This window comes from Methylobacterium sp. WL69 (genome assembly GCF_008039485.1).
Taxonomy (GTDB): domain Bacteria; phylum Pseudomonadota; class Alphaproteobacteria; order Rhizobiales; family Beijerinckiaceae; genus Methylobacterium.
Map to the genome: position 1 here is coordinate 1 of NZ_VRUZ01000016.1, position 56,718 is coordinate 56,718.

The following is a 56,718-nucleotide window of genomic DNA, read 5'->3' on the forward strand; positions in this document are numbered from 1 at the left end:
AGCGCCAGACCCTGATGGATCGCCGCTTGCGCCACCACGCGCAGGCCGCCTAACCTCTCACCCCAGATGGACCAGAGCCTCCGCTCCTGAACACCGCTGAATGTCCCAAATCATCTGACGACGGACAGGGGCGGATTCGATTAGATGTTTGATCCCAGGGTTTGATGGTGCATTCTTCACGTCGGAGTGGAGGAACGCGCTATGGGCCAGATTTTTCACGGCAGCGCCACGACGACTGAGGCGGCGTCGAGCGATCCAGCATAGTCAAGCGAGTCTGAGGGCGCTCTCGAAGCGCTATGGGATCAAGCAAAAGACGGTCGCCAAGTGGCAGCAGCGGACCTCGGTCGCCGACCAGCGCACGGGACCGAAGGATCCGCGTTCGACCGTGCTCACGACCGAAGAGGAGGCGATCATCGTTGCTTTCCGCCGGCACACCCTCCTGCCGCTCTACGACTGCCTCTACGCGCTCCAGGCCACCATCCCGCACCTGACCCGCTCGTCCCTGCACCGCTGCCTGCAGCGCCACGGGATCAGCCGGTTACTTGAGGTCGGCGGCGACAAGCCCAAGCGGTCGCGCTTCAAGGCTTATCCGATTGGCTTCTTCCACATCCACATCGCGGAGGTCCGCACCGGCGAAGGCAAGCTGTACCTCCGGGTGGCCATCGACAGGACATCTAAATACGCCTTCGCCCAGTTGCACGAACGCGCCGATCGGCCCGTGGCCTGCGGCTTCCTGGAAGCGCTCATCGAGGCTTGTCCCTACCGCCTGCACACCATCCTGACCGACAACGGCATCCCGTTCGCCGAGCCGCCCGAGAACCGTCGTGGCCCGACCGCCTTGTACCGCATCAACCGCTTCGATCAGATCTGCCGGGCGCACGACATCGAGCATCAGCTGACCAAGCCAAACCACCCGTGGACCAATGGCCAGGTCGAGCGCGTGAACCGGACCCTCAAGGAGGCAACCGTCAAGTGCGACCACGACGACCGCCACGACCAAATACGGGACCACCTCGCCGCCTTCCTCGATGCCTACAACTTTGCCCGGCGGCTCAAGACCCGACGCGGCCTCACGCCATACGTGGCGACCCGCCGGGCCTGGGCAGACGATCCAGACCGCTTCAGATACGATCCGACCCGTCTCACCTCGGGACTGAACAGCTAGGCCAACCGCTCCAGCACCCGCGCGCGGCCGATGAGGGGCAGGAGCCCGGCGAGATCCGGGCCGTGCTCCAAACCCGTCAGCGCGAGGCGCAGGGGCATGAACAGGGCCTTGCCCTTGGCGCCCGTGCGCGCCTTCACGGCGCCGGTCCAGGCCTTCCACGTCTCCCCGTCCCAGGGCTCGGCCGGCAGCAGTTCGACGGCCGTCGCGATGAAGCCTGCATCGGCGATCGCCGGCGCGACGGGGCCGGTGACGACGCGCCACCAATCCCCGGCCTCGGCGACCTTGGCGAGGTTGGCCCGGACGGTGAGCCAGAACGGCTCCATCACGGCCTCCGGCACGCCCAGCGCGCCCAGGCGCCCGCGGACCTCCTCCACCGGCATGGCGTGGATGAGCCGGGCGTTGAGGCCGTCGAGCTCGTGCGGATCGAACTTGGCCGGCGCCCGCGAGATGTGGGCGAGGTCGACGAGACCAGCGAGTTCGTCCAGGGACGGCACCGCCCGCACGGCCTCGGCCGAGCCCGTGAGGACGGCGAGCGAGCGCACGGCCGCCGGCTCGTAGCCGGCTTCGCGCAGGCCCCGGAGCGACAGGTGGCCGAGGCGCTTCGACAGCCCCTCCCCGTCCGCCGTGGTCAGGAGGTTGTGGTGGCCGAAGACCGGGACCGGATATCCCAGCGCCTCGAAGAGTTGCACCTGCACGCCGGTGTTGGTGACGTGGTCCTCGCCCCGGATCACGTGGGTGACGCCGAGATCGGCGTCGTCAACCACGGAGGGCAGGGTGTAGAGGTAGGAGCCGTCGGCCCGGATCAGCACGGGATCGGACAGGGAGGCGCACTCGACATGGGCCTCGCCGCGCACGAGGTCGGTCCACGAGACCGTGCGCGGCTCGAGCTTGAACCGCCAATGGGGGGTGCGCCCCTCGGCCTCCAGGGCGGCGCGGTCGGCCTCCGTCAGGCTGAGCGCCGCCCGGTCGTAGATGGGCGGCTGGCCGCGCCCGAGCTGGCGCCGGCGTCGGCGCTCGAGCTCGTCCTGGGTCTCGTAGCAGGGATAGAGCCGCCCGACGTCCTTGAGGCGTTGGGCCGCCGCGTCGTGGATCGCCGCCCGGTCGGACTGGCGGGCACGCAGGTCCGGCACGATGCCGAGCCAGGCGAGATCGGTCTCGACGGCCTCGGCGAATTCATCCGTCGAGCGCTCCCGGTCGGTGTCGTCGAGGCGCAGGAGGAAGCGCCCGCCGCGGGCCCGGGCGAACAGGAAGTTCAGGAGCGCCGGCCGGGCATTGCCGAGGTGGAGGTAGCCCGTGGGCGACGGCGCGAAGCGGACGAGGGGCGTGGCGTGATCGGTGGTCATGCGCCACCGTCTAGCAGGCGGCCGGAGCCGAGGAAAACTCCGCGCGCGCCAGCAGGGCGGTGAGCAGGGCCCGCAATTCCGCCGGCCGGGTCGGCTTGTGGACGAGGTCGGCCCCCATTGCCGCGACTTCGGCCGCGATCGCGGCCCCGTGGTCGGCGGTGGTGACGATGACGGGCACGGGCCGCCCGGTCGCTTGGCGAAAATGCTCGGCGACGGCGAGGCCGCAGGCGCCGCTGTCGAGGTGGTAGTCGAGGATGAGCAGGTCCGGCACCGGACCGGCCGCCCGCGCCCCGGCGAGATCGCGCACCACGACAACCTCGGCGTCCCAGGTGCGCAGGAGGCGGGCGAGGGCGTCGGCCGTGGCCGGATCGTTCTCGACGACGAGGATCTTGGCGCCGGTCAGGCGCGTGACGACCGGGCTGACACGGATTTCGGCGTCCGGCAGGGCCGGGCTGAGCGGGACCGTCAGGCTCACGCGGGTGCCGTGCCCGGGGCGAGAGGCGAGGGCCAGGGGATGGAAGAGGGCCGTCGCCATGCGCTGGACGATGGCGAGGCCGAGGCCGAGGCCCGGCTCGGAATCCATGGTCTCGGCCGCGCCGCGATAGAATTCCTCGAACACCAGGGCGCGCTCGGCCGGAATGATCCCGCAGCCGGTGTCGATCACCTCGATGCGGGCTGCGCCGCCCCGCATCCGCACGGCGATGAGCACCCCGCCGGAGGACGTGTAGCGCAGGGCGTTGGAGACGAGGTTCTGCACGATGCGCCCGAGCATCACCGGATCGCTCGCCACGACGCGGTCCGGGCCGCGCACGTGCAGGCGCAGGCCCTTGCCCGCGGCGCTGCGCTGGAAGCTCGCGGCGATGCCGGCGAGCAGATCGGACAGGCGCACGGGCCGGATCACGGGGCGCACCACGCCGGCATCGAGCTTGGAGATGTCGAGGAGGGTCTTGATCAGGTCCTCGATGGTCTGCAGCCCGCGCTCGATCTGGCCCGAGATCGCCCGCGCATCCGGGGTCAGGGGTATGTCGGCCAGCACCGAGGCCGAGAGGCGGGCGGCGTTGAGGGGCTGGAGCAGGTCGTGGCTGGCGGCGGCGAGGAAGCGGGTCTTCGAGCGGTTGGCGGTCTCCGCCTCTTCCTTGGCCGCGACGAGGGCCGCGTTGGAGCGCTCCAGGCTGTGCATCAGCCCGGTCAGTTCCTCCGTGCGCGAGCGGACGCGCCCCTCCAGCATGATCGCCGTCTGGAACAGCGAATAGGCGCTGCCCTGCTGGTCCAAGCTGCGCTCGACATGGGCCATGAGCGCGGCGTTGATGCGCTCGAGCTTGGCGATGCGGCGGGCGCCGTCGGAATCCGGGGCCGCGCTCATGGGGCGAAACTCATCGGGATGAACGCCGCCCGATGGCGATCCCCGTAAACGTCTGGTTGAGGTGCATGGCGCGGTACTGTTCGCCGTAGGTCTCGAAGCCGACGACGTCGTAGCGCCGGTAGAGGTCGCAGATGCCGTGGCGATTTTGCGCGTGCTCGGCGTCGAGGCGGCGCAGGATGCAGTCGAAGCCGATGACGAGGTCGATGCCGCCGAGCTGCGCGTCGAGGCGTTCGAGCTCGGCCCGGGTGGTGGCGACGATGTCGCGCGGCCGGGCGAGGGTGAGCACCACGCCCTCGTCGATGGCGCAGAAGAAGCTGAGCGAGCCGTCCTCCGGGTCGAGGCGGCGGATCGAGCGGCAGAAATACTCGCCGCCGATCCGCACCGCGAGCGGATAGGCGGCAAAGCTCATGGGCGTGAGCCCTTCGGGGTCGAGCCCCACCGCCATGGCGTATTCCCGCGCCGCCGGCTCGGCGTTGAGCTCGTAGACGATGCGGTGCTCGTCGTCGGAAGCCGTCACTACGAACTTCGTCGTCGTCGGCTCGAAATTGTCGCTCTTGAAGATCTGCGTCGGGTAGGCGGTCTCGACGAGGAGCAGCACCGCCGCCCGCCGGTGGATCGCGCCGCCGTGCAGGAGGGTCGCCTCGCGAAAGTCGAGGCCGTCGCCGGCCGAGCCGCCGACGAGGGGAATGCCGTCGAGGGCCCAGGCGATGGCCGAGACCACGGTCTCCTCGGCATTGGCCAGCCCGTCGATGAGCGAGAGGGCGAAGCGCCCGCCCGGGGGCGGCTCGCCGGCCTCCCCGCCGAGGGTGCGGCGCAGGGCGCGGACGGCGGCGGCGGTGCGGGCGACGTCGAGGTGGTCGATGGCGTCGAGCACCGCCGAGACGATGCGAAAGCCGGCCACCGGAAATGCGATGAGGACGAGGCCGCGGGCCAGGCCCCCGGCCGGGCTGATCCCGCCCGACATGGTGCAGCCGGCGACCGGCACCGCGGGAAAGTGCTCCGCCAGGGCGTGATTGAGGGTGTCGACGCAGTAGTCGGACGAGAAGAACACCACGATCTGCGACAGGTCGGCCGACCCGATGGCGGCGGCGAGGTCGGACACGGCCGCGCGGGCTTCGGACGCGTCCGTCCAGGCCGTCCGGATTCCGCACAGATGCGTGCGCACCTGCGTGCCGTGGCTCACGCTTCGCTCCCGTGGTGGGGAGGGACGTTTCGCCCCTCCGAGGCCGACTGTGTCAGTCCGCCATGACCGCGGCAAGCGCGCCTCAGGGGACGGTCTCGCGAACGGAGAGGCCGCCGCCCCGGCCGATGGCCCGCAGGTGCGGACGCTCGGGCACGAGGTCCCAGAGCCGGGCTTCGGCGTAGCGCAACAGCACCGTGCCGTCCGCGCCGGGCCCATGGAAGCAGTGCTCCAGGGCGAGGATCGCGGTCGGGCGCGGCGGATGGGGTCGCGCGGCGGTGTCGACGTCGAGGGTGACGGCGTCCTGGGCCCCTTGCGAGAACCCCTCGATGGATTCGACGAGGGCGGCGGTCTCGGCCCCGTCGAGGGTCAGGACGAGGCAGATCCGGGGGGCGTGGTCGGGGCAGGCCGTCACGGGGACGTCGCGCCGCAGGGTGAGGGCGAAGCGCGGCCCCCGTTGGGAGGGATAGTCCCAGCGGTGCGCGGCGCGCACGCCGGCGAGCGCCACCCACTGGTCGGGATCGGACGCGGACGGGGCGGCGATGCGGCCCTCGGGGCGCCCGTCCTGGCGGTAATGCAGCAGGGGGTTGATGCCGGCCCGGCCGACATCGGGGTAGCGGGCGAGGTACATCAGGGTGCTGAAGGCCGGGCTCGGATCGAGGCCGGCGGCGGCGCCCGCACGCAGGTAGTGCCGGATGGGGTCGAGGCGGGCCGGTCCGCTCTGGCGGCGGTAGAACGCCGTGTCGAAATCGGCGTTCGGATCGTAGGTGAGGCCGACGCCGCGGCGGACGTAGTGGAGGTACGGGTCGACGCCGGAGCGGGCGACATCCGGATAGGTCGCCCGGTAAAAATCCGCGTCGAACAGGCGGGGGACCCGGCCGATGGTGAGCCGGCGAATGGCCTTCGTGACGCTCGCGACGATGCGCTGGCGGGGGGTGGGCTTGGTGCTCATGCGAAGGTCGGGGCCTCGCACAGGCGCCGCAGGGTCTGCGCGTAGGCGGCGGGATCGCATTCCGCTCCGATCCGGGCGAGGCCCGCCCGCTGAACCGCCCTCCAGAGGGCCTCGTCCGTGTGGAGGTCCGCCAGGGCCCCGGCGAAGCCGGCGGGATCGCGCCAGTCGCGCACGAGGGAGCCGGTGCCGTCCGGCCAGCCGATCTGTTCGGCGAGGATCGGCGTGACCACCCCCGGCAGGCCCCGCGCCACGGTCTCGTGGACCTTGTGCGGGATGCCGGCGGCGAACCGCGTCGGGGCCAGCGAGACGCGGGCGGCGTCGAGGACGGGGCCGACATCCGCGACCCGGCCGAGGATGCGCACGCCCGCGCCGGCGAGGCGCTCGCGGATGGAGGGCGCCACGGCACCGACGACGGTGAGATGCGCCTCGGGCAGGCGCGTTCGAAGGAGGGTCCAGACCTCCGAAAAGAACCAGTCGAGGGAATCGATGTTGGGCTCGCCCTCGCGGGCGAGGGACCCGAGGAAGACGAAGCCGTCGCGGGCGGCGAAGCCCGGCGGGGTGTTGGGCGGGGACAGGGCATGGCCCAGCACCGTGGCGTTGGGGACGCCGTGGGCCCGCAGCACCCGCGCCTCGGCCTGCGAGACGCAGACCACGTGGTCGGCCACGGCGAAGTGGCGGACTTCGCGGGCGCACGACCGGGCTAGGGCGGGACCGTCGGCCGGGGCGCCGGACAGCGCGTCGGTGACGAAGGTGCGAAGCGCAAAGACCGCTTCCGAATCGAACACCACGCGGGAGCGCCCGACATCCCGGGGGGTGAGGCCGAGGTCGTGCAGCACCCGGCAGGTCCGATCGATGTTCGGCGGCCGGCTGACCCACAGCACGTCGTAATAGTCCGGCCGTTCCTGAACGAGGCGGCGCAGGCCGTCTTCGCCGCAGGGCTCGACGATCTCGATGCGGGTGGAGAGGTCGCGGTAGAGCCGGCCCGGTTCCTCGCGCTCGCCGTGGATGGAGCAGAGGGTCACGGCGTAGCCGAGGGCCGCCATGGCGTTGAGGATGTGATTAGCGCGCGGCAGGCCGGCGCCGAGGTCGAGGTGGGGCGCGCGATCCTCGACGTAGAGGATGCGCAGGGTCCAGGGATCGTGGTCGCGGGCGGCGAATCCGGTGCGCTGCGGTCCCTGCCCGAACAGCCAGGCGGCGTGGCGGTCGCGAAAGCGCGCGCGGTTGCGATCGAGGAGCTGCTCGACGTCGCCACGCCGGGCGCTGGTGACGTTCTCCACGTGGATCGCGATGGCGCGCGGCTGATAGACCACCCGGCGGCCCGCCTGATGGCAGCGCACGCACAGGTCCGTGTCCTCGAAATAGGCCGGCGCGAACAGGTCGTCGAACCCGCCGAGGGTCGTGAACAACCCGGCCTCGATCATCAGCACGGCGCCCGAGACGTAGCCGACCTCGCGGGCGAAGGAGGCTTCCGCCGCGAACGGATCGGCTCCGCCGCGGCCATACGGATGGGTGGTCTGGGCGTCGTCGTGGAAATTCGCGCCGGCTTCCTGGAGCAGGCCGCCGGGAAACACGAGGCGGGCACCGGCGATGCCGACGGCGTCGAACTCCCCGAAGGTATCGAGGAGGGCGCGCAGGGCGCCGGGCATCAGGTCGACATCGGGGTTGAGGAACAGGAGATGCCGTCCGCGGGCCAGGGCCGCCCCGGCGTTGCAGGCGGGGCCGAAGCCGATGTTGTCCTCGTTGAGCACGATGGTGGCGCCGTCGATGCGCCCGAACAGGGCGCGGGTCTCCGGATCGGAGGCGTTGTCGACGACGATGACCTCGAACGAGACGCCGGCCAGCTCCTGCCCGGCGGCGAGGCGGTAGAGGGTCCAGGCCAGCATGTGGCGCGCACCGCGCGCGACGAGGATGATGGAGACCTGCGGGTCCGCCTCGGCGCGGTACCGGATGCGGACATCGTTGAGGAACAGGGCGTTCCAGACGAGGGCCGCCTCGGCGAGCGCGGCCTTGCGGCCGGCGGGGGCGTCCACGGGTTCGAAGGGCGGCGTCATGCTCGGCGACCCGCGCCGGGCAGCGTGACGCGGCCGATGAGGTCGTCGTGCAGGACGAGGATCACGCTGTCATTTGCCGGCAAATCTGCACCTTCCACCGTGAGGGTCGCGGGGACGGGGGCGAGGTCCGTGCGGGTCCGGCCCACGAACGGCAGGGTCTGCGTGAGCCCCAGGGGCGCGACGGCGCCGAGGGTCAGTTCGCGGGCGTCGTCGGGCCCGATCAGGAAGGCCGCGCCCGGATGGCGGCCGACACCGAGGTGGCTCGGCAGGGCGAGGGCGACGGTGATGCGCTTGGGGCCGGCGCCGACGGGGCGCGCCTCGGCTTCCCAGTCGGGCCGCGCCGTGGCGATTGCCATTGCCAGGGTGGCGCGGAAGGCCGGCGGCAGCCGGTGACCGCGGACCCATTCGGGCGCGAGGGCCAGTTCGGCCCCGGCCAGGCCCTGCGCGATGCCGGTGGCGATGCCGGCAGATGGGCCGGCGCCGGCCCGCGCGAACCAGCGTCTGCGCTCAGGTGCGTAGGGGCCGGCGCCCGGCGGGGCGGCGCGCTCGGTGGCGACGAGGACGCCCCATTCGGACTCGACGCGCTCGGCCGTGCCGAGGCCGGTGACGCAGGTCAGGGTGCCGCCGGGCAACGCCTGCGTCAGGGTGTCGACGCGCGCAGCCTCCGGGGGGGCACTGTTCGGGTTCGGCTCCGCCCCGTCCCCCGGCCGGTGCAACAGCGCCAGGAAAGCGTCCTCCGCCGACCGGGTCACGGCATTGTAATCGGCAAAAAGTCCCGCACAGGCCTCGGTGAGATTCGCGAGGCCGGCCGGATCGTCGCGGAGGGCGAGGACCTGTGCCTTGACCTCGGCGACGGTCCCGCAGCGATGGGCCGGCACGCGCGGCGAGAACCCCTCGAAGCCGATGCCGGTGCCGATGACCGGCATGCCGAAGGACAGGGCCTCGGCGACCTTCATCTTGAGGCCGCTGCCCATGAGCATCGGGGCGACGACGAGATCGACGCGATCGTAGAAGTCCTCCAGCCGCTCGACATAGCCGGCAAACTCAATGCCCGGTCGCGGCGCTTTGCCGAGGCCGGTGCAGATCTCGCCCGCGATGACGAGGGTCGGGTGCCCCGGAGCCCAATCGGCGCTCCAGGCCTCGGCGAAGCGGCCGATGGAGAACAGATTCGGATCGTTGCCGTGGCCGATGAAGCCGATCCGGGCGAGGCGCCGGGGCGCGCGGAACGGCCGGCGCGCCGGGAAATGCGGCGGCAGGAGATGGACGCGGGCGCGGGTGGCTTTGGCGAAATGGGCCGCCTCCTCGGCCTGGATCGCCAGCACCAGGTCGGCCCGGTCGAGGCCCGCCGCCTCACCGGCCGCGTCGGTGTAGAAGAAATTCGGCTCGGCGCGGAACGGGCGGTACTGGGCCTGCCGGTCGGCGAAGCGGTCGTGGGTGTCGATGAGGGTGAGGATGCCGGGCGGCACCGCCTGGAGGCAGCGCGACAGGAACACGTAGTTGACGAGGACGGCTCGGGTCTCGGGGTGGGCCGCGCAGTACCACGCGACGAAATCCCCGACTTCGTCGGGGCACCAGTCGTCGAGGCCGAAATGGTGCGTGCGGGTCTTGAGGGGGATCGCCGCCTTCGGCTCGATGCGGAACGTGCGCTGGAAACCCTCGGCCATGGCCGCCGCATCGGTGGGCGGGTGCTGGCCGAAGCGGCGGTAGATCTGATCCTCATGGGCGAAATAGGCGAGATCGACGGCAAAGCCGCCCCGCGTCAGGGATTCGCACGTGGTCACGAGGCGGCGCCGGTTGCCGGCACTCGTCGGGAAGGCCGGCATCGGCGCGACGACGAGGATGGTCGGCCGGGTCATGATCGCACCTCGGCGGCGACGATCTCGCCGGGCCAGACCAGGAGGGCGGCCTCGGCCGGGCCTTCGGGGGGGCCGCCGGCCTCGGCCAGATCGAGGACGGCGCGGGGCTCGGCGCCGAAGCTCAGGCGGGCGCCCGCGACCCGGAGGCAGCGCCACCGGGCGCCCGCGCGCAGCACGAGATAGCCCGGAACGCGGCTGCCCGTCAGGATCGCACCGGTCCCGCCCGTCGGGGTGAGACCGGGCCTGGGACCGGGCGGGTTTTCACGGGATTCCGCGAGGGCGGACAAGGCGGCCCCGAGGAGCGGCAGCATTCCGGCGAGCGGCGCGACGGTCGCGGGCGTGAGGGCACCGAGCACGGCCGGGCACAGGGCCGCGCGCGCGGCCGGATCGAGGTCGGTGCCCGCCTGCACCGGCGGCACCGTCACGGCGACATCGTGAAAGTGCGTCTCGACGGTGAGGCTCTCGGGGGGCGCGTCCGCCGTGAACACGATCAGCGCCGCCGGATCCGCCCCGCTCGGGCCGAGGCCGCAGAACGCCCAGGTCAGGAGGTGTCCCCCGCGGAGGCGCAACGGAATCGGCAGGGCGGTGGACAGGGGATAGCGCACGATGAACAGCCCCTCGCCCACCGCGAAAAGCTGCCCGGCGACCCGCCGCTCGGGAGGCTCACTCATGCGGAACGGAGACGGCTACGCAACGCTGCGATCCCGTACCGCCCTCAGGCCGTCCGTCCGGCGGCGCCGAAGGCCGCCAGGATGCGGGCCCAGGAGCGGGTGCCCTTGTGGAAGCTCGTGAGGTCGTACTTCTCGTTGGGCGAATGGATGCGGTCGTCGTCGAGGCCGAAGCCGATGAGCAGGGTGTTGCGGTCGAGCAGGCGCTTGAAGTCGCCGACGATGGGAATCGAGCCGCCGGCCCCGATGGTCACGGCGGGCACGCCCCATTCCTCGGCCAGCGCCGCCCGGGCGAGGTCGAGCTCCGGCATGTCGTAGGGCAGGCTGATGGCGCGGCTGCCCTTGTAGCAGATCACCTCGACGGAGCAGTCGGCCGGGATTCTTTCGCGCACGAAGGCCTCGAAGGTCCGGGCCAAGACCTCCGGGTCCTGATCGTCGACGAGGCGGAACGAGACCTTGGCGCTGGCTTGCCCCGCGATCACCGTCTTGGTGCCCTCACCGGTATAGCCGCCGATGATGCCGTTGACGTCGCAGGCCGGACGCGACTGGACGAGTTCGATGAGCATGCGTCCGCGCTCGCCGGCGGGCTCGTTGAGGCCGATGGGACCGAGGAACGTCTCGGCGGTGAAGTCGAGGCCGCGCCACTGGTCGAGGATCTCCGGCGGCGTCTCGCGCACGCCGTCGTAGAAGCCCGGCAGGGCCACCCTGCCGTCGGCATCGTGCAGGTCGGCGATGATCTTGGCGAGGACGTGGATCGGGTTGCGCGCCGCCCCCCCGAAGAACCCCGAATGCAGGTCGCGGTCGGCACACCGCACCTTCACTTCGAAATACGCGAGGCCGCGCAGGGACGTGGTGATGGCCGGTGTCGTCGGATTCCACATGCTGGTGTCGCACACGAGCACGATGTCGGCGGCCAGTTTCTCGCGGTTGGCCGCGACCCATTCGGGCAGGCCCTGCGAGCCGTTCTCCTCCGCGCCCTCGATGAGGATGGTGACGCCGCAGGGCAGTTCGCCCTCCATGGCCTTGAAGGCGCGGCAGGCCTCGATGAAGGTCATCACCTGACCCTTGTCGTCGGAGGCGCCGCGCCCGACGATCTGCTGCTCGCCCTTGGCGTTCAGGGCCATGCGCGGCTCGAAGGGCGGGGTCTCCCACAGGGCCAGGGGGTCCACGGGCTGCACGTCGTAATGACCGTAGAACAGCACGTGCGGCGTGCCGGGCTTCGGCGCGTGGGCGAGCACCACCGGGTGCAGGGAGGTCTCGTGGATACCGGTCTCGAAGCCGAGCGCCGTCAGGGTGCCTTCGAGCCACTGCGCCGCCGCACGGCAATGGCCGGCATAGGCCGGATCGGTGGAGACGGACGGAATGCGCAGGAACGCGAACAGGCGCTCCAGGGCGTTGTCGAGATCGCGGTCGATGTCGTTGAGAACGGGAGCGAGCGCAGTCATCGAGCGTCCTTCGTCTGGAATCGACACCGGGTTAGCCGAGGCGCCCGGAGGGTGCAAACCCGCGCGCGGGGGCGGCCAGGGAACAGGGGCAATCTGGAACGGTTATCGATTGGACCGGCCACGGATGGATGATTTTTCCCAGCCTGCCGTCCCGACGAGATTCCCGAAGCCCGGCGCCCCCAGCGGCGGCCGCTCCTGTCACGGATACGCACCATGCTCATCGAAAGCGGCTCGCCCGGCCCGGCGAACACCATCGCCATCAGCCTGACGATCAACGGGCAGGCCCGCACCCTCGACGTCGCCCCCTGGACCACCCTCCTCGATCTCCTGCGCGAGGACCTCGATCTCACCGGCACCAAGAAGGGCTGCGACCACGGCCAGTGCGGCGCCTGCACGGTGCTGGTGGACGGGGTCCGCATCAATTCCTGCCTCGCCCTCGCCGTGATGAAGGACGGGGCCAGCATCACCACCGTCGAGGGCCTGGCCGAGGGCGCCGGCCTCCACCCGCTCCAGGCGGCCTTCGTCGAGCACGACGCATTCCAGTGCGGCTACTGCACGCCCGGCCAGCTCTGCTCGGCCGTGGGCATGATGACGGAGGGCCACGCCCAGTCCCGCGAAGAGATCCGCGAGGCCATGAGCGGCAACATCTGCCGCTGCGGCGCCTACACCAACATCGTCGATGCGATTCAAGACGTGATGCAGTCGGGAGCCGCGAAATGAACCGCTTCGATTACGTCCGGCCTCAGACCGTCGCCGACGCCGTGAAGGCCGTGGCCGGCGGCAACGCCCGCTTCATCGCCGGCGGCACCAACCTCGTCGACCTGATGAAGTACAACGTCGAGCAGCCCGACCGGCTCGTCGACATCACCCGCCTGCCGCTGAACGCCATCGAGGCCCGCGACGGCGGCCTCAGCATCGGCGCCCTCGTGACCAATTCCACCGTGGCGTACGATGCGCAGGTGGTGGAGCGCTATCCGCTGCTCGCCAGCGCGATCCTCGCCGGCGCCTCCGGCCAGCTGCGCAACGCGGCCACCACCGGCGGCAACCTCAACCAGCGCACCCGGTGCTACTATTTCTACGACGAGGCCACCCCTTGTAACAAACGCCTGCCCGGCTCCGGCTGCCCGGCCATCGGCGGCGTCAACCGCATCCACGCCATCTTCGGCACGAGCCCGAGCTGCATCGCCACCCACCCCTCCGACATGTGCGTCGGGCTGGCGGCCCTCGACGCCGTGGTCCGCGTCGCGGGCCCCGAGGGTGAGCGCACGATCCCCTTCGCCGAGTACCATCGCCTGCCGGGCGACACGCCTGAGCGCGACACCAATCTGAAGCCCGACGAGATCGTCCTCTCCGTCGATCTGCCCGACGAGGAGTTCGGGCCGCACCACACCTACCTCAAGCTGCGCGACCGGCTGTCCTACGCCTTCGCCCTGGTCTCCGTCGCCGCCGTCATGAGGCTCGAGGGCGACACCATCGCGTCCGCTCGCTTTGCCCTTGGCGGCGTCGCCCACAAGCCGTGGCGCGACGGGGACGCGGAAGCCTTCCTCGCCGGCAAGCCGGCGACGCAGGAGACCTTCGCGGCCGCCGCCAACATCGTCGTGGCCGCGGCCCGGCCCCAATCCGAGAACGCGTTCAAGGTCGAGCTCACGCGACGCGCCATCGTGCGCGGCCTGTCCCAGGCCGCCGCCGGCACGCCCCAGTCGCAGTCCGACAAGCGCATCGCCTAGAGGAACACCCATGGCCAACTCCATCAATTCCTCCGGCACGGACACCTATGTCGGCACCGCCCGCAGCCGCGTCGACGGCCCGGCCAAGGTCACCGGTCAGGCGAAGTATGCCGGCGAGTTCTCCGCCCCCGACCTCGCCCACGGCTACGTCGTGTCGAGCGGCATCGCCCGCGGTCGCATCACCGCCATCGACACGTCGGCCGCAGAGGCGGTGCCCGGGGTGATCAAGGTCCTCACTCACGAGAACCGCCCGCGCACGGCGTGGCTCGACTACAATTACCAGGACGCCGTGGCGCCCCCCGGTTCGCCGTTCCGGGCCCTGTACGACGACAAGATCCACTACAGCGGCCAGCCCGTCGCCCTCGTGGTGGCGGAGGATTTCGGCACGGCGCGCCACGCCGCGTCCCTGGTCAAGGTCGCCTACGCGGCCGAGGCGCCGACCACGGACCTGTCCGCCCAGCGGGAGCTGGCCTACGAGCCGCCAAAGAAGCGCTCGGGCATCAAGCCGCCGCCGGCCCCGTGGGGCGATGCGGCCACCGCCTATGACGATGCGCCCATCAAGGTCTCGCAGGATTATCGCCTGGCCGTGGAGCACCACAACCCGATGGAGCCCCACGCCTCCACGGTGGTGTGGGAGGGAGACGGCAAGATCACCGTCTATGACAAGATCCAGGGGGTCGCGAACACCCACGGTTACATCGCCGGCGTGTTCGGGATGAAGAAGGACGATGTCCGGGTCCTCAACCCGTATCTCGGCGGCGGCTTCGGGTCGGGTCTGCGCCCGCAATACCAGCTGTTCCTGGCGGTGCTGGCCGCCCGGGCCCTGGAGCGCTCCGTGCGCGTGGTCCTGACCCGCGACCAGATGTTCTCCTTCGGCTACCGCCCGGACGTGCTCCAGACCGTATCCCTCGGCGCGGACGCGTCGGGCGGACTCCAGTCGATCCGCCACGACGCCATCTCGGGCACCTCGAACTTCGAGGACTACCAGGAGGTCGTCGTCAACTGGTCGGGCGTCCTCTACGATTGCGACAACGTCGCCCTCACCTACAAGCTCGCCCAGCTCGACACCTACACGCCGTCCGACATGCGCGCCCCCGGCGCCGTGACGGGGGTGATGGCGCTGGAAATCGCCATGGACGAGCTCGCCCATGAGACGGGGCAGGACCCCATCGCCCTGCGCCTCAGGAACTACAGCGAGTCGGACCGCACGGAGGGCAAGCCGTTCAGCTCGAAGTCCCTGCGCGCCTGTTTCGAGGAGGGCGCGACACGCTTCGGCTGGTCGACCCGCAATCCGGAGCCCCGCTCCATGCGCGACGGGCGCGAACTCGTCGGCTGGGGCATGGCGACGGGCATCTGGGAATCGATGATGCAGCAGTCGGGTGCCCAGGCGACTCTCACCGCCGACGGCAAGCTCGTGGTCGGCAATTCCACCGGGGACATCGGCACCGGCACCTACACCATCCTGACCCAGATCGCCGCCGACACCCTCGGCCTGCGCATGGAGGACGTGACGACGAAGCTCGGCGACACCAATCTCGCCGAGGCGCCCCTGGCCGGCGGCTCGTGGACGGCGGCGTCGTCCGGCACGGCGGTGATGCGGGCCTGCCAGGATCTGGCCGGACAGCTCTTCGCTCTCGCGCGCGGTCTCGACGATTCGCCCCTCGCCAACGTCGATTTCGAGCGTGCGGTGTTCAAGGAGGGTCGCATCGCGGTGGCCGGCGACGAGGCGCGCGGCATCGCCATCACCGACGTGCTGCGCGCCACCGGCACCGACAAGCTGGAAGCTACCGGCTCGGCCGGTCCGGATGCCGCCCACCAGAAGGCGTTCGCGCCCTACACCCACTCGGCGGTGTTCGTGGAAGTGAAGATCGACGAGGATCTCGGCGTGGTGCGGGTGACCCGGGTGGTCTCGGCCATCGCGGCCGGCAAGATCATCAACCTCAAGACCGCGCGCAGCCAGATCCTCGGCGGCGTGGTCATGGGGATCGGCTCGGCCCTCGAGGAAGAGTCGATGCTCGACCACACGCTCGGCCGGTTCATGAACCACAATCTCGGCGAGTATCACGTGCCGGTGAACGCCGACATCCACGACATCGACGCGATCTTCGTCGACGAGGAGGACAAGGCCAACCCCATGGGGGTGAAGGGCCTGGGCGAGATCGGCATCGTTGGCACGGCGGCGGCGGTGGCCAACGCGGTGTTCCACGCCACCGGCAAGCGCATCCGCGAACTGCCCATCACCATCGACAAGATCCTGGGCTGATCGGCGCGACGCAGCAAGACGCCACGGCACCGATGCATCGGCCGACATGATGCGGAGCGCATGCATTCGAGTGCGGGATCAGAGTCTAAAGTGCGGCGCAATATTTCATATTGCGCCGCACCATAAGACATCCATATACCATCTCCCTAGATGGTAGTGGAGTTGGCCGTGCTCGGTTTATCGGACAGAACGCGCCCCGTGGTGCGGAGCGCGGACAGCGAGAAGATCACGATCAATCTCGGTTACGTCGATCTCGGACACATCGATCTTCTCGTGTCGGAGAGCGTCTACGCCAACCGGTCCGACTTCATCCGCACCGCCGTGCGCAACCAGATCGAGCGGCACGCCGAGGTGACGCGCCAGTCCGTGGCGCGCAAGCGCGTCGAACTGGGCTTGCGCCGCTACGACCGCGCCGATCTCGAAGCCCACCGCGAGGCTGGCACCACCCTCGACATCCGCGTCCTGGGAATGGCCAGCATCGCCGCCGACGTCTCGCCCGAACTGGCGCGCGCGGCCATCGCGTCCGTCGAGGTCATGGGCAGCCTGCAGGCGAGCCCGGCCGTGAAGGCAGCCTTGGCCGATCGCCTGCGCTGACCTCCCCCTGTTCCCGATCTGCGCCCCGGACCGCTCGTCCGTCCCCCGCGTCGCATCGAGCCTGAAAGCGATTGTTTCGATGAGCGATCAACACAACCGGATGCAGGACCGCATGGCGGACATGATGGAGGCGACCCGTCTGACCGCCAGCGGACGCCTGGGCGACGCTTCGGCGCTGGTCCAGCGCAGCTTGAGCGAGGGCACGACCGAGCCGCATGGCGGCGTCGCCCACACCGCGGACGCCGGGTTGACCGACCGCCTGCGCAAGGTGGTGGAAACGGTGACGCAGGGCCTCGGACGCAGCGTCGCCCCGGTCCTGCACGGGCTGGGCGTGCAGGGGCTGGGCGGGGGCGTGCAGGAGCCGGGTCAGCGCGGGCTGGACGTGCTCGGCCGCCAGGTGGCGGAGCCCGAGCCCGTCCGGGACGCGGACCGGTTCGTCGAGCGCTCCTTCACCGGCGAGCACGGGACCCGCGACTACAAGCTGTTCGTGCCGGGCTCACGGGCGCGCAACCGTCCCCTCGTGGTGATGCTCCACGGCTGCAGCCAGTCGCCCGACGATTTCGCCGCCGGCACCGGGATGAACGCCCTGGCCGAGGCGCACGGCTTCACCGTCGCCTATCCGGGCCAGTCCAGCCGGGCCAACGGCCAGCGCTGCTGGAACTGGTTCCAGCCGGGCGAGCAGGACCGCGAGGCCGGCGAGACCGGCATCATCGCCGGCCTGACCCGGGCGGTGATCGCCGAGTACGGGATCGACCCGCGCCAGGTCTTCATCGCCGGCCTGTCGGCGGGCGGAGCGGCGGCGGCCAACGTGGCCCATGCCTATCCCGAACTGTTCGCGGCGGTCGGCATCCATTCGGGGCTGGCGGCGGGTTGCGCCCGAGACGTCTCGGCGGCCCTGACGGTGATGCGCCTCGGTCCCGTGGCCGAGGCGGATTGCATCGTCCCCGTGACTCCGATGCCGACCATCGTCTTCCACGGCGAGAGCGACGGCACGGTCAATCCGCGCAACGGCGCCCAGGCCCTGGCCCAGGCGGGCATCGGCGGCCTGACACCCGAGACCACGGAGGCCGTCAGCGCCGGTGGCCTGCCCTACCTCCGCACCCGCTACGCCGACACGAAGGGCCACGTCTCCGTCGAGAGCTGGATGGTCCGGGGCCTCGGCCACGCTTGGTCCGGCGGCACGCCGGCCGGCAGCTACACCGACCCGCGCGGGCCGGACGCGTCGCGCGCCATGCTGAACTTCTTCCTGGCGAACCCGCTCAAGACCTGAGCGCCGCGACATTGTCGATGAGACGGGTGCGGCCGAGATAGGCCGCCGCCAGGACCCGCACGGGCCGGTCGGCGCGCGTGACCGGCGCCAGGGTCTCGGCATCGCGAATTTCGAGGTACTGCACCGGCGCGAAGCCGGCGGCATCCAGGGCGGCATGCCCCTTCGCCACGAGCGGCCCCGCCTCGGCCCCCGCCGACAGGCCCTCGGCAATGCCGGTCAGGACCCTGTGCAGCCGGGGGGCCACGGCCCGCTCCTGCGCGCTGAGATAACGGTTGCGCGAGGACAGGGCGAGGCCGTCGGTCTCCCGCAGGGTCGGCACGCCCCGGATCGCCACGGGCAGGTCGAGGTCGCGCACGGCGCGGCGGATCACCAGGAGCTGCTGGTAGTCCTTCTCGCCGAACAGGGCGATGTCGGGCTGGGCCTGGTTCAGCAGCTTCGTCACCACGGTGGCGACACCGGAGAAATGCCCCGGCCGGAACTGGCCGCACAGGCCCTCCGTGAGCCCGTCGACCACGATGCGGGTGGAGAAATCCGGCGGGTACATGGTGGCGATGTCGGGCAGGTAGGCGGCGTCCGCCCCGGCCTCCGCCAGCAGGGCGAGGTCCGTCTCGGTGTCCCTGGGATAGCGTGAAAAATCCTCGGTGGGGCCGAACTGCGTCGGGTTGACGAAGATGCTCGCCACCACGCGGCGCCCGAGTTCGCGCGCCCGCGCCACGAGGGCGAGGTGCCCGGCATGCAGGGCACCCATGGTCGGCACCAGCACCACGGACTCGCCGGCCCCGCGCCACGCCGCCACCCGCGCCCGCAAGGGGGCCACGGCATCGAACCGAAGGATGGCTTGATCGGACACGGGAGGCTCCGTCTGGGTCGCGCGCAGTCTTCAGGTCGCGCGCAGTTTCAGGTCGCGCGCATGGGCGCAGACCTAATCGCCCCGCCGCGCCGGCGCCAGTCGTCAGGGACAGTAGGGCAGCAGGGGCCGGCCGTAGGGATCGTCGACGCCGAGGGGCGGCGTGAACCCGTAATAGCTGGGCTTGCCGAGACCGTAGCCGGAGCCGACGTAGCTCGGATCGCCCGGCGCATCGGTGGGGATCGGAACCCGGCGCGGGATGCAGCCGGCCACGCGACGGCGCGGCACCGGTGAGCGGCGCACCACGGAATCGTCGCCCTCGGCCCGGGGGAAGTAGCGCGGCAGGGGTTCGGCATAGGTCGCGGGACCGTCGGAGCGCCGCCCCGTCTCGGTGAAATCCGCCGCCCGGACCGGCCAGCCGAGCGGAAGCGCCAGGGCGACCAGCCCCGCCGACAGCCGCTGCCCCCTCGTCGTCGACCGCATCGCTCCGCTCCCCGCGGGCCAGACTTGGCAGAGGGACGTAAACCGGCGGTTAACCACGACGGACGTCAGGACCGCCCGTCGAGGTCGGCGAGGCGGCCATGGTTCGCGCGCCGCCGGGCCGGAGCCGGGACCGGACGGGCGAGGCGCCGGGCGAGATCCGGCAGGTCGAGGGCGGTGGCGGGGCCGCGCCCGTAGACGGCGCCGTCGAGGGCCCCGAGGCCGGCGGCGATCGCCGGGTCCGCACGCCAGGCCCGCGCGAGGTCCGGCGTCCCCTGGAGGGCGGGCGTGAGGCGGGTCCGAAAGGCGGCCGCGTCGCCGGCGGCCGCGGCCTGCGCCAGGGCGCGGCGGGTGGCACGGTCGAGGCGCGGCCGCGGCCGCGTCGGCGCTCCGAACCCGATGAGCGCCAGGCCGAAACCGAACGCGGCCAAAGCCGCCGCCATCACCACGAGGGGCGAGGCCGGCGTGACCGGCTTGGCGTCCTCCTCCCGGTCGGGCAGGCCGCCGCCGATCTGGCGGGCCGGAATTTCGGCCTCGCGCAGGGTCCGCGACACGGTGTCGAACCACGGGATGACGATGGCGTCCAAGGGGATCACCTCCGCGATGGCCGGCCGGACGTCCCATTGGTAGGTCGCCCGGGCGATGGGGCCCGTGGGGGTGATGATGGTCTCGCGGGTCACCGGCCCGGCGAAGGTGAGGATGCCGCGCGTGCGCATGACCGGCCGGGGCGGCAGGCCTTCGGCGACCATGCCGTGCGCCTCCAGGGTGACGATGCGCCGGGTGCTCTCGCCGATCTTCACCGTCTCCGGGTCCGGGCTCCACGAATCCGTGATGGTGACCTCGCGGGCCGGCAGCCACCACGGCTCCTTGGCGTCGGGGCCGCCGACGGGCTTCGTCCAGTTCGCCACGGAGAGCTGCACCGGGGGCGAGGGTACGTCGACCACTTTCCGGATGCCGCCGTCGTTGACGGTGAGGCGGTGGAGGAACGGATCGAGGGTGAAGTCGCCCGGATGGTGCGGGAAGATCGCCACCACCCGGTCGAACGCGATGGCGACCTGCCCGTCCGGCAGACGCGTCTTCGACCAGGTGTCGCGGCCGAGCTGGGTCCAGCTGAAATTCGCGAGCGACGGCTGGATCACTTCCTCCAGCAGGATCGGCTGGCGGTAGACCCCGCGGATGCGCAGCAGCACCATTTCGCGCGAGAACGGGTCGGCGTTGCCGTTGCGCTCCGGGGTCACCGTGAGGGTGAGGTCGCCGGGGCCGATCTCGGCGCGGGCAAGCCCAGGAAGGATCAGGAACACGGCGGCCAACAGCGAAGCGGCCAGTGAGCGAACCCTCCCCCCCCTGCGGGGGAGGGTGCCTGCGGAGCAGGCGGGAGAGGGGGCAACCTCTCCAGACAGCGGGCTCCCCTCTCCCGACCCGCTGACGCGGGCCACCCTCTCCCGCAGAGGGGAGAGGGGATGCGCGCTGAAGACCAGCCAGAACCAGTGACCGCTCACCATGGGTTGCTCCCCCCCGGCACGGCCGTGCCGGCCTCCACGCGCACGGCCTGCTCGGCCTTGAGGCGCAGCTTGAGATAACGGCCGGGATCGTCCGGCAGGGTCTGGAGCCAGAGGCGGTCGGGCCGGATCTCGTGGGCCTCGAAGCTCTTCGTCACCCGCCGCACCTCCCGCTCGGGGGCGGCGGCGACCATGGCCGAGCCGGCGCCCGTGCGCCCGCGCCCGGCGGCGTCGCTGGCCGAACCGCGCGCCTCGCCCTTGCCGGACTCCACCGAGACCTGCTCGGCCTTGCCCCGCCGTGCCACCTTGCTGTTGCCCGGCGTCGAGGAGGTGGTGCCGCCCTCCTTGTTGCCGGCTAGTCCCTCGCCGCTCGACGTCGCCTGGGTGTCGTCGTTGGGGTCCTGGTTCGAGGTCTTGTTGTAGCGCGCGCCCGTGGTCGCGGTCGCATTGGCGACGCCGCCGCCCTTGCCGGGATCGCCGGCCCCCTCGTCGACGAGGCGGGCGATGAGGGAGCGGTTGGCCTGGGCGTCGGCGTCGCGCGGATTGTAGGTGAGGGCCGCGTCGTAGGCGTCCAGCGCCCCCTGCAGGTCGCCGGCCCTGGCGAGGGCGTTGCCGAGGTTGTAGGCCCCGCGCCGCCCGGCAGCGCGGAACAGGGCGGCGGCCTCGTCGTAGCGCCCGGCCTGGTAGAGGGCCGGGCCGCGCCAGGCCGGATCGTCGAGGATGGCGGCGGCGGCCCCGGGCAGGCCGAGGCCCAGGAGCGTCCGTCCGAGACCCGTGCGCGGCTGCGACACCAGGGCGAGGCCGAGGATGCCGGCGGCCGCGAGGCCGAGGCCGGCAAGGCGGGCCCAGGTGGTCCAGCGGCGCGGGAAGGCGAGCGGCAGCGCGAGGGGCATCAGGCGCTCCGGCGGAACAGGGCCAGCGCCGGCAGGAGCGCCAGCAGGATCAGCCAGCGCCCGAGATCGGCGAAGGCCAGGACGGTGTAGCCGCCGGCGGCGAGGTGCTGGGCCGTGCTCGCCCCGACGATGTCGAGGACGGGTCCCGGCGCGTCGAGGTCGGCGAGACGCCCGCCGCCCGTGGCGACGAGGCGCTCCAGCGCCGCGCGGTCGGGCTTCGGCGAGCCGGCCGGCAGGCTCGGGCCGGCGGGCACGAAGACCCCGCTCAGGGCCCAGCCCTTGGCCCGGATCGCCGCGGCCTCGCGGGTGGCGGCGTCCCCGATGCCGTCGCCGTCCGTCACCAGCACCACGTCGCCGGCGATGACCCCGGCCTCCGACAGGGTCCGGCGCGCCAGGGCGAGGCCACGTTCGGGGTGGGTGCCCCGGTCGGGCACCGTGTCGCCATCCAGGGCGAACAGGGTGGAGGCCAGCGCGTCGCGGTCGGTGGTGGGCGGGATCGCCAGGTAGGCGTCCCCGGCATAGACCACCACGGCGACGCTGCGGGTGCCGGCCGCCTGGGCGATGCCCTCGGCGATCTGGCGCACGTCCTTGAGGCGCCCGCCCTCGGCGACGGAGCGCGAGAGATCGACCACCACCACGGTGGCGTCGAGGTTGCGGAAGGTGGTGGCGTCGGGCCGCTCCACGGCGGGTCCCGTGAGGGCCACGGCGATGAGGCCGGCGGCGAGCGCCGCGGCGAGGTTGGCCTGCCGGCGTCCGCCGAGCACGGCGCCGCGCTTGGTCAGAAGCGCCATGAGGCCGGGATCGACGGCTTTGGCCCAATCGCCGAGGGGCGCCGAGCGCCAGGCGGCCCGGAGCGCCAGGGCCACGACGAGGGGGATCGCCGCGAGCCACCAGGGCCGCAGCACCGCGAGGGTGTCGAGGAGGCTCACGCGACCCGCCTCGCCGCCAGGAGGCCGGCCGCGCACAGGAACGCGACGGTGGCGGGCCACGGCCAAAGGTCCTTTCGCAGGGGCAGGGGCGGCGCCTTGGCGCGCCCGCCCTCGATGGCATCGATGGCGTCCGCCATGGCGACAAGGTCCTCGGTGGTCTTCACCCGGAACATCCGGCCGCCGGTGAGCTCGGCGATCTCCCGCAGGGTCTCGGTGTCGACCACATCCTGCTCGCCCTCGGCGTTGGAGAGGTCGCGGGGGCCGAGCGCGATGGTGTGGACCCGGACCCCGAGTTCCTTGGCGAGGCCCGCGACATCGCGCGGCGTGGTCTGGCCGGCATTGTTGGCCCCGTCCGTCATCAGGATCACCACCTTGGCGGTCACGGGCGGGGCGGCCTCGCCGGTCTCGGCCGAGGGGGCCGGCGTGAGGCGCTTCAGGGCGAGGCCGAGGCCGTCGCCGATGCCGGTGGAGCGGCCGACGAGCCCGATGGTCGCCTCGTCCAGCGCCCGGGCGACGGTGGCGGTGTCGAAGCTCGGGCTCGCGGCGACGTAGGATTCGTTGGCGAAGATCACGAGGCCGATGCGGTCGCCGGCCCGGCGGCGGATGAAGTCGGTGCCGACGCGTTTGACCGCCGCCAGCCGGTTCACGGTCTGGCCGTCGAGGGCGAAGTCGCGCCGCTCCATGCTGCCCGACAGGTCCATCACCAGCATGATCTCGCGGCCCGAGGCCGGCAGCGCCGTGGCGGGGAGGACGAGGCGGGGACCGGCCAGGGCCGCCACCAGGGCCGCCCACAGGGTCCAGACCAGCACGGCGCGGCCCCGGCCTCGGGCGGCGACGCTGTCGCCCCGGGCCGCAGCGGCGACGAGGGAGGCGGGCACGCGCAGGGCACCGCTCGATCCGACCCGCTCAGCCGGCATCAGGCGGGCGGCCAGCAGCGGCAGGGGCAGGAGCAGCAGGGCGTAGGGGCTCGCGAGGTCGAAGGCCGAGGCGAGCGCGGTGAGCCAGTTCGGCATGTCAGGCCCCGATCCGCTGCATCAGTCGGCCGAGTTCCGCATCGATGAGGCCGGGTTCGGGCGGGTCGCGGCGGTAGAGCCCGTCGGCGAAGGTCCGGCCGGCGCCCTTGGTAAAGAAGTCCGTGGCGAACAGGCCGTCGAGGGTGGCGGCCCACGCGTCCCCCTGCGTCGAGGCCGCGGCGTCGCCCCGCAGGGTGCGGGCGAGGCGGCGCAGAAGGCGCGCCTGCGCGACCCGGCGCGGCCCCGGCGGCAGGGCGTTTGCGGCGGCGAGTTCGCGCGCGGCGACCCGGCGCACGGTGCCCCGCTGCCGCGCCCTGAGATACCGGACGAGGCCGACGAGCAAGGCCGCCGTGAAGCCGAGGGCGAGGGCGAGCACCACCGGCCCCTGCGCCGCGCCGGCGGCCTCGGCGGGCAGGTGCAGGCCGCGCAGCTGGTCGAGGCCGGCGGGGATGTCGGCGGGGGCGTTTGCGGGATTCATGGGCACCGTCCGTCGGCGCGGATTTCAAAGCACCGCATCGAGCCGTTCCATGAGGGGGGCATAGGCCTCCGGCCCCGCCTCGACGTCGAGGCGCAGGCCCTCGATGCCGCGCCGCGCATACTCCACCAGGCGGGCGTCGGCGTCGCCCGGCGGGCGGTCGGCGCGGCTCGCCTGCACGGTGCCGCGCCGGCCGTCCTGGGTGGCGAAGGGGTAGAAGCCCGGCGGGCGGGTGCGTTCGAAGGCGTCGCTCACCAGCACGAGGCGGATCGACAGGCGCTCGGCCATCACCGTGAGAAGGTGATCGAAATCCTCCCCCGGATTGTCGAGGGCGGTGCCGAGGACGAGGTGACCGCCCGACGGCAGCAGGCTCCGGGCCAGGGTGAGGGCGCGCGACAGGGGCGGGTCCTGGGTGGAGGCCTCCGCCAGGGCCCGGGCATGCGCCATGGCCAAGGCCCCGGTGACGGCGGTCATGGCCCGCTCGCCCGCAGCCGGGCGCACCACCACGGGTTCGCCGGCCCCGATCGCCACGAGGCCGACCCGGCCGCCATCGCCGGCCACCCGCCAGCCGAGGAGCACCAGGGCCTCGGCGGCGGCCACCGAGCGGAGCGCCCGGCGGGTGCCGAACAGCATGGACGGCCGGAAATCCACGAGCAGCACCACGGCGCGGTCGCGCTCGTCGTGGTGGGTGCGCACGTGCAGGATACCCGTGCGGGCGGTGGCGTTGCGGTCGATGTGGCGGCGGTCGTCGCCCTCGGACCACAGGCGCACGTCGTCGGGCTCGGAGCCGCGCCCGCGCCGCCGGGTGACGATGCCGCCCGGCAGCCCCGCGAGGGTGCGGGTGGCCGGGGACGTGCCACGCCGGGCGAGGTGGCGCAGGCCCATGAGGGCCTCGCCCGAGAGGTGGATGCCGGGCGCCTGCGTCGGATCGGGAACGGACGGGGAGGCCATGGCGGCGGTCAGAGCGCCCGCACCCTCTGGACGAGGTCGCGGATGATGCCGCGCGCGGTCTTGCCCTCGGCGGCGGCCCGCCAGGTGAGGCCGATGCGGTGGGCCAGGGCGTCGGCGGCGAGCGCGGCGATATCCTCGGGGATGACGTGATCGCGCCCGCGAAGGTACGCCCGCGCCTTGCCGGCGAGCATCAGAGCGAGGGTTCCGCGCGGCGAGGCCGGATGCTCGATGGCGGCGCGGAGATCGGGTGCGGCCGAATCGGTGCGGGTGCCGGCCACCAGGCGCACGAGGTAGTCCTTGAGGGCCGGCGCGACATGGACGCCGAGCGCCGCCTCCCGCGCGGCCCGGATCTCGGCCACCGAGAGCTTCACCGGCATCGCCTCGGCGTGGTGGTTCAGCTCGCCCTCGACGAGGTCGAGGATGCGGCGCTCGGCGGCCTCGTCGGGCATCTCCACCACCACGTGGAGCAGGAAGCGATCGAGCTGGGCCTCCGGCAGGGGGAAGGTGCCGGCGTGCTCGATGGGGTTCTGGGTCGCCACCACCATGAACGGATCGGGCAGGCCGTGGGTGTGGCCCGAGACGGTGATCTGCCCCTCCGCCATGGCCTCCAGCAGGGCCGACTGGACCTTGGGCGGGGCGCGGTTGACCTCGTCGACGAGGACGAGGGAGTGGAACAGGGGGCCGGGCAGGAACTCGAAGTCGCCGGCATCCTGGCGCCAGACGGTGGTGCCGGTGAGATCGGCGGGCATGAGGTCGGGCGTGCACTGGATGCGGGCGAAGCTGCCGTCGAGGCCGTCCGACAGGCGCTTGACGGCGCGGGTCTTGGCCAGGCCCGGGGCCCCCTCGATGAGGAGGTGGCCGCCCGTGAGCAGGCCGATGAGCAGGCGCTCCACCATGGCGTCGGCGCCGATGAGCCCGTGCAGCAGGCCGTCGCGCAGGGCCAGGACCCGCGCGTGCAGGGCGGGATCGACGGGGGACGCGGCCGGACGCTCGGCGAGCACGGCGCCGCTCATGCGCGCGGCTCGGCGCTGGCGAAAACGGCCTTCGTAGCAAGGACGGTGATCCGTACCATGCGCGTCTCCTCGACGTTTTTTGGGTGCGGATTCTTAAGCGATCCACATGCTTCGGGTGTGCCGATGCGGGCGACCAGCGTCAATCCCACGCGGGCGGCCCGATGGCCGCATGCCCGCGACCGGGCAATTGGCCCGGCGGCCCGATGGCCGCATGCCTGCGATCGGGCAATTGGCCCGGCGGCCCGATGGGCGCGTACCTGCAATCCGGCAAATGGCCCGGCGACGCGTGGTCGGCGCGCGCGGGCGGCCCTATAGTTCGGCACCCATCGCCGGAGCCCGCGCCCCGTGACCACGGACCTCTTCCCCGGTTTCTCCGCCCCCTGGATCGACATCCCGGCCGGGCGCTTCTTCGCCCGGATCGGCGGCCCGGAGGACGCGCCGCCGGTCCTGTTGCTTCACGGCTTTCCCCAGACCCACGCCTGCTGGCACCGGATCGCCCCGGCCCTCGCCGAGACGCACCGGGTGATCTGCCTCGATCTCAAGGGCTACGGCTGGTCGGCGGCCCCCGGGGGCGATGCGGCGCACGGGGCCTACGCCAAGCGAACCCTCGCGCGGGACGTCGTCGCCGTGATGGAGCATCTCGGCCACGTGCATTTCGCGGTCGTGGGGCACGATCGCGGCGCGCGCGTCGGCTACCGCTTGGCGCTCGACGAGCCCGGCCGCGTCGCGCGCCTGGCGCTCCTCGATATCCTGCCGACCCTGGTGCAGTGGGAGCGCATCGAAGCCTCGAGCGGGTCCGCACATTGGAAGGACCTCGCCCGTCCGGCGCCCGCGCCGGAGAACGAGATCGGACGCGATCCCGACGGATACTTCGAGGGTCTGCTGCGCGACTGGAGCAATGCCAAGTCGCTCGACGCCTTCGCGCCCGCCGCCCTCGCCCTCTACCGGCAGGGCTGGACCGTGCCCGAGCGCATCCATGCCATGTGCGAGGATTACCGCGCCGGGGCGACCCGCGACCGCGAGGCGGATCTCGCCGACCTCGCCGCCCAGCGCACGATCACCTGCCCGACCCTGATCCTGGCCGGCGACGGCTACCTCGACCGTAGCGCCGAGACGCCGCTCACCGCCTGGCGGCGCACCTTCGCGCCGAATGCGACGGCCGTCGACCTCGTCTCGGGGCATTTCCCGGCCGAGGAGAACCCCGAAGGGACGCTCCAGGCCCTGCGCGCCTTCCTGGCAGCCTAGGCGGACCTGTCACGGTTCCGTCACGCGGGATGGCGATGAGACGGGATGCTCCTGCCATCGCCCCTTCCCGAATTCGTCAACTCCGCCGTCAGCCTCGTCGTCGCCTTCGGCCTCGGCACCCTGATCGGGGCCGAGCGCCAGTATCGGCAGCGCACGGCGGGCCTGCGCACCAACGTCCTCGTGGCCGTGGGGGCGGCCGCCTTCGTCGACCTCGGCATGCGCCTCGAGGGGGCGGCCGGCGGCACCCGCACGGTCGCCTACGTGATCTCCGGCGTCGGCTTCCTCGGGGCCGGCGTGATCATGAAGGAGGGCATGAACGTGCGCGGCCTCAACACCGCCGCGACCCTGTGGTGCTCGGCGGCCGTGGGCGCCTTCGCCGGTGCCGACTTCCCCCTGGAGGCCGCCTTCGTCACGGCGGCCGTGCTCGCCGGCAACACCCTGCTGCGGCCCCTGGTCAACGCCATCAACCGCGCGCCCATCGACGAGAGCCAGACGGAGGCGACCTACGAGGTGCAGGTGACGGTGCAGGCGGAGTCCGTCGGCCCCGCCCGCGACCTCCTCGTCGAGCGCCTGGAGGCGGCGGACTATCCGGTGGGCGGGATCGAGGTGGTGGAGCGCGGCGAGGACACCGTCGAGGTGGTGGCGACCCTCGTCGCCACGGCGGTGACTTCGGCCGAGCTCGATGCGGTGACGGCTTCCCTGGCGCGCATGCCCTTCGTCACCCACGCCACGTGGTCGGTGCAGACCGCCGATTGAGGGTGCGCCCGCACACCTCGAACGCACGGGGCCACATTGCCGCGGGATGATCCGCGCCCGACCTGTGAGGCAGCGGGTTCGCACGCTCCGGCTTCGGGCCGGCGACGATCCCAGATCGAGAGGATCGAACACCATGGCAGACCGGAAGAACGCGCTCATCGTCGGGGCCTCGCGCGGCCTCGGTCTCGGCCTCGTCGAGACCTTCCTGCAGCGGGGCTGGCGGGTCACCGCCACCCAGCGCTCGGCCTCGCCGGGGCTCGCGGCCCTGAAGTCCGAGGCGCTTCGCGTCGAGACCGCCGATATCGACGACGACGGCGCCGTCGCCGCCCTCCGCGAAACCCTGTCGGGTGAGCGCTACGATCTGATCTTCGTGGTCGCCGGAGTCGCGACGCAGGCGCACGATCCGCTCCACGCGGTGCCGCGCGACGTCGCCGCCCAGGTCTACCTCACCAACGCGGTGAGCCCGATCCGCTTCGCCGAGACCTTTTTGGACCGGCTCGCGCCGAAGGGGCTCGTCGCGTTCATGAGTTCGGTGCTCGGCAGCGTCGGCCTCAACGAAGCGGGCGGCTGGGAGAATTATCGCGCCAGCAAGGCGGCGCTCAACACCCTCGCGCGCAGCTTCGAGATCCGCCACCGCGACGCCGGTTTCGGCGTGGTGCTGCTGCATCCGGGCTGGGTGCGCACGGAGATGGGCGGGGCCGACGCGGACATCGACGTCGCCACCAGCGTCACCGGCCTGACCGACGTGATCGAAGGCCGTCTCGGCCGGACCGGCTGCGTCTATCTCGACTACACCGGCAAGACGCTCGACTGGTAAGGGCGCTCGACCGGTAGCGACCATGCGATCGCCCCGGATCACCGGGGCGGTCGGGTCCTACCGGCTCAGGGGCGGCCGGCCGCGCCGTTCCACGATGACGGGCGGACGGGTGCGGCGCTCGACGATGACCGTGCGCGGCGCCCGGTTCGGGCTGCCGGCGGTCAGGATGTGCTCGGGGACGCGCTCGGGCTTGGCCTTGGCGGCGGCCAGGACGTGCGGACGGATCTCGTCGGCGGTCAGGCCGATGAGACCGGCGGCGATCTCGACCTGATGCTCGACCTCGTCGGCGAGGTCCTGCGCGGCGGCCACGGCCTCCGGAATCGTCGGCGGCTCCCGGCGCACACGGATGGGCGGCAGGTCCTTGAAGGATTTCGGGATCTTCTTCACGACGGGACTCGCGCTTGGCATTCCACGATCATACGCCGATCGAGCGATATGTGCAGCGCACAAAATCGCGTCGGGCGGTTGCGCCGCGCACAGTGCTGAGGAACGCGGGCCGCCCCCCGAGCAGGGCACGCGGGACGGCAAGCAAGCGTCGAGCCGCTTGGCCGATCCGGCAGCAATGCGGCACGGTCCCAGGCCGTTGCCGCCCGCGACGGGACAGCGGATAATCCGACCATGCTCGACGCCCTGACCGACACCACCGATCCGCGCCTCACGCCCGCGCGCGCCGATCTCGCCGACATCCGCCTGCGCGGCCGGATCGCGGCGGACCGCTACGTGGCGGGAGAAGCGCGCCGGGTGGTGGTGCCGTCGTCGCCCCTGCGGCGGGCGCCCCGGTTCGATGCCGCCGTGGACACCGAGGCGGTGATGGGCGATGCGGTGACACTCTACGAGGCGGAAGAAGGCTTCGCCTGGGTCCGCCTCGGTCACGACGGCTATGTCGGCTACCTGGCGGAGGCGGCCCTGGGGCCGGTCGATCCGGCGCCGACCCACCGGATCACGGCGCTCCGGACCTTCCTGTATCCCGGCCCCGACCTGAAGCTGCCCGCCACCGGCTACCTGACCCTCGGCGCCCGCGTGGCGGTGGTGGGGCAGGCGGGCGAGTACCTTCGCCTCGCCACGGGCGACCATGTCTTCGCCGGCCATGGCGCCGCGCTTGGCCGGACGGAGCCCGATTTCGCCGGCACCGCCGAGCGCCTCGTCGGCACGCCCTACCTCTGGGGCGGACGCACCAGCCTCGGCCTCGACTGCTCGGGCCTCGTCCAGCTCTGCCTCGCCGCCGCGGGGATCGCGGCACCGCGCGATGCCGACCAGCAGGAGCGGTCCCTCGGGGAAAAGCGGCCGCCCGGCCTCGACGGCTTGCGGCGCGGCGACCTCGTGTTCTGGCGCGGCCATGTCGGGCTCATGCTCGACGCGGTCCGGCTCATCCACGCCAACGGCTTCCACATGGCGGTGGCGGTGGAGCCCCTGGCCGAGGCCGTCGCCCGCATCCGGGAGAAGAGCTACGGGCCGGTGACGGCCATCAGGCGCCTCACCCCTTCAGCCGCGTCTTGATCCGGTAGATCAGGCCGTCGCGCACGTCGCGGTAGCCGTCGAGGCGCTGGTCGCGCGACCCCTCGTGAAAATTGGTGGGGTCGGGCGTCGGCCAGTATTCCACCTCGACGGCGTTGGTGCGGGTGAGCTCCAGGGCGGCGTGGTGGGCCTCCGGCGCCAGGGTGACGATGAGGTCGAAGTTCAGGCCTTCCCACTCCTCGAGTTCGGCGAGCGTCCGCGGCTTGTGGCGCGACGCATCGATGCCGATCTCATCGAGCGCCGCCACCATGAACGGGTCGGCGGGCTCGCCCGAGCGGACGCCGGCCGACTGCACGTAGATCGATTTGCCGAAATAATGCCGCGCGATGGCCTCCGCCGCCAGCGAGCGCACGGCGTTGAAGTTGCACATGAACAGGGCCGATTGGACGCGCTTCTTCTTCGGGCCGGCCTCGTCCGCCATCCGGTCACTGCCTCCGGGCTCTCAGGCGCAATGCTCCAGGGAACGTCGCTCAGGCCTTCCAGTGCAAGGCGAAGACCAGGGTGAAGAGGCGCCGGGCCGTCTGGTGGTCGAGATCGACCTTGCCTTCGAGACGCTGTTTCAGAAGGTCGGAAGCCTCGTTGTGCAGGCCGCGCCGGCCCATGTCGATGGCCTCGATCTGGGTCGGCGAGGCCGTCTTGATGGCATTGTAGTAGCTCTCGCAGATCATCTCGTAGTCGCGGATCACCCGGCGGAACGGGGTCAGCGACAGGAGGTGCGTCATCACCGGATCGCCGGACTCGGTGCGGATGGCGAAGGCGAGCTTGCTCTCCACGAGTCCGAGGGTGAGGGCGAACGGCCCCTCGCGGCCGGGGATCGCGAAGCTGTTCTCTTCGAGGATGTCGAAGATCGCGATGGCGCGCTCGTGCTCCTGGTCGGGGTTGCCCCGGCCGATGGAATCCTCGTCGAGGGTCACCGCCACGAGGCGGTTGGGAGATTTCGGCTCCGTGGATCTGGCCGCGCCGGGCATCATCGCCTCACAGGTTCAGGCGGATGGCCACCGAGCGGGCGTGGCCTTCGAGGCCCTCCGACCGTCCCAGCGCAATGGCCGAGGGTCCGAGCGCCCGCAGGCCCTCGGGGGTGCAGCGCAGGATCGTCGTGCGCTTCATGAAGTCGAGGACGCCGAGCCCCGACGAGAACCGCGCCGAGCGGGCGGTGGGCAGGACGTGGTTGGGGCCGCCGACATAGTCGCCGATGGCTTCCGGCGTGTGCGAGCCGAGGAAGATCGCCCCGGCGTTGCGCACCTTGGCGGCCAGCGCCTCGGCGTCCGCCGTCTCGATCTCGAGGTGCTCGGGGGCGAGGCGGTCGACGAGGGGCACCGCCTCGTCGAAGTCCCGCACCACGACGACGGCGCCGTAATCGCGCCAGCTCGCCCGCGCGATCTCCTGCCGGGGCAGGGTCGTCAGCGCCCGTTCCACCGCCGCCTCGACGGCGTCGGCGAGGTCGGACGAATCGGTGACGAGGATCGATTGAGCGGCGACATCGTGCTCGGCCTGGGCCAGGAGGTCGGCCGCGACCCAGTCCGGATTGGCGTGGGCGTCGGCGAGGATCAGCACCTCGGACGGGCCGGCGATCATGTCGATTCCGACCTGCCCGAACACCCGGCGCTTGGCCGCCGCGACCCAGGCGTTGCCGGGCCCGACGATCTTCGCGACGGGCGCGATGGTCTCGGTGCCGTAGGCGAGCGCCGCCACGGCCTGGGCGCCGCCGACGCGGTAGACCTCGTGGACGCCGGCGAGGTCGGCGGCGGCGAGCACCAGGGGGTTCATCGCCCCCTCCGGCATCGGCACCACCATGACCACGCGCGGCACCCCGGCGACGCGGGCCGGGATCGCGTTCATCAGGACGGACGAGGGATAGCTCGCCGTACCGCCGGGCACGTAGAGGCCGACGGATTCGAGGCCGGTCCAGCGCCAGCCGCTGGTGACCCCGAGGGCATCCGTGCCCATGTGGTCGCCCGGCACCTGGCCCTCGTGGAAGGCCCGGATGCGCGTCGCGGCGAAGCGCAGGGCCTCCAGGGCGTCGGCCGGGCAGGCGGCGATGGCCGCCCGGATCTCGTCGGCCGTCACCCGCAGGGACGCGGCGGTGAAGGCCTCGCCGACCCGGTCGAAGCGGCGGGTGTAGTCGACGAGGGCGGTGTCGCCGCCCGCGACCACGCCGGCGATGATGCCGCGCACGGTCTCGTCGACATCCTCCGAGATCTCGCGCTTGACGGTGAGCAGGCGGGCGAAGCTGTCCGCGAAATCGGCGGCGCGGGAGTCGAGGCGGATCATGGGTTGCGTCCCTCGACGGCGGCGCGCCCGGCGGCGGCGGCCTCGTGATCGGGGCGGCCATCGACCTCCCAGACGGGCCCGAGATCCTTCATCCGCACCTCGATGCATTCGAGATCGAGCTGGATCGCGGCGTTGCCGGCGAACACCAGGGTGGCGGTGCCGGATGGGGCCTCGCCCGGCGTGAAGGTGACGGCCAGAAGTTCGAGGGGCGTCTCGGAGGGCGCGCCCGGCACGAGGCCGCGGCTGCGCACGCCGAGGACCCGCTCGAAATGCACGCCCGTCAGGCGCCGGCGCGGCGCCTCGCCGTCTTCCGCCGACCAGTCGAACCGCCGCGCCACCAGCACGAAGCGGTGGGTGTCGGTGAGGTAGGCCAGATCCTCGGCCCGCAGGATCGCGTCCTGCAGGTGGGCCGAGACGACGGCGAGGTCGTCGGCATCGAGGGCGGCGAGCTTGAGAAGCTCCATGGCGGGGGTGTCGCGCTCTTGGGTGGGGTTGGGCCGGGCCGGTCCCGGATCTGGCAACCGTCGGACCCGTAGGTAGCGAGACCGTCGGCCCACGGCAACCATGCGCCCGCGGCCCAACGCAACCAAGCGCCCGCGGCTCAACGCAACCAAGCGCCTGCGGAGCGCCCCGGCACCCGTCGGCTTTTTGCGCGGACGGACGGGCCTCGCGTCAGGGAACGACGGGTCTCAGGCCCCGTTCATCCGCATCGGTCTAGGTCTCGTGCCCAGACCCTCGGAGCTCACGCCCTGGATCCGACCGCGAGCGCGCCGGATCGGGCAGCGGGCCGGGATGACGGAAAGGACAGTTCGGTGAAGCGCATTCTCCTGGCGATCGCGACGGCCGCGACCCTCGGCACCGGCCTCGGCGCCTTCGAGGCCAAGGCCCAGTATTACGACGACGGCCCCCGGCGCTTCGAGCGCCGCTACGACGAGGACCGCTACGAGCGCCGCCGGGATCGCTACGACGACGATCGCTACGAGCGTCGCGGCCGGGGCGGACGCGGCGGCAGCGTCTGCGTCACCGCGCGCGGCAACTGCGTCACCCGTCCGGCCCCCTACAACGCGCCGTGCGGCTGCGACATCCCCGGCTTCGGCTTCAAGCGCGGCGCCGTCGGCGGCTGACGCTCCCGGCGTCGGCCCACACGGGCCGGCGCCGATGCCCGATCTCTACGAGCGGACGCGGGTGATCTCGGCGCCGCAGCGGGCGAGCTTGGCCTCCAGGGCCTCGAAGCCGCGGTCGAGGTGATAGACCCGGTTGATGCTGGTCTCGCCCTCGGCGGCCAGGCCGGCGATGACCAGCGACACCGAGGCGCGCAGATCCGTCGCCATCACGGGGGCGCCCTTGAGGCGCTCGACGCCCTCGACGATGGCGAGATCGCCCTCGAGCCGGATCCTGGCGCCGAGCCGCGCCAATTCCTGCACGTGCATGAAGCGGTTCTCGAAGATCGTCTCGCGGATGTGCGACTGGCCCTTGGCGAGGGTCATCAGCGCCATGAACTGGGCCTGCAGATCCGTGGGGAAGCCCGGGAACGGGTCCGTGGTGACATCGACGGCCGCGATGCCGCCGCCGTTGCGGCGGATGCGGATGGTGTCGGTGCCCACCGTGATCTCGGCGCCCGTGGTCGAGAGCACGTCGAGGGCCGAATGCAGCAGGTCGGCCCGGGTGTTCTCCAGGGTGACGTCGCCGCCGGTCATCGCCACCGCCATGGCGTAGGTGCCGGTCTCGATCCGGTCGGGCAGCACGTCGTGCCGCGCGCCGTGCAGGCGCGAGACGCCCTCGATGGCGATGCGCGGCGTGCCGGCGCCCTCGATCCGTGCGCCCATCTTGGTGAGGCAGGCGGCCAGATCCACCACCTCTGGCTCGCGGGCCGCGTTCTCGATGAGGGTGGAGCCGTTGGCGAGTGCGGCCGCCATCAGCGCCACGTGGGTGCCGCCGACGGTGACCTTGGGGAAGTGGATCTCGCCGCCGCGAAGTCCGTTCTTGGCGCGGGCGATGACGTAGCCGCCATCGACCTCGACGGTGGCGCCGAGGCGCTCCAGCGCCATCAGCAGGAGATCCACGGGGCGGGTGCCGATGGCGCAGCCGCCCGGCATCGAGACCCGGGCCTCGCCGAAGCGCGCCAGCAGGGGCGCGATGACCCAGAAGCTCGCCCGCATGGTCGAGACGAGCTCGTAGGGCGCCGTGGTGTCGATGACGTTGGAGGCGGTCAGCCGGATGGTCTGGCCGGTTTCCGTGGTCTGGCCCGGGCGCTTGCCCACCACCATGTGGTCGACGCCGTGATTGCCGAGGATGCGCAGGAGGGCGTTGATGTCGGCGAGCCGCGGGACGTTGCCGAGTTCCAGGGTCTCGCCGGTCATCAGGCTGGCGATCATCAGGGGCAGGGCCGCGTTCTTGGCGCCCGAGATCGGGATCACGCCGTTGAGCGGCCTGCCGCCGATGATGGTGATGCGGTCCATTGTCGTCAAACCTTGCGCTCGGGTCCCGCGTCCCGCGGACGTCGGACCGGTCTCGTGGAGAGCCCGCGGCCCGCCTTCGGTGTCGTTGAGCCGGCGTATACGTCAGTTTTGTCGGAAAAGGGATGCGGTCCCGCTCAGGCCGGATCGTCCTCGGGCGGCTCCGCCGGATCACCGTCCCGGCCCCCTGCGCGTGTCCCTTGCGCCCCTGGCCGGACCTCTTCCAGAACCTCCTCCGGCGCCTCGGAGCGGCCGCGCACCTGCAGCTTGCGCCGTCGCAGGTTCTCCCGCAGGGCCGCCTTCAGGCGCTCGGTCCGCTTGTCCGTCTGCTCGGTCATGGCTCTCGGGTCGGCTTCACGCGACGCATCGTCACCACGGCGACGGGCCGGCTGTCCATCCCCACCGTCCACCGGCCCAACCCGCACCGTCAAGCTGCAGACCAGGGCTGCGGTTGTCGACTTGAACCAATTCCAAGTTCGCCTGTATCGTGCCGACCGCGCTGGAGGAGCCAGCCACGACGCGCGGCGTTCGATGTCTCCGGATCGGGGACAGCGACACCTTGCCGAAACCAAACGCGAAGACCCCGTCTGGCATAAGGGTCCGCGCGGAAACGATCCCGCCAGAGGCCGCGATCCCACCGCCGGCCAATCAGCCCAAGCGTGAAGGACGGATGCCCGTGAACCGGATGCCCGCGACGAGCGAGATCACCGAGACCCGCAAGACCCGGAAGACCACCGAGACCCGTCCGGGCCAGGGCCGGGCCGATTACGACGCCCATTTCCGCACGGCCCTCGACCGCCTGCACACCGAGCGCCGCTACCGCGTCTTCGCCGATATCGAGCGCATCGCCGGACGATTCCCGACGGCGAACTGGCGCAAGCCCGATGGCGGGACGTCCGAAATCACCGTCTGGTGCTCGAACGACTACCTCGGCATGGGCCAGCATCCCGACGTGGTGAACGCCATGACGCAGACGGCGGCGCGCTGCGGCGTGGGCGCCGGCGGCACCCGCAACATCGCCGGCAACAATTCACCCCTGGTGGATCTGGAGCGCGAACTCGCCGATCTGCACGGCAAGGAAGCCGGCCTCGTCTTCACCTCGGGCTACGTCTCGAACCAGGCCGGCATCTCGACCATCGCCAAGCTGCTGCCGAACTGCCTCATCCTCTCGGACGCGTTCAACCACAACTCGATGATCGAGGGCGTGCGTCACTCGGGCTGCGAGAAGCGCATCTTCCGCCACAACGATCTCGCGCATCTCGAAGAGCTTCTGATCGCGGCGGGCGACCGCCCGAAGCTGATCGCCTTCGAGTCCGTCTATTCCATGGACGGCGACGTGTCCGACATCGCGGCCATCTGCGACCTCGCCGACCGTTACGGCGCCATGACCTACCTCGATGAGGTCCACGCCGTCGGCCTCTACGGGCCGCGCGGCGGCGGCATCTCCGAGCGCGACGGCGTGATGCACCGGGTCGACGTCATCGAGGGGACGCTGGCCAAGGGCTACGGCTGCGTCGGCGGCTACATCACCGGCTCCACCGTCCTGTGCGACGCCGTGCGCAGCCACGCGCCGGGCTTCATCTTCACCACCGCCCTGCCGCCGGCCATCGCGGCCGCCGCCCGCGCCTCCGTGCGCTATCTCAAGCGCTCGAACGTCGAGCGCGAGGCGCACCAGCGTCAGGCCAACCGCACCAAGATGGCGCTCGAAGCCGCCGGCCTGCCGGTGCTGCACACCCAGACCCACATCGTGCCCGTGATGGTGGGCGATGCCGAGCTGTGCAAGGCGGCGGCCGACCACCTGCTGGAACACCACTCCATCTACATCCAGCCGATCAACTACCCGACGGTGCCGCGCGGCACCGAGCGCCTGCGCATCACGCCCTCGCCGTTCCACGACGACGCCAAGATCGCCAAGCTGACGGCGGCGCTCATGGAAACCTGGGACACCCTCGACCTGCCCCGCGCCGGCACCGTGTTCGTGGAAGCCGCCGAGTAGGGCTTTCCGCAGCATCGGCCTTTGCCGAAAACCGGATACCACTTTTCGGGCCGATGCTCAGTTCAACCGCCAGAGGGCGAAGTTGAGAATGGTCGCGAAGCCGACCCAGGCGGCATAGGGCACGAGCAAACCGGCGGCGAGGCGGTCGAAGCGCCAGGACAGGCGGATGGTCCAGAGGATCATCACGAACATCGCTGCCGAGACCACCACGCCCGTCCCGATGGCATGGGCGGCGAAGAACGTCGGGGTCCAGGCGGCGTTGAGGGCGAGCTGCACCGCGAAGGCGATGACCGCCAGCCGCCAGCCCTCCCGGGTCGGTCCGGTGCGCGGCATGGCGCCGAGCAGCCGCCAGGCCGAGACGGCGATGAGGCCGTAGAGGATGGTCCACGCCAGGGGGAACGCCCAGTTCGGCGGATTGAAGGACGGCTTGGTCAGGCCCGCGTACCAGCCCTCGATGTTAGGCCCCGTCGAGAGCGACCCGATCACGCTGGTGACGAGCACGGGCAGGATCGCCGCCGCCAGACGGGGATAGCGGGACAGGGCCGGCCTGTCGGGCACATGCGGGGTGGCGGTCATCCGTCTCGACGTCCTGGTTTCATTGTCGCTGGGCGGCCAAAGTCTCTCGTCGGCCAAGATCTCTGGTCGGCCAAGATCTCTGGTCCGCCGGGAAGGCTGCCGGGGTGCCCGTGCTTCGGAGGCTGGCATCGGAACGCTGTTCGATCAGCCATGGTTTCATGAGGCCAGCCCCCCGGCCCGGACCGTGCGACGGGTCTGGGTCACGGGGCCGGTGTCGTCGCCAGGGCGGCTTCGCGGGGCCCTTTACGGACCTTCCCAGACCTGACGAAAACGGAGGGACCTCATGCCGGACGACACCGCCCCCCGCCCTTTCCGCGCCCGCAGCCTCGCGGCCCAGGCCATGGGGCGGATCGAGCCCGTGACCCGGGCGGTGGTGGCCCCGCTCCACGTCTCCACCACCTTCCTGCGCGATCCCGACAACGGCTATGCCTCGGGCTTCTCCTATGCCCGGCCCGACAACGCCACCGTGCGCGAGGCCGAGGCCGTCATCGCCATGCTGGAGGACGCCCCGGCCGGGGCGCTGCTGTTCGGCTCCGGCATGGCGGCGGCCACGGCCGTGTTCACGGCCCTGGAACCCGGCGACCACGTGCTCGCCCCCACCGTCATGTACTGGGCCCTGAAACGCTGGCTCCGCGACGAGATGCCCCGCCGGCGGATCGCCATCGACTTCGTCGCCATGGACGACCTCGATGCCCTACGCGCCGCCCTGCGTCCGGGCACGACGAAGCTCGTCTGGATCGAAACGCCGGGCAACCCGCTGTGGACCGTCACCGACATCGCCGCCGCCGCGCGCCTTGCCCACGCGGCCGGGGCGCGGCTCGCGGTGGATTCCACCGCCGCCTCGCCGATTCACACCCGGCCCCTGACCCTGGGGGCCGACATCGTGATGCATTCGGCCACAAAAATCCTCAACGGGCATTCGGACGTGGTCGCGGGCGTCCTCGCCGGGGCCGAGGCGGACGCGTTCTGGGCGCGGCTCGTCACGATCCGCGCCGGGGGCGGCGCCATCCTGGGGCCGTTCGAGGCCTACCTGCTGATGCGGTCCTTACGCACCCTGCCCCTCCGGGCCGCCGCCCAATCGGCCGCGGCCGCAGACCTCGCCCGGCGCTTCCAGGCGCATCCCGCGGTGCGTGCCGTGCTCTATCCGGGCCTGCCCGATGATCCCGGCCACGCGGTGGCCGCGCGCCAGATGGCGGGGGGCTTCGGCTTCATGCTGTCGATCCGGATCGCGGCGGGCGAGCAGGCGGCCATCGCCGCCGCCGCCCGGGTACGCCTGTGGAAGCGGGCGACGTCGCTGGGCGGCGTCGAGAGCCTCATCGAGCACCGGGCCTCCGTCGAGGGGCCGGACTCGCCCTGCCCGCCCGACCTCCTGCGCCTGTCCGTGGGGATCGAGGATGTCGACGATCTGTTCGGGGATCTCGACGACGCCCTGCGCGGGGGAGATGCGCCGGCCGTGCCGTGATTTTCTCAACCTTGCAGGGGGCCAATGGCAGGGCATCGCGTTGTTGGTCAGAGATCACCCTGAAAGACCGGCGATGACGAATACCCAATCCCTGCTGACCGGACTCGCGGCCCTGCTGCTGATGGGAGCCCCCGTCCTGGCGGCGGACGGCCCGCCGAATCTCGACATCGAGCAGACCTGCAAGTCCGCCGCCTCGGCCGGCGTCAACGACAACGCGAGCCAGGACGGCTGCCTGCGTTCGGAACGTTCGGCCCATGACGAGGTCAAGCGCCGCTGGGGCGAGTTCACCCCGGCGGCCAAGCGCCAGTGCGAGAAGCAGTTCGAGGCCGGCGGGTTTCCCTCCTACGTCGAGATGGTGACCTGCCTCGAACTCGCCAGCGGCACGGGCCTGAAGTCGAACGGCAAGCAGGGGGGCGACAGCGTCACCAAGGAGCCGGGTCCGAGCCAGCGCACGGACCCCATCGAGGTGCTCGGCAAGCCGGCGCAGTGAGCCCCACTCACGACACCGGCGCCTCACTGGCCCGCAGGGCCGCCGTCTCGGCGAGGGCCGGCCGGTCCGGGCGAACTTCGGCGCCGCCCCGGGACTGCGCCAGGGCGACGAGGTCGGGCGCGCGATCCGTGTCGTCGACGGTGAGGAACAGACCCCGCTCCTGCGCCCGCCGGCCGAGATCGGCCCGGCTGGTCAGGACGCTCTGGGCCGGGCTCGACAGGAGCCCGAGGGCCACGGGCGCCATCCACAGGGCGAGCCACGGGTCGGCCGCATAGGCTAGGATTCCGGCGAGCAGGGCACCGGCCACGAGGGTGTCGACCTGGAGCCGGCAGGCTTCCGCCCAGGGCACCTGGCGGTCGTCGCGAACCTGCGCATCCCAGCGCACCACGCGCCCGACGAAGGTGGTGGCGACGGCACCCGCCGCGAACAAGGTCATCACCGGCCAGAGCAGCACCCACACCACCTGCTCCAGGGCTGCGCTCTTCAGGAGCGAGGCGGTGCCGCCGAAGGCCGCCCTGCGTTCGGGCGAGGCGAGGACATGGCCGAGGCTCAGGAGTTTCGGGAGCGCCAGGACGGTCAGCACCACCAGCGCCAGGGCATGGGCGGCCGCCCCCGTGCCGGTGAGGCCGTAGCCCAGGAGGCCGAGGTCGCCGGTCGCCGCGGCCTGGACGGTGCCCAGGGCCAGGAACGCCACCCAGAGCGGACAGGCCATGTAGGAGAGGATGCCGACGGCGAGATGCCAGCGGCTGGCGGGGCGCAGGCCCGGCATGGGGACGACGCGCAGATGCTGCATGTTGCCCTGGCACCAGCGGCGCTCGCGGCCGAGGAGATCGACGAGGTTCGTCGGCATCTCTTCCCAGGTGCCGCCCATCTCGGGCAGCAGGCGCACCTCCCAGCCGGCCCGGCGGAGCAGCGCCCCCTCGACGATGTCGTGGCACAGGATCTCGCCGCCGAGCGGCGCCTTGCCGGGCAGCACCGGCAGTTCGGCGTTGTTGGCGAAGGCCTCGACCCGCAGAATCGCGTTGTGGCCCCAGTAGCTCCCATCGGGCCCCTGCCACGTCTCAAGGCAGCGGATCGAGAGCGGCGCGTAGAGACGCACGGCGAATTGCTGGATGCGGGCGAACAGGGTGTCGCGGCCGGTGGCGTAGCTCACGGTCTGGATCAGGCCGACGCGGGGGCTCTCCTCCATGAGTCGGGCAAGGCGGCGCATGGCCGCCCCGGTCATCAGGCTGTCGGCGTCGAGGACGATCATGAAGTCGTATTCAGCGCCGTAGGTGCGGCAGAACTCGGCGATGTTGCCGGCTTTCCGCCCGGCATTGTCCCGGCGGCGGCGGTAGCGCAGGCGCGGCAGGCCCGCACCGTTCTGGGCCGCCCAGGCGGTGATGCGGGAAAACTCGTGCTCCTCCAAAGCCGCGATGGCGCCGTCGCGGGTGTCGGACAGGACGAACAGATCGATGTCGGAGCCGTCGCCGCCCTCGCGCTGGAGCGAGCGGGCCATGACCCTCAGCGCCGCGAACACCGCCACGGCGTCCTCGGCATGGATGGCGACCACGGCGGCCGTTCGGCTCCGGCCGGAGGCCTTCGCCGGCACGGTCAGGGAGCGGATTTCGAGGTCCGACTTCGCCCTGTCGCCGAGGCCGTCCGCGACGAGGCCGTAGACGTACTGCCAGGCGACGAACGACTGCCAGGCCATCACCAGGCAGAACAGGACGAGGACGGCGCCGGCGAGCCACCCGGCCGGCGGGCCGTAGGCCATGGTCGCCAGGGTCGCGATGAGGGCGGCCATCGCCAGGGTCGGCAGCGCCAGCATCAGCCGACGCCCGAGCAGGGATCGCTCCGAATCCGATCCGTTCGGGATTTCGCGGCCTGGGATTTCGACTACGGGAGCGTCGTGCGACAACCGCTGGGACATGGGACGCGGGACTCTCGTGCGAGGGGAGCCGAGCGATGCCCGATCACGGGGACAGGCACACGATGGGCGATGGCAACGGTGGGGACGGGAACGGGCAGACCGGCCCCGTCTCGCGGCGGCAAGCCCTTCGGACGCTCGGCGCGGCCACGGGCATGCTCCTGCCTAGTATCACCGATCTGAATGCCGTCCGAACGCTGGCCGCCCCCCTCCCCGACCGGGCGACGCCCATGACCTTCGCCGATCTCGCCGAGCGGGCGAAGGCGCTCGCGGCGGCGCCCTACCGGCCGCATCCCGACGACCTGCCGCCCGCCCTCAAGGCCCTGACCTACGATGCCTACCGGGCGATCACCTTCCGCCCCGCGGCGAGCCCGCGCCAGGGCGCCCACTTCTCGGCCCAGCTGTTCCATCGCGGCTTCCTGCAGGCGAAACGGGTGGACCTCTACCTGCAACCGGCCGACGGCCCCGCCAGACCCATCGCCTACGGCTCGGATCTGTTCGACCTCGGCCCAACCCTGCAGGGGCAATCCTTCCCGGCCGACCTCGGCTTCGCGGGCTTTCGCCTGCACTACGCCTTCGACGGTTCCCGGCCGGACACGCAGGAAGAATTCCTCGTCTTCCTCGGGGCCTCGTATTTCCGCCTGCGCGGCAAGGGCCAGGAATACGGCCTGTCGGCGCGGGGCGCGGCCATCCGCACGGGCGGACCGGGCGCGGAGGAATTTCCGGACTTCACCGCATTCTGGATCTGCGAACCGAAGGACGACGCCCGCACCATCGACGTGCTGGCGCTCCTCGAATCGCCGAGCCTGACGGGGGCCTACCGCTTCGTCGTGGCGCCGGGCGATCCCTCCATCATGCGGGTCGAAGCCGCCCTCCACCCCCGAACCGCCATCGACCGCCTCGGGCTGGCGCCCCTCACCAGCATGTTCCTGCACGGGCAGAACGGGCCGGGCGCGCCGGGCGCCGAGCCCTTCGACGATTTCCGGCCCCAGGTCCACGATTCCGACGGCCTCGCCGTGGCGACGCGGGGCGACCGGATGTGGCGGCCCCTGGTGAACGGGCGCCGTGACCCGCAGGTCTCGGCCTTCGCCGTCGATCCCCTCGACGGGTTCGGGCTGCTCCAGCGCGAGCGGAATTTCGGCGCCTATCTCGACGTCCAGGCCCGTCACGAACTCCGGCCGGGCCTGTGGGTGACCCCGGAAGCGGGGTTCGGGGCCGGCGCCGTGCAACTCTTCGAGATCCCGTCGCGCGAGGAGTACATGGACAACATCGTGGCGGCCTTCGTGCCGGCCGCCCCCATCACGGCGGGAACGGTCCTATCCCCGCGCTACACCCTGACCACGGTGGGCGCGGAGCCCACGGGCGTCGTACCGGGGACCCTGGCCCGCGTGGTCTCGACCCGCGTCGGCTCGGCCGAGCGCCTGCGCCCGACGACACCACCGAGCCCGGGCCGGCGCCTCTACGCGGTGGATTTCGAAGGCCCCGGCCTGCCGCGCGACCCGGCCTCCGCTCTCACCGCCGACATCTCGGCGAGCGCCGGTACCCTGGTGGACCCGTTCATCGAGTTCGTGCCCCAGACCGGGGGCTGGCGCCTCTACGTCGAGTGGCGCCCGCCCGCCACTCGGCCGCCCGGCGACGTGGTGCTGCGCGCCCGTCTGCTCGGCGAGGGCCGGGCGATCACGGAGACCTGGGACGCGGCGGCCTGAAGGCCGCCGCGGGTCAGGGGGCTGGGGCGCGCTTGCGCAGGACCGTGTCGCCTCGAAACACGAACTTCTGGGCGCGCTTGCCGGTGTCCACCTCCGTGGTGAAGACGTTGCCCTTCGAATCGATAGCGAGGTTGTGGACCCAGTGGAAATCGCCGGCCATGCGGCCGTTGCGGCCGAAGGCGCCGACCACTTCGCCGGTATCGCGCTTCAAGGTGCGGACCTCGTTGTTGGCGCCGTCGGCGTTAAGGAGGTAGGTCTGCTCGGCGTCGGGCCACAGGGCGAGTTCCCAGACCGAGCCATTGGCGCGGGTGTTCTTCTCGACGAAGAACTCCTTCACGAAGCGACCGTCCTTGTGAAACACTTGCACCCGGTCGTTGGCGCGGTCGCAGATGTAGACGAGGCCGTCGCGGGCGATCTGCACGCAGTGGACGGGATTGCGGAACTGCTGGGCCGGGGCGGCGGCCGGATCGTAGGGCGGCAGGGCCTCGTCCGTCGGTGGCTTGCCGTAGGCGCCCCACATCCGCTTGAACGCGCCGGTCTCGGCGTCGAACACGATGACCCGGTGGTTGTAGTAGCCGTCAGCCACGTAAAGTTCGTTGGTCTCCGGGTCCACCTGCATGGCGGCGGGCCGGCCGAGACGGGTGGTGTCGAGGCTGTTGGTCTGCGGACCCTGTTTGCCGATCTGCAGGACGAACTTGCCCTCCGGCGTGAACTTCAGGATCAGCCCGTCCTGCTCGCCGTTTCCGGCGAGCCAGACGAAGCCCTTGTGATCGATGTGGATGCCGTGCTCGTTCTGCGGCCAGTCGTAGCCCTCCCCCGGGCCGCCCCAGGACCGGATCAGGCTGCCGGCCTGATCGAACACCAGCACCGGCGGGGCCGGCACGCAGCACTTGGTGCGCGGAGGGGTGAGGCTCGCGGCCTTCTCGTCGTCGGTGAGGGTGCGGGGGCGCTGCACCACCCAGATGTGGTCCTCGGCATCCACGGCGACGCCGGAGGCCTGACCCATGATCCAGTTGTTCGACAGGGTTTTAGGCCAGGCCGGATCGACCTGGAACGTCGGCGGTTCCGCCGCGGCTGCCCCCGTGAGCGCGAGCCACAGCACGGCGAGCCCAAGCCCGAGCTTCATGACGACCTCCCCAAAGCGTTTGTTGTTGGACGAAAGTGTCTGCCGGGATCGCGGCGTTGTCCAGGATAGCGTGGGCGGTTTGACCGCCCGGCGCGGCGCCCTGTAGACACCCCGGCCCCACCGGGAGACGCTGCATGGCCGCCATCAACGCAATCCTCGCCGCCGAACTCGGCGTGGCCGAGTGGCAGGTGAAGGCCGCCGTCGACCTTCTCGACGGGGGCGCCACGGTCCCGTTCGTGGCGCGCTACCGCAAGGAAGTCACCGGCACCCTCGACGACACGCAGCTGCGCACCCTCGAGGAGCGCCTGTCGTATCTCCGCGAGCTGGAGGCGCGGCGGGCGGCGGTGCTGGAGAGCATCGAGGCCCAGGGCAAGCTCGACGGGTCCCTGCGTGCCCGCATCCTCGCCGCCGACACCAAGGCGCGGCTGGAGGACCTCTACCTGCCGTTCCGGGTGAAGCGCCGCACCAAGGCGCAGATCGCCCGCGAGGCCGGACTCGGGCCCCTGGCGGAGGCCGTCCTGGCCCGGCCCGACCAGGCGCCGGAGGCGGCGGCCAAGTCTTATATTGATGCGGGCAAGGGCGTCGCCGATGCGGACGCCGCCCTGGAAGGGGCACGCGCGATCCTCATGGAGCGCTTCAGCGAGGATCCGGAGCTGGTTGGGTCCTTGCGCGAGACCGGCTGGCAGCGCGGCCGCATGGTCGCCACGGTGAAGAAGGGCAAGGCGGCGGCGGGTGAAAAATTCGCCGACTATTTCGAGTTTACCGAGCCCCTGACCCGCCTGCCCTCGCACCGCATCCTCGCCCTGTTCCGTGGTGAGAAGGAGGAGGTTCTCGACCTCGACCTGACCGATGCCGTGGGCGATGCGCCGGCCAAGGGCCAACCCTCCGCGCAGGAACTGCGCATCGCAAAAACCTTCGGCGTGCGCGACGGCGGCCGACCGGGCGACGCGTTCCTCATGGAGACCGTGCGTCGGACGTGGCGGACGAAGCTCAAGCCCAGCATCGACACGGACCTGCGCGCCCGCCTCTGGGCCGTGGCCGAGGCCGGTGCGGTCGGGGTGTTCGCAGGCAACCTGCGCGACCTGCTGCTCGCCGCACCCGCCGGCGCCCGCCCGACCCTCGGCCTCGATCCGGGTTTTCGCACGGGCGTGAAGGTCGCCGTGGTCGATGCCACCGGCAAGGTGGTGGCCACGGACACGATCTATCCGCACGAGCCGCGCCGGGACTGGAACGGCGCCCTGATGGCCCTGGCGAAGCTGTGCCGGGCGCACGGGGTCGACCTCGTCGCCATCGGCAACGGCACCGCCTCGCGCGAGACCGACAAGCTCGCCGCCGAACTCATCGCCAAGCAGCCCGAACTCAAGCTCACCAAGGTGATGGTCTCGGAGGCCGGCGCCTCGGTCTACTCGGCCTCGGCCTATGCCAGCGCCGAACTGCCCGACCTCGACGTGTCGATCCGCGGCGCCGTCTCCATCGCCCGGCGCCTGCAGGACCCGCTCGCCGAACTCGTGAAGATCGAGCCGAAGGCCATCGGCGTCGGGCAGTACCAGCACGATCTGGCGGAGGGAAAGCTGTCCCGCTCCCTCGATGCCGTGGTGGAGGATTGCGTGAACGGGGTCGGCGTCGACGTGAACACCGCCTCCGCGCCCCTGCTCGCCCGGGTGTCCGGCCTCACCGAGCGGGTCGCCTCCAACATCGTCGTCCACCGCGATGCCAACGGCCCGTTCCGCAGCCGGGTCGCCCTCAAGAAGGTCGCGGGCCTCGGGCCGAAGGCCTACGAGCTCGCCGCCGGCTTCCTGCGCATTCGCGACGGGGCCGACCCCCTCGACGCGTCCGGCGTTCACCCGGAGGCATACCCGGTGGTGCGCCGGATTCTCGCCGCCGCCGGCCAGCCGATCCAGGCGGTCATCGGCAATGCGGGCACGCTGCGCGGCCTCGACCCGAAGAAATTCACCGACGCGACCTTCGGCCTGCCCACGGTCACCGACATTCTCTTGGAGTTGGAGAAGCCCGGCCGCGATCCGCGCCCGGCCTTCCGCACGGCCACCTTTCAGGACGGCGTGGAAAAGATCACCGACCTCAAGCCCGGCATGCGCCTCGAGGGCGTGGTCACCAACGTCGCCGCCTTCGGCGCCTTCGTGGATATCGGCGTGCACCAGGACGGGCTGGTGCACATCTCGGTGCTGGCCGACCGCTTCGTGAAGGACCCGCGCGACGTGGTCAAACCCGGCGACGTGGTGCAGGTGCGCGTCGTCGAGGTCGATCCGGGCCGCAAGCGCATCGCCCTCTCCATGCGCTCGGACGATGGGGAAAGCGCCCGCCCCGGCCGGCGCGCGGAGTCCCCGGCACCGGCACGGATGCAGTCGGCTCCGCCGCCGCCGAAGGCCGGAGGGGAACCCGGTGGCGCCATGGCGGACGCCCTGCGTCGGGCGGCCGAATCCAAGCAGCGGCGCTGAGCGCCTATTCCTGCCCCGCCACCTGCTGGTCGTCGCGGGCGCGGTGCAGGAGGAAGATCGACAGCACCATGACGAGGATGAGCCCGGCGAGCACGCCGAGCTCGATCATCGAGGCGCGAAACAGCGCCTCGCGCTCCGGCGTCAGCGGACCGTGCATCACCTCGGACGATTGCAGGGTGATCACCAGCACCCGCCGGATCGAGGCGATGAGCCCGACGATGAGGAACGGCTCGCAGGTGAGCTTGCCCGAGCGCATGGAGACCCGCACCGTGTGCAGGATCTCCACCAGCATCAGCAGGAACAGGAGCCGGTCGACGATCTCGAGGAGCTTGGCCGATCCGCCGAGTTCGCGGATCGCCCCGACGAGGAGGCCGGTGGCGTCCACGAGCGCCAGGATCGCCGTCGCCGCCAGCAGCACCCCGAGCACGGCGTAGACCGCGTGCTCCGTGTGCATGAACAGAAAGCCCGAGGCCCGCGTGAGCCGGCTTTCCCCGTCCGCGTCGTCCGCCATGGCGTACCCACCCCGGCGCCGGGTTCGATCACCGGTCGCAGGACGGATTAGGCAGGCAAAGCGGCGCGCTGTCGAGTGCCGCGGGCATCAGTGGAAAAATGGAAGCACGTGCGGGGCGTAGAGGCCGAAGCCGAGCATGGCCAACCCGGCGAGGCCGATGAAGGCACCGCCGAAGACCAGGGCCGAGATGCCGGTGATCACCTCGGCCGAGGCCAGCACGATGCCGATTTGGAAGGCCGCCGAGCCGAACTCGTAATGGTGGTAGCGGTGGAGCGCCTTGTCGCGGACCTCCTGGGCGTGCCGGGCCTTCTCGCTGAGTTCCTTGCGCCCCTCGCCGGTGGTGGGCTCGCTGTCCCAGCGGGCCATGGTCTTGGCCCACTCGGCGCGCTTGGCCTTGATCGCTTCCGAATTCGCGGCGTCCGGCGGCAGCAGGGCCAGGGTCTCGTCGGCGGTCTTGAGAATCGTGCCGCGGATGGTGCGGGCCTGGAAGTAGGCCCACTGGTTCGACGATTCGACGTTGGCGCTGAGCGCCTCCGTCTGCGCACCCTTGGCCAGGGTCTCGGCGAGCGCCAGGAACAGCGCCAGCACCGAGATCAGCAGCGCCACGCGCTTGTTGGAACTCCCACCGCCACCGTGACCACCCGACATGCTGCCCCCTCGATTCGACGGCCGCAGTCACAGCCGATCCGGGGGGCAAGCGCAACCACAAACAAGCGCCCCCCGTGAATCGGAGGGCGCCGCTTCGGGGCCCTCCGCCTCAGGGCTTCTTGGGCTCGGCCTTCGGCTCGGCCGGGGCGGCGGCCGTGCGCTCGACCTTGGCGGCCTCGCGCAGCTTGAGGATGAGATCCTGCTGGGTCTTGCGGGTGATGTACTGCTCGACCTGCTCCTTCATCTCGGCGAAGGTCGGTACCGGCTTCACCCGCTTCTCCTCGACCTTGATCACGTGCCAGCCGAACTGGGTCTTGATCGGGTCCGAGACCTGACCGGCACTGAGCTTGAACGCCGCCTCGGCGAAGGGGGCGACCATGCGCTCCTTGGTGAACCAGCCGAGATCGCCGCCCTCGGCCTTCGAGCCCGGGTCCTTCGAGGCCTCGCCCGCGACCTTGGCGAAGTCTTCGCCACCCTTGATCCGCGCGGCGATCTTCTTCGCGTCGTCCTCGTTGTCGACGAGGATGTGGCGGGCATGAACCTCTTCGTCCGGCTTCATCGCCTTCACGGTCTGCTCGTAGAGGGCCTTGGCGGCCTCCGGCGTCACCGCCTTCTTGGCCTCGCGCTCGAGGTATTCATCGAGGAGAAGCTTATCGCGAAAATAGGCGAGCTTGCGCTGGAACTCCGGCGTCTCGGCCACCTTGGCCGCGTCGGCGGCCTGGGCGCCGACCTTGAGGTCGACCATGTAGTCGACCAGGAGGTTCTTCTTCTGAGCGTCGTCCACGCCCGGCAGGGACAGGGCCGGATCGTCCGAAGCGATGGCGAGGTCGCCCTGGGTGATCGGGGCGCCGTTCACCTTCGCCACCACCGTCTCGGGCGCCACGACGGCTGCCGTCGGCGCGGGGGCGGCGGGCTGCTGCGCGTGAACGCCGGCCAGGGGCGTGGCCAGGATCAGCGCCAAGGCGCTGGTGCGTGCGCTCGTGCGCAGGAGGGCGGGGGTGATGGGCATCGCGGCGTCCTTCGGGAATGGCACCCCGCCGCATCCCCGACGTCTGAATGGTCGGGATCGGTGCGAGGCGGTGGCGGCCGGAAGGGCCGCGCGTTTCGCGCCGACACAGGTGGCGTGCGGCGGACCCGAAGACAAGCAGGGCGGCCCCCGATCCGTCGCATCCGCACGGTCGCGGCGAGGCGGCGTTAACGGGTCCGGCCGTAAGCCTTCGATCGGTTCGTTCCGGGGAGATGTCGCGTGCGTGCAAATCCGGTCACCCTCGGTTTGATCCTCCTCGGAGCGATCCCGGCCCTGGCCGCCTCGGACGCCGAGGCACGCGGGCGCCGCGGCGCGGGGATCGCCTTCGTCCCCACCGCCACCGGCAGCATCCGCTCCGCGCCGGCGGGCCGGGCGGCGCGTGAGGAACCCGCCGCGAGCCTGGCGATGCCGCGCCCGACCCCGCCCGTTGCCGCCCCGGTCGCCGCAGCCCAGATTGCTGCAGCCCAGGTCGCCGCAGCCACGGTCGTGACCGCATCCGGCCGGGACGCCCGCACGGCGCAGGCCTGGTGCGGCAAAGGGCGGATCGTCGGCTCCGGCGCGGGATTCTGCGAGATCAACTGACCGCTCGCGGCGGGCGCGCTCGGAAGGGGCCCAACGGCATCGGCGCGAACGCGGCGCCCCTGCGCATTCTTCCCCCTGTTCCTTCTCCGGCGGCTGACCGGCGACACCTCACGGCGACGATCGACAGGCGCGGCTCTTTCGGATGCGTCGGGCAATATTTACCTCTATAAGCCCGGCCAACATTCGCCTTCACGCTTTTCGATCGACCGTAGGTTCACGATGCTCGGTGCCCTCGCCAAGAAGATTTTCGGCTCGTCCAACGACCGGCGCGTGAAGGGCTACCGTCCCCGTGTGGCCGAAATCAACGCCCTGGAACCGCAGCTGGCCAGCCTGTCCGACGCAGACCTGCGCGCGCGCACCGACATGCTCAAGGGCGAGCTCGCCGCCGGCAAGTCCCTCGACGACATCCTGATTCCGGCCTTCGCCACCGTCCGCGAAGCCGCCAAGCGCGCCCTCGGCCAGCGCCACTTCGACGTGCAGCTCATCGGCGGCATGGTCCTGCACGAGAGCGGCATCGCCGAGATGCGCACGGGCGAGGGCAAGACCCTGGTGGCGACCCTGCCGGTCTACCTCAACGCCCTCTCGGGTCTCGGCGTCCATGTGGTGACCGTGAACGACTACCTCGCCTCGCGCGACGCCGAGTGGATGGGCCGGGTCTACCGCTTCCTCGGCCTCACCGTCGGCACCATCGTCCACGGCCTCGACGACGAGCAGCGCAAAGAGGCGTATGCCTGCGACATCACCTACGGCACCAACAACGAGTTCGGGTTCGATTATCTTCGCGACAACATGAAGTACGAGCTCGGCCAGCTCGCCCAGCGTGGCCACAATTTCGCGATCGTGGACGAGGTCGATTCGATCCTCATCGACGAGGCGCGGACCCCACTCATCATCTCCGGCCCGGTGGATGACCGCTCGGAGCTCTACGTCTCCGTCGATGCCCTGATGCCCCACCTGGACAAGGAGCATTACGACCTCGACGAGAAGCAGCGCACGGTCTCGCTCACCGAGAGCGGCAACGAGTTCATCGAGGACCTGTTGCGCGGGGCGGACCTGCTGAAGGAGGGCGACCTCTACGACGCCCACAACGTCTCCCTCGTCCATCACGTGAACCAAGCCCTGCGCGCCCACACCCTGTTCACCCTGGACAAGGACTACATCGTCAAGAACGACGAGGTGGTGATCATCGACGAGTTCACCGGCCGCATGATGCAGGGCCGGCGCTACTCGGAAGGCCTGCACCAGGCCCTGGAGGCCAAGGAGCGGGTCACGATCCAGCCCGAGAACCAGACGCTGGCCTCGATCACCTTCCAGAACTACTTCCGCCTCTATTCCAACCTCGCCGGCATGACCGGCACGGCCTCGACGGAGGCCGACGAGTTCGCCGAGATCTACAAGCTCGAGGTGGTCGACATCCCGACCAACAAGGAGGTCGAGCGCGTCGACGAGGACGACGAGGTTTACCGGACGGTGGGCGAGAAGTACGACGGCATCATCGCGGAGATCGAGAAGGCGCATGCGCGCCATCAGCCGATCCTCGTCGGCACCGGCTCCATCGAGAAGTCGCAGCATCTCGCCGAGATGCTGACCAAGGCCGGCTTCACGCCCCTCGACTACTCGGACCTCAATGCCCTCACCGACGTCTACGCCGCCGCCCGCGAGGGTCGGGTGACGAAGCGCTTCGCCGTGCTCAACGCCCGCTTCCACGAGCAGGAGGCCTACATCGTGGCGGAGGCCGGCGTGCCCGGCGCCATCACCATCGCGACCAACATGGCCGGGCGCGGCACCGACATCAAACTCGGCGGCAACGTCGAGATGCGCGTCGAGAAGGAACTCGCGGGCATCCCCGAGGGCGCCGAGCGCGACGCCAGGATCGAGGCGATCAAGGCCGAGATCGCCGAGTACCGCGAAAAGGTGCTGGCCTCGGGCGAGCCGGCCGACCCGGAGGCGGGCCGCAAGAAGGCCCTGCCCGGCGGCCTCTACATCATCGGCACCGAGCGCCACGAATCGCGGCGCATCGACAACCAGCTGCGCGGCCGCTCCGGCCGCCAGGGCGATCCCGGCCGCTCGAAGTTCTACCTGTCGCTCCAGGACGACCTCATGCGGATCTTCGGGTCCGACCGCATGGACGGCATGCTGACGCGCTTGGGGCTCGAGCAGGGCGAGGCGATCATCCACCCCTGGATCAACAAGGCCATCGAGAAGGCGCAGCAGAAGGTTGAGGCGCGCAACTTCGACATGCGCAAGAACGTGCTCAAGTACGACAACGTCATGAACGACCAGCGCAAGGTGGTGTTCGAGCAGCGTCGCGACTTCATGGGCCAGGAGAGCGTGCGCGACACCGTCGACGAGATGCGCCACGGCGTCGTCGACGACCTCGTCGCCGTGCACGTCCCCGAGAACGCCTATGCCGAGCAGTGGGACGTCGAGGGCCTGCGCGAGCAGGTGCAGACGGTGCTCAACCTCGACGTGCCGGTGGAGGACTGGGCCAAGGAGGAAGGCATCGCCGATGAGGAGATGCGCGACCGCCTGCGCCAGGCCGCCGACGACGCCTACGCGGCGCGCACGGAGAAGAACACGCCCGAGGTCATGACCTATGTCGAGAAGCAGGTTCTCCTGCAGACCCTCGACCACCTCTGGCGCGAGCACCTCGTCACCCTCGACCACCTGCGGCAGGTGGTGGGCTGGCGCGGCGTCGCCCAGCGCGACCCCCTGAACGAGTACAAGTCGGAGGCCTTCGACCTGTTCAACGGCCTCGTCGGAAGCTTGCGCGAGCAGGTGACCCAGCAGCTCGCGCGCATCGAGATCATGTACGAGGACCCTGCCGCCGAGGAGTCGCCGTTCGCCTCCCCCGCCCTGCCGCCGATGTTCGCCCAGCACCTCGATCCCGTCACCGGCGAGAACGAGATGGGCCGTTCGGGCACCGGCAGCGACGGCGGGGGTGGCCCGGCCTACGGCTACGCCGCCCAGGCGATGCCGACGGACACGGCGGTGCTGGAGCGCGACCCCACGGATGCCACCACCTGGGGCCGGGTCGCGCGCAACGAGCCCTGCCCGTGCGGTTCGGGCAAGAAGTACAAGCACTGCCACGGCGCCTTCGCCGCCTGAGCTCCCGGGCTCATGGCGGAGATCGCCTACGGTATCGAGTCGGACCTCGACGTGGCGGAGTTCCGCCGCGTCCTCGTCGAGTCGGGTCTGGCGCCCCGCCGGCCCGCCGACGATGTTTCGCGCCTGTCGCGGATGCTGGCGGCGGCCGACCTCGTGGTCACCGCCCGCCGCGACGGCGTCCTCGTGGGGGTGGCCCGCACCCTCACCGACTTCTCGTTCTGCGCCTACCTGTCGGATCTCGCCGTGTGCGCGTCCGCGCAAGGCCTCGGCATCGGCCGGGGCCTGATCGCCGCGACGCGCGAGGCGGTGGGCCCGCAGGCCTCGCTCCTGCTCACGGCCGCGCCCGACGCCATCACCTTCTACGAGCGCATCGCCATGCCCCGGGTGCCCGACGCGTTCCGGTACGACCGGGAGGCTTGAGGGGCGAAAATGGCCCATAACCCTGCAAATCCGGAATCTGATTCCGGATTTGCAGGGTTATTCTCTCAGGAGACGGGCCGGGCGCCGGCCTTCACACCGTCACCTGGGTTCCGACTTCCACCACGCGCCCCGTGGGGATCTGGAAGAAGTCCGTGGCGTCGTTGGCGTTCTTGGCGAGCGTGATGAAGATCCGGTCCTGCCACAGGGGCATGCCCGAATGGGCCGCCGGGCGGATGGAGCGCCGGGACAGGAAGAACGACGTCGCCATGATGTCGAACTTGAAGCCCTGCTTCTTCAGGAGCGTCAGGGTCCGGGGGATGTTGGGCGATTCCATGTAGCCGAACTTCATCACCACCTTGGAGAAGTGCGGGCCGATGGGCTCGATGCGGACGCGGTCGCTCGCGCGCGCGCGCGGGGTGTCCACGGTCTCCACCGTGAGGACGACGTTCTTCTCGTGCAGCACCTTGTTGTGCTTGAGATTGTGCAGCAGGGCCGCCGGCGCGATGTAGGGGTCGCTGGTGAGGAACACCGCCGTGCCGCGCACGTGGTGGGGCGGGCTCTTCTCCAGCATGCCGACGAGTTCGGTGAGCGGCACGTCCGTCTTGCGGGTCTTGTTGATGAGGATCGCGACGCCCCGCACCCAGGTCCACATCAGGACGATGAGGGCGCCGGCGAACAGCAGGGGCACGTAGCCGCCCTCGAACACCTTGAGCATGTTCGAGAGCAGGAACAGGAATTCGAGGGCCGCGAACGGCAGGATCGCGAGGCCGGCGGCCCAGGGCGACCATTTCCAGGTCTTCCACAGCACGAGGAAGGCGAGGCTCGCGGTGATCAGCATCGTGCCGGTGACGGCGATGCCGTAGGCCGAGGCCAGCGCCGCCGAGGAGCGGAACAGGATCGCCAGGATCACCACGCCGATCATCAGGAGCGCATTGATCTGCGGCAGGTAGATCTGCCCAGAATGCGATTCCGAGGTGTGGCGGATTTCGAGGCGCGGCAGGAGGCCGAGCTGGATCGCCTGGCGCGACAGGGAGAAGGCGCCGGTGATCACCGCCTGGCTCGCCGTCACCGTGGCGGCGGTGGCGAGCAGCACCATGGGCAGCAGGCCCCATTCGGGCACGAGCTGAAAGAACGGGTCCGTGGTGTCGGGTTTCGCCAGGACCAGGGCGGCTTGGCCGAAGTAATTGAGCACGAGGCAGGGCGCCACGAGGTAGAGCCACGCGATCTGGATCGGCCGGCGGCCGAAATGCCCGAGGTCGGCGAACAGGGCCTCGGCCCCCGTCACCGCCAGGAAGACCGCGCCCAGGGCCACGAGGGCGCCGGTGCCGTGGCCGAGCAGGTAATGCAGGGCGTAGTAGGGGTTGATGGCCCAGAACACGTCCGGCGTCGCGTAGATGTGCGGCAGGGCGGCGAGCGCCATGGCGGCGAACCACACGGCCATCACCGGTCCGAAGAAGGTCGCGACCTTGCCCGTCCCCCGGTTCTGGATGAGGAACAGCGGAACGATGATCGCGATGGTGATGGGCAGGACGTAGGCCTCGAAGGCCGGGGTGACGAGTTTCAGCCCCTCCACCGCCGACAGCACCGAGATGGCGGGCGTGATGATGGCATCGCCGTAGAACAGCGAGGCCCCGAGCAGGCCGAACATGAACACGATGCGCGAGCCGCCGAGGGCCGAGCGGGCCAGCGCCATGAGCGAGAGGATGCCGCCCTCGCCGTTGTTGTCCATCCGCATGAGGATGACGACGTACTTGATGGTGACGATGAGGAGCAGCGCCCACAGGATCAGGGACGCGACGCCGAGCACTTCCTCGCGCAGGAGGATGCCGTCGGCGCGGGCCGAGACCAGGGCCTCGCGGAACGCGTAGAGCGGACTCGTGCCGATATCGCCGTAGACGACGCCGATGGAGCCCAGCACCAGGGTCCACAGGCTGGCGGGTGCGTGGGCGCGGCCCGTCTCCGCGTCGATGGCCGCTGAGGACGGGTCCCCGCCCTCGGGGGTGGGACCGGGCGCGCTCGGAATGGCGGATTGCGTCATGCGGCTCGATCGCGACGTGTTGCGAACCCGGGTCTCTCGCAATGCGCCATCGGACGCGCGCAAGGAACACCGGGGCCGGTCCCGACGGGGTCGGGCGGCGGGGATTAGGCTACGTTCACGCTATCACGCGGCGCAGCATGCGAGAACGGCAACCCGCTCGGGGGTGCCGTCCGGCCATCAAGGCAGGGTGCGTGCCGCGGAAGCGGATTACTCCGCGGCGCTGCGGGTGCCGGAGCCGAAGCGGCGCTCGATGTAATCGGTCACCACGGTCTCGAAATCCTTGGCCAGCGTCGGTCCGCGCAGGGTCATGGCCTTCTTGCCGTCGATGAAGACCGGCGCGGTGGGGGTCTCGCCGGTGCCGGGGAGCGAGATGCCGATATCGGCATGCTTCGATTCGCCCGGACCGTTGACGATGCAACCCATCACCGCGACGTTGAGGCCCTCGACGCCCGGATAGGCCTTCTTCCACTCGGGCATCGACGTGACGATCCAGTTCTGGATGTCGCGGGCGAGTTCCTGGAAGGTCGTGGAGGTGGTGCGCCCGCAACCCGGGCAGGCGGCCACGAGCGGCACGAACGTCCGGAACCCCATGGTCTGCAGGAGTTCCTGGGCGGCCTTCACCTCGACGGTGCGGTCGCCGCCCGGCTCGGGGGTCAGCGAATAGCGGATGGTGTCGCCGATGCCCTCCTGCAGCAGCACGCCGATGGCGGCGGAAGCCGCGACGAGGCCCTTCGAGCCCATGCCGGCCTCGGTGAGGCCGAGATGGATGGCGAAGTCCGAGCGGCGCGCCACCTCGCGGTAGACGGCGATGAGATCCTGCACCGCCGAGACCTTGGCCGAGAGGATGATCCGGTCTTTCGGCAGGCCGAGTTCCACGGCGCGTTCGGCCGAGGACAGGGCCGAGCGCACCATGGCCTCGCGCATCACCGCGCGGGCGTCGATGGGCCGGGGCAGCCGGGCGTTCTCGTCCATGAGGTGCGTCAGGAGCGCCTCGTCGAGGGAGCCCCAGTTGGCACCGATGCGCACGGTCTTGCCGTAGCGGATCGCCTGCTCGACGATGGTCGAGAACTGGGTGTCCTTCTTCTCCTTGAAGCCGACATTGCCCGGGTTGATCCGGTACTTAGCGAGGGCCTCGGCGCAGGCCGGGTGATCGGCGAGGAGCTTGTGGCCGATGTAGTGGAAGTCGCCGACCAGGGGCACGTGGATGCCGATGCGGTCGAGGCGCTCGCGGATCTTCGGCACCGCCACGGCCGCCTCGTCGCGATCGACGGTGATGCGCACGAGCTCCGAGCCGGCCCGGGCCAGCTGGGCCACCTGCGCCACCGTGCCGTCGATGTCGGCGGTGTCGGTGTTGGTCATCGACTGCACGACGATGGGGGCGCCGCCGCCGACCATGACGGCGCCCTCCCCGGACCCGACCATGACGCCGACCGTGCGGTGGCGGGGGCTGGGACCGGCGATCTCGGGGGCAGTGCCACTGATCGGGTTGGCGGGGGTCGCGTCCATGGCTTCCATCGTTGATCCGTGCGCTCCCGGAACCTCCGCCGGCTCGGCGGCCTTCCGTCTGCGAGGGCGCCGTCTGGCCCGGCCGGGCGATCCGGCCGGTGGCGTCCACGACGCCCTCTT

50 protein-coding genes and 1 pseudogene are annotated in these 56,718 nt (G+C 71.2%); 19 read left to right on the forward strand and 32 right to left on the reverse strand.

What is annotated here, in order from left to right:
* Nucleotides 1–201: 201 nt before the first annotated feature.
* Nucleotides 202–1,165, forward strand: a pseudogene (locus FV218_RS07095) (IS481 family transposase).
* On the opposite strand, the gene gltX reads toward FV218_RS07095, so the two are convergent.
* From gltX to FV218_RS07135, 8 genes are all read right to left on the reverse strand, one after another.
* Nucleotides 1,162–2,508, reverse strand: coding sequence for a glutamate--tRNA ligase (gene gltX, locus FV218_RS07100; RefSeq protein ID WP_147709214.1), 1,347 nt, complete (start codon nucleotides 2,506–2,508; stop codon nucleotides 1,162–1,164). The pseudogene FV218_RS07095 and the gene gltX overlap by 4 nt on opposite strands.
* A 10-nt stretch (nucleotides 2,509–2,518) precedes the next feature.
* The gene (locus FV218_RS07105) at nucleotides 2,519–3,871 is read right to left on the reverse strand and encodes a hybrid sensor histidine kinase/response regulator (protein ID WP_147709215.1); all 1,353 of its coding nucleotides are present in this window, start codon (nucleotides 3,869–3,871) and stop codon (nucleotides 2,519–2,521) included.
* A gap of 10 nt (nucleotides 3,872–3,881) precedes the next feature.
* Complete coding sequence (locus tag FV218_RS07110) at nucleotides 3,882–5,054, reverse strand: FIST N-terminal domain-containing protein (RefSeq protein ID WP_147709216.1); 1,173 nt, start codon at nucleotides 5,052–5,054, stop codon at nucleotides 3,882–3,884.
* Between the two features lie 82 nt (nucleotides 5,055–5,136).
* On the reverse strand, nucleotides 5,137–6,003 hold the full coding sequence (locus FV218_RS07115; protein ID WP_147709217.1) for a hypothetical protein: 867 nt from the start codon (nucleotides 6,001–6,003) through the stop codon (nucleotides 5,137–5,139).
* Complete coding sequence (locus FV218_RS07120) at nucleotides 6,000–8,054, reverse strand: glycosyltransferase (RefSeq protein WP_147709218.1); 2,055 nt, start codon at nucleotides 8,052–8,054, stop codon at nucleotides 6,000–6,002. The genes FV218_RS07115 and FV218_RS07120 overlap by 4 nt, the downstream gene beginning before the upstream one ends.
* Entirely contained in the window at nucleotides 8,051–9,910 is a 1,860-nt protein-coding gene (locus tag FV218_RS07125) for a glycosyltransferase (RefSeq protein WP_147709219.1), read from the reverse strand. The genes FV218_RS07120 and FV218_RS07125 overlap by 4 nt, the downstream gene beginning before the upstream one ends.
* Nucleotides 9,907–10,581 (reverse strand): hypothetical protein, encoded by a 675-nt coding sequence (locus tag FV218_RS07130; RefSeq protein ID WP_147709220.1) that lies wholly within the window; start codon nucleotides 10,579–10,581, stop codon nucleotides 9,907–9,909. Before FV218_RS07130 ends, FV218_RS07125 begins: the two co-directional genes overlap by 4 nt.
* A 44-nt stretch (nucleotides 10,582–10,625) precedes the next feature.
* A complete protein-coding gene (locus FV218_RS07135) occupies nucleotides 10,626–12,023 on the reverse strand; it encodes a M20/M25/M40 family metallo-hydrolase (RefSeq protein WP_056090149.1) in 1,398 nt (465 codons plus the stop codon).
* 213 nt (nucleotides 12,024–12,236) lie between these two features.
* On the opposite strand from FV218_RS07135, the gene FV218_RS07140 reads away from it, so the two are divergent.
* From FV218_RS07140 to FV218_RS07160, 5 genes are all read left to right on the forward strand, one after another.
* Nucleotides 12,237–12,743, forward strand: a complete 507-nt coding sequence (locus FV218_RS07140) for a (2Fe-2S)-binding protein (protein WP_056090146.1) — start codon at nucleotides 12,237–12,239, stop codon at nucleotides 12,741–12,743.
* Entirely contained in the window at nucleotides 12,740–13,750 is a 1,011-nt protein-coding gene (locus FV218_RS07145; protein WP_147709221.1) for a xanthine dehydrogenase family protein subunit M, read from the forward strand. Before FV218_RS07140 ends, FV218_RS07145 begins: the two co-directional genes overlap by 4 nt.
* A gap of 10 nt (nucleotides 13,751–13,760) precedes the next feature.
* A complete protein-coding gene (locus FV218_RS07150; RefSeq protein WP_147709222.1) occupies nucleotides 13,761–16,013 on the forward strand; it encodes a xanthine dehydrogenase family protein molybdopterin-binding subunit in 2,253 nt (750 codons plus the stop codon).
* 150 nt (nucleotides 16,014–16,163) lie between these two features.
* A complete protein-coding gene (locus FV218_RS07155) occupies nucleotides 16,164–16,607 on the forward strand; it encodes a CopG family transcriptional regulator (RefSeq protein ID WP_147709223.1) in 444 nt (147 codons plus the stop codon).
* A gap of 79 nt (nucleotides 16,608–16,686) precedes the next feature.
* On the forward strand, nucleotides 16,687–17,877 hold the full coding sequence (locus FV218_RS07160; RefSeq protein WP_147709224.1) for a PHB depolymerase family esterase: 1,191 nt from the start codon (nucleotides 16,687–16,689) through the stop codon (nucleotides 17,875–17,877).
* On the opposite strand, the gene panC is transcribed toward FV218_RS07160, so the two are convergent.
* The 9 genes from panC to FV218_RS07210 form a co-directional block, all read right to left on the reverse strand.
* Nucleotides 17,867–18,727 carry a pantoate--beta-alanine ligase gene (panC, locus tag FV218_RS07165; protein WP_147709225.1) on the reverse strand — a complete coding sequence of 287 codons (861 nt, stop codon included), beginning with the start codon at nucleotides 18,725–18,727 and terminating at the stop codon, nucleotides 17,867–17,869. The two genes, FV218_RS07160 and panC, sit on opposite strands and share 11 nt — an antisense overlap.
* A 102-nt stretch (nucleotides 18,728–18,829) precedes the next feature.
* Nucleotides 18,830–19,207: a hypothetical protein gene (locus tag FV218_RS07170; RefSeq protein ID WP_147709226.1), complete on the reverse strand. Its 378-nt coding sequence runs from the start codon at nucleotides 19,205–19,207 to the stop codon at nucleotides 18,830–18,832.
* Between the two features lie 65 nt (nucleotides 19,208–19,272).
* Entirely contained in the window at nucleotides 19,273–20,517 is a 1,245-nt protein-coding gene (locus FV218_RS07175; RefSeq protein WP_147709249.1) for a BatD family protein, read from the reverse strand.
* A 182-nt stretch (nucleotides 20,518–20,699) separates the two neighbouring features.
* Nucleotides 20,700–21,596, reverse strand: a complete 897-nt coding sequence (locus FV218_RS07185) for a tetratricopeptide repeat protein (RefSeq protein WP_147709227.1) — start codon at nucleotides 21,594–21,596, stop codon at nucleotides 20,700–20,702.
* Nucleotides 21,596–22,525: a vWA domain-containing protein gene (locus FV218_RS07190; RefSeq protein WP_147709228.1), complete on the reverse strand. Its 930-nt coding sequence runs from the start codon at nucleotides 22,523–22,525 to the stop codon at nucleotides 21,596–21,598. Before FV218_RS07190 ends, FV218_RS07185 begins: the two co-directional genes overlap by 1 nt.
* On the reverse strand, nucleotides 22,522–23,538 hold the full coding sequence (locus tag FV218_RS07195; protein ID WP_056090124.1) for a VWA domain-containing protein: 1,017 nt from the start codon (nucleotides 23,536–23,538) through the stop codon (nucleotides 22,522–22,524). Before FV218_RS07195 ends, FV218_RS07190 begins: the two co-directional genes overlap by 4 nt.
* Nucleotide 23,539: 1 nt before the next feature.
* On the reverse strand, nucleotides 23,540–24,016 hold the full coding sequence (locus FV218_RS07200; protein WP_056090121.1) for a DUF4381 family protein: 477 nt from the start codon (nucleotides 24,014–24,016) through the stop codon (nucleotides 23,540–23,542).
* Between the two features lie 24 nt (nucleotides 24,017–24,040).
* A complete protein-coding gene (locus tag FV218_RS07205; RefSeq protein ID WP_147709229.1) occupies nucleotides 24,041–24,964 on the reverse strand; it encodes a DUF58 domain-containing protein in 924 nt (307 codons plus the stop codon).
* 8 nt (nucleotides 24,965–24,972) lie between these two features.
* Entirely contained in the window at nucleotides 24,973–25,977 is a 1,005-nt protein-coding gene (locus tag FV218_RS07210) for an AAA family ATPase (RefSeq protein WP_056090116.1), read from the reverse strand.
* 345 nt (nucleotides 25,978–26,322) lie between these two features.
* On the opposite strand from FV218_RS07210, the gene FV218_RS07215 reads away from it, so the two are divergent.
* From FV218_RS07215 to FV218_RS07225, 3 genes are all read left to right on the forward strand, one after another.
* Entirely contained in the window at nucleotides 26,323–27,222 is a 900-nt protein-coding gene (locus FV218_RS07215; protein WP_147709230.1) for an alpha/beta hydrolase, read from the forward strand.
* A gap of 45 nt (nucleotides 27,223–27,267) precedes the next feature.
* Entirely contained in the window at nucleotides 27,268–27,978 is a 711-nt protein-coding gene (locus FV218_RS07220) for an MgtC/SapB family protein (RefSeq protein ID WP_056090111.1), read from the forward strand.
* 133 nt (nucleotides 27,979–28,111) lie between these two features.
* Nucleotides 28,112–28,795 carry an SDR family oxidoreductase gene (locus FV218_RS07225; RefSeq protein ID WP_147709231.1) on the forward strand — a complete coding sequence of 228 codons (684 nt, stop codon included), beginning with the start codon at nucleotides 28,112–28,114 and terminating at the stop codon, nucleotides 28,793–28,795.
* Between the two features lie 57 nt (nucleotides 28,796–28,852).
* On the opposite strand, the gene FV218_RS07230 is transcribed toward FV218_RS07225, so the two are convergent.
* A complete protein-coding gene (locus FV218_RS07230) occupies nucleotides 28,853–29,203 on the reverse strand; it encodes a hypothetical protein (protein WP_056090106.1) in 351 nt (116 codons plus the stop codon).
* A 222-nt stretch (nucleotides 29,204–29,425) separates the two neighbouring features.
* Here FV218_RS07230 and FV218_RS07235 point away from each other — a divergent pair, with 222 nt between their 5' ends.
* Nucleotides 29,426–30,292, forward strand: coding sequence for an NlpC/P60 family protein (locus tag FV218_RS07235; RefSeq protein WP_147709250.1), 867 nt, complete (start codon nucleotides 29,426–29,428; stop codon nucleotides 30,290–30,292).
* Here the strand turns inward: FV218_RS07235 and FV218_RS07240 are convergent.
* From FV218_RS07240 to FV218_RS07255, 4 genes are read right to left on the reverse strand one after another with little or no spacing between them, the layout of a single operon-like run.
* A complete protein-coding gene (locus FV218_RS07240; protein WP_056090102.1) occupies nucleotides 30,270–30,731 on the reverse strand; it encodes a low molecular weight phosphatase family protein in 462 nt (153 codons plus the stop codon). The genes FV218_RS07235 and FV218_RS07240 overlap by 23 nt on opposite strands.
* Nucleotides 30,732–30,780: 49 nt before the next feature.
* Nucleotides 30,781–31,278 carry a UPF0262 family protein gene (locus tag FV218_RS07245; RefSeq protein WP_056091465.1) on the reverse strand — a complete coding sequence of 166 codons (498 nt, stop codon included), beginning with the start codon at nucleotides 31,276–31,278 and terminating at the stop codon, nucleotides 30,781–30,783.
* Nucleotides 31,279–31,285: 7 nt separating this feature from the next.
* Nucleotides 31,286–32,581 (reverse strand): histidinol dehydrogenase, encoded by a 1,296-nt coding sequence (hisD, locus tag FV218_RS07250; RefSeq protein ID WP_147709232.1) that lies wholly within the window; start codon nucleotides 32,579–32,581, stop codon nucleotides 31,286–31,288.
* Nucleotides 32,578–33,045, reverse strand: a complete 468-nt coding sequence (locus tag FV218_RS07255) for a DUF2948 family protein (RefSeq protein ID WP_056090098.1) — start codon at nucleotides 33,043–33,045, stop codon at nucleotides 32,578–32,580. Before FV218_RS07255 ends, hisD begins: the two co-directional genes overlap by 4 nt.
* Nucleotides 33,046–33,402: 357 nt before the next feature.
* On the opposite strand from FV218_RS07255, the gene FV218_RS07260 reads away from it, so the two are divergent.
* On the forward strand, nucleotides 33,403–33,705 hold the full coding sequence (locus FV218_RS07260; protein ID WP_056091463.1) for a hypothetical protein: 303 nt from the start codon (nucleotides 33,403–33,405) through the stop codon (nucleotides 33,703–33,705).
* Between the two features lie 45 nt (nucleotides 33,706–33,750).
* On the opposite strand, the gene murA is transcribed toward FV218_RS07260, so the two are convergent.
* A complete protein-coding gene (murA, locus tag FV218_RS07265) occupies nucleotides 33,751–35,040 on the reverse strand; it encodes a UDP-N-acetylglucosamine 1-carboxyvinyltransferase (protein WP_147709233.1) in 1,290 nt (429 codons plus the stop codon).
* 134 nt (nucleotides 35,041–35,174) lie between these two features.
* Entirely contained in the window at nucleotides 35,175–35,375 is a 201-nt protein-coding gene (locus tag FV218_RS07270; RefSeq protein WP_147709234.1) for a hypothetical protein, read from the reverse strand.
* 332 nt (nucleotides 35,376–35,707) lie between these two features.
* On the opposite strand from FV218_RS07270, the gene hemA reads away from it, so the two are divergent.
* A complete protein-coding gene (gene hemA, locus FV218_RS07275) occupies nucleotides 35,708–37,033 on the forward strand; it encodes a 5-aminolevulinate synthase (RefSeq protein WP_147709235.1) in 1,326 nt (441 codons plus the stop codon).
* 57 nt (nucleotides 37,034–37,090) lie between these two features.
* Here hemA and FV218_RS07280 read toward each other — a convergent pair whose 3' ends face one another.
* Nucleotides 37,091–37,609, reverse strand: coding sequence for a TspO/MBR family protein (locus FV218_RS07280; RefSeq protein WP_056090086.1), 519 nt, complete (start codon nucleotides 37,607–37,609; stop codon nucleotides 37,091–37,093).
* Between the two features lie 283 nt (nucleotides 37,610–37,892).
* On the opposite strand from FV218_RS07280, the gene FV218_RS07285 reads away from it, so the two are divergent.
* A complete protein-coding gene (locus FV218_RS07285; RefSeq protein ID WP_147709236.1) occupies nucleotides 37,893–39,071 on the forward strand; it encodes an aminotransferase class V-fold PLP-dependent enzyme in 1,179 nt (392 codons plus the stop codon).
* Between the two features lie 73 nt (nucleotides 39,072–39,144).
* A complete protein-coding gene (locus FV218_RS07290) occupies nucleotides 39,145–39,561 on the forward strand; it encodes a hypothetical protein (protein WP_056090080.1) in 417 nt (138 codons plus the stop codon).
* A 7-nt stretch (nucleotides 39,562–39,568) separates the two neighbouring features.
* On the opposite strand, the gene mdoH is transcribed toward FV218_RS07290, so the two are convergent.
* Nucleotides 39,569–41,473: a glucans biosynthesis glucosyltransferase MdoH gene (mdoH, locus tag FV218_RS07295; RefSeq protein ID WP_147709237.1), complete on the reverse strand. Its 1,905-nt coding sequence runs from the start codon at nucleotides 41,471–41,473 to the stop codon at nucleotides 39,569–39,571.
* A 227-nt stretch (nucleotides 41,474–41,700) separates the two neighbouring features.
* Between mdoH and FV218_RS07300 the strand changes: the two genes are divergently transcribed.
* Nucleotides 41,701–43,176 carry a glucan biosynthesis protein gene (locus FV218_RS07300; protein ID WP_147709251.1) on the forward strand — a complete coding sequence of 492 codons (1,476 nt, stop codon included), beginning with the start codon at nucleotides 41,701–41,703 and terminating at the stop codon, nucleotides 43,174–43,176.
* A 13-nt stretch (nucleotides 43,177–43,189) separates the two neighbouring features.
* Here the strand turns inward: FV218_RS07300 and FV218_RS07305 are convergent, their stop codons facing one another.
* Complete coding sequence (locus tag FV218_RS07305) at nucleotides 43,190–44,302, reverse strand: hypothetical protein (protein ID WP_147709238.1); 1,113 nt, start codon at nucleotides 44,300–44,302, stop codon at nucleotides 43,190–43,192.
* A gap of 134 nt (nucleotides 44,303–44,436) precedes the next feature.
* On the opposite strand from FV218_RS07305, the gene FV218_RS07310 reads away from it, so the two are divergent.
* Nucleotides 44,437–46,758, forward strand: coding sequence for a Tex family protein (locus FV218_RS07310; protein ID WP_147709239.1), 2,322 nt, complete (start codon nucleotides 44,437–44,439; stop codon nucleotides 46,756–46,758).
* Between the two features lie 4 nt (nucleotides 46,759–46,762).
* On the opposite strand, the gene FV218_RS07315 is transcribed toward FV218_RS07310, so the two are convergent.
* From FV218_RS07315 to FV218_RS07325, 3 genes are all read right to left on the reverse strand, one after another.
* A complete protein-coding gene (locus FV218_RS07315) occupies nucleotides 46,763–47,269 on the reverse strand; it encodes a phosphate-starvation-inducible PsiE family protein (RefSeq protein ID WP_056090072.1) in 507 nt (168 codons plus the stop codon).
* Between the two features lie 87 nt (nucleotides 47,270–47,356).
* Nucleotides 47,357–47,917 (reverse strand): DUF4337 domain-containing protein, encoded by a 561-nt coding sequence (locus tag FV218_RS07320; RefSeq protein WP_056090069.1) that lies wholly within the window; start codon nucleotides 47,915–47,917, stop codon nucleotides 47,357–47,359.
* Between the two features lie 109 nt (nucleotides 47,918–48,026).
* Entirely contained in the window at nucleotides 48,027–48,926 is a 900-nt protein-coding gene (locus FV218_RS07325) for a peptidylprolyl isomerase (protein ID WP_056090066.1), read from the reverse strand.
* A 237-nt stretch (nucleotides 48,927–49,163) separates the two neighbouring features.
* Between FV218_RS07325 and FV218_RS07330 the strand changes: the two genes are divergently transcribed.
* From FV218_RS07330 to FV218_RS07340, 3 genes are all read left to right on the forward strand, one after another.
* Nucleotides 49,164–49,526: a hypothetical protein gene (locus FV218_RS07330; RefSeq protein ID WP_147709240.1), complete on the forward strand. Its 363-nt coding sequence runs from the start codon at nucleotides 49,164–49,166 to the stop codon at nucleotides 49,524–49,526.
* A 219-nt stretch (nucleotides 49,527–49,745) separates the two neighbouring features.
* Complete coding sequence (gene secA, locus FV218_RS07335) at nucleotides 49,746–52,634, forward strand: preprotein translocase subunit SecA (protein ID WP_147709241.1); 2,889 nt, start codon at nucleotides 49,746–49,748, stop codon at nucleotides 52,632–52,634.
* A gap of 12 nt (nucleotides 52,635–52,646) precedes the next feature.
* Nucleotides 52,647–53,054, forward strand: coding sequence for a GNAT family N-acetyltransferase (locus FV218_RS07340; protein WP_147709242.1), 408 nt, complete (start codon nucleotides 52,647–52,649; stop codon nucleotides 53,052–53,054).
* A gap of 91 nt (nucleotides 53,055–53,145) precedes the next feature.
* Here the strand turns inward: FV218_RS07340 and FV218_RS07345 are convergent, their stop codons facing one another.
* Entirely contained in the window at nucleotides 53,146–55,092 is a 1,947-nt protein-coding gene (locus FV218_RS07345; RefSeq protein WP_147709243.1) for a potassium transporter Kup, read from the reverse strand.
* A gap of 207 nt (nucleotides 55,093–55,299) precedes the next feature.
* Nucleotides 55,300–56,607, reverse strand: a complete 1,308-nt coding sequence (ispG, locus tag FV218_RS07350) for a flavodoxin-dependent (E)-4-hydroxy-3-methylbut-2-enyl-diphosphate synthase (RefSeq protein WP_056090051.1) — start codon at nucleotides 56,605–56,607, stop codon at nucleotides 55,300–55,302.
* Nucleotides 56,608–56,718 lie beyond the last annotated feature (111 nt).

Bases quoted from the DNA above. Each gene is read 5' to 3' on its own strand.
- FV218_RS07230 (WP_056090106.1), bottom strand. From the start codon at position 29,203: ATGCCAAGCGCGAGTCCCGTCGTGAAGAAGATCCCGAAATCCTTCAAG.
- FV218_RS07315 (WP_056090072.1), bottom strand. From the start codon at position 47,269: ATGGCGGACGACGCGGACGGGGAAAGCCGGCTCACGCGGGCCTCGGGC.
- FV218_RS07185 (WP_147709227.1), bottom strand. From the start codon at position 21,596: ATGCCCCTCGCGCTGCCGCTCGCCTTCCCGCGCCGCTGGACCACCTGG.
- FV218_RS07135 (WP_056090149.1), bottom strand. From the start codon at position 12,023: ATGACTGCGCTCGCTCCCGTTCTCAACGACATCGACCGCGATCTCGAC.
- FV218_RS07240 (WP_056090102.1), bottom strand. From the start codon at position 30,731: ATGGCGGACGAGGCCGGCCCGAAGAAGAAGCGCGTCCAATCGGCCCTG.
- FV218_RS07145 (WP_147709221.1), top strand. From the start codon at position 12,740: ATGAACCGCTTCGATTACGTCCGGCCTCAGACCGTCGCCGACGCCGTG.
- FV218_RS07225 (WP_147709231.1), top strand. From the start codon at position 28,112: ATGGCAGACCGGAAGAACGCGCTCATCGTCGGGGCCTCGCGCGGCCTC.
- FV218_RS07285 (WP_147709236.1), top strand. From the start codon at position 37,893: ATGCCGGACGACACCGCCCCCCGCCCTTTCCGCGCCCGCAGCCTCGCG.
- gltX (WP_147709214.1), bottom strand. From the start codon at position 2,508: ATGACCACCGATCACGCCACGCCCCTCGTCCGCTTCGCGCCGTCGCCC.
- FV218_RS07255 (WP_056090098.1), bottom strand. From the start codon at position 33,045: ATGGAGCTTCTCAAGCTCGCCGCCCTCGATGCCGACGACCTCGCCGTC.
- FV218_RS07220 (WP_056090111.1), top strand. From the start codon at position 27,268: ATGCTCCTGCCATCGCCCCTTCCCGAATTCGTCAACTCCGCCGTCAGC.
- FV218_RS07245 (WP_056091465.1), bottom strand. From the start codon at position 31,278: ATGCCCGGCGCGGCCAGATCCACGGAGCCGAAATCTCCCAACCGCCTC.
- FV218_RS07130 (WP_147709220.1), bottom strand. From the start codon at position 10,581: ATGAGTGAGCCTCCCGAGCGGCGGGTCGCCGGGCAGCTTTTCGCGGTG.
- FV218_RS07200 (WP_056090121.1), bottom strand. From the start codon at position 24,016: ATGAATCCCGCAAACGCCCCCGCCGACATCCCCGCCGGCCTCGACCAG.
- FV218_RS07155 (WP_147709223.1), top strand. From the start codon at position 16,164: ATGGTAGTGGAGTTGGCCGTGCTCGGTTTATCGGACAGAACGCGCCCC.
- FV218_RS07345 (WP_147709243.1), bottom strand. From the start codon at position 55,092: ATGACGCAATCCGCCATTCCGAGCGCGCCCGGTCCCACCCCCGAGGGC.
- secA (WP_147709241.1), top strand. From the start codon at position 49,746: ATGCTCGGTGCCCTCGCCAAGAAGATTTTCGGCTCGTCCAACGACCGG.
- murA (WP_147709233.1), bottom strand. From the start codon at position 35,040: ATGGACCGCATCACCATCATCGGCGGCAGGCCGCTCAACGGCGTGATC.
- FV218_RS07115 (WP_147709217.1), bottom strand. From the start codon at position 6,003: ATGAGCACCAAGCCCACCCCCCGCCAGCGCATCGTCGCGAGCGTCACG.
- FV218_RS07325 (WP_056090066.1), bottom strand. From the start codon at position 48,926: ATGCCCATCACCCCCGCCCTCCTGCGCACGAGCGCACGCACCAGCGCC.
- FV218_RS07280 (WP_056090086.1), bottom strand. From the start codon at position 37,609: ATGACCGCCACCCCGCATGTGCCCGACAGGCCGGCCCTGTCCCGCTAT.
- FV218_RS07140 (WP_056090146.1), top strand. From the start codon at position 12,237: ATGCTCATCGAAAGCGGCTCGCCCGGCCCGGCGAACACCATCGCCATC.
- hisD (WP_147709232.1), bottom strand. From the start codon at position 32,581: ATGATCCGCCTCGACTCCCGCGCCGCCGATTTCGCGGACAGCTTCGCC.
- FV218_RS07310 (WP_147709239.1), top strand. From the start codon at position 44,437: ATGGCCGCCATCAACGCAATCCTCGCCGCCGAACTCGGCGTGGCCGAG.
- FV218_RS07195 (WP_056090124.1), bottom strand. From the start codon at position 23,538: ATGCCGAACTGGCTCACCGCGCTCGCCTCGGCCTTCGACCTCGCGAGC.
- FV218_RS07160 (WP_147709224.1), top strand. From the start codon at position 16,687: ATGAGCGATCAACACAACCGGATGCAGGACCGCATGGCGGACATGATG.
- FV218_RS07205 (WP_147709229.1), bottom strand. From the start codon at position 24,964: ATGGCCTCCCCGTCCGTTCCCGATCCGACGCAGGCGCCCGGCATCCAC.
- FV218_RS07340 (WP_147709242.1), top strand. From the start codon at position 52,647: ATGGCGGAGATCGCCTACGGTATCGAGTCGGACCTCGACGTGGCGGAG.
- mdoH (WP_147709237.1), bottom strand. From the start codon at position 41,473: ATGTCCCAGCGGTTGTCGCACGACGCTCCCGTAGTCGAAATCCCAGGC.
- hemA (WP_147709235.1), top strand. From the start codon at position 35,708: ATGCCCGTGAACCGGATGCCCGCGACGAGCGAGATCACCGAGACCCGC.
- FV218_RS07125 (WP_147709219.1), bottom strand. From the start codon at position 9,910: ATGACCCGGCCGACCATCCTCGTCGTCGCGCCGATGCCGGCCTTCCCG.
- ispG (WP_056090051.1), bottom strand. From the start codon at position 56,607: ATGGAAGCCATGGACGCGACCCCCGCCAACCCGATCAGTGGCACTGCC.
- FV218_RS07170 (WP_147709226.1), bottom strand. From the start codon at position 19,207: ATGCGGTCGACGACGAGGGGGCAGCGGCTGTCGGCGGGGCTGGTCGCC.
- FV218_RS07305 (WP_147709238.1), bottom strand. From the start codon at position 44,302: ATGAAGCTCGGGCTTGGGCTCGCCGTGCTGTGGCTCGCGCTCACGGGG.
- FV218_RS07120 (WP_147709218.1), bottom strand. From the start codon at position 8,054: ATGACGCCGCCCTTCGAACCCGTGGACGCCCCCGCCGGCCGCAAGGCC.
- FV218_RS07300 (WP_147709251.1), top strand. From the start codon at position 41,701: ATGACCTTCGCCGATCTCGCCGAGCGGGCGAAGGCGCTCGCGGCGGCG.
- FV218_RS07290 (WP_056090080.1), top strand. From the start codon at position 39,145: ATGACGAATACCCAATCCCTGCTGACCGGACTCGCGGCCCTGCTGCTG.
- FV218_RS07210 (WP_056090116.1), bottom strand. From the start codon at position 25,977: ATGAGCGGCGCCGTGCTCGCCGAGCGTCCGGCCGCGTCCCCCGTCGAT.
- FV218_RS07150 (WP_147709222.1), top strand. From the start codon at position 13,761: ATGGCCAACTCCATCAATTCCTCCGGCACGGACACCTATGTCGGCACC.
- FV218_RS07320 (WP_056090069.1), bottom strand. From the start codon at position 47,917: ATGTCGGGTGGTCACGGTGGCGGTGGGAGTTCCAACAAGCGCGTGGCG.
- FV218_RS07105 (WP_147709215.1), bottom strand. From the start codon at position 3,871: ATGAGCGCGGCCCCGGATTCCGACGGCGCCCGCCGCATCGCCAAGCTC.
- FV218_RS07270 (WP_147709234.1), bottom strand. From the start codon at position 35,375: ATGACCGAGCAGACGGACAAGCGGACCGAGCGCCTGAAGGCGGCCCTG.